Annotated in this window: 54 protein-coding genes (2 of these 54 running past the window's edge); 22 read left to right on the top strand and 32 right to left on the bottom strand. The window is 44.4% G+C overall.

What is annotated here, in order from left to right; translation table 11 throughout:
- Positions 1–593, bottom strand: the start of a protein-coding gene (locus tag POW22_RS11250; RefSeq protein WP_272832784.1) for a type IX secretion system plug protein. It extends 661 nt beyond the left edge of the window; the window shows 593 of its 1,254 coding nt (coding positions 1–593); it begins with the start codon at positions 591–593; the stop codon falls past the left edge of the window.
- 200 nt (positions 594–793) lie between these two features.
- On the opposite strand from POW22_RS11250, the gene POW22_RS11245 reads away from it, so the two are divergent.
- The 6 genes from POW22_RS11245 to nqrF are packed head-to-tail and all read left to right on the top strand — an operon-like array spanning position 794 to position 6,822.
- Positions 794–2,140: a Na(+)-translocating NADH-quinone reductase subunit A gene (locus POW22_RS11245; protein ID WP_272832783.1), complete on the top strand. Its 1,347-nt coding sequence runs from the start codon at positions 794–796 to the stop codon at positions 2,138–2,140.
- Between the two features lie 3 nt (positions 2,141–2,143).
- Positions 2,144–3,355: an NADH:ubiquinone reductase (Na(+)-transporting) subunit B gene (locus tag POW22_RS11240; RefSeq protein ID WP_272832782.1), complete on the top strand. Its 1,212-nt coding sequence runs from the start codon at positions 2,144–2,146 to the stop codon at positions 3,353–3,355.
- A gap of 2 nt (positions 3,356–3,357) precedes the next feature.
- Positions 3,358–4,107: a Na(+)-translocating NADH-quinone reductase subunit C gene (locus tag POW22_RS11235; protein WP_272832781.1), complete on the top strand. Its 750-nt coding sequence runs from the start codon at positions 3,358–3,360 to the stop codon at positions 4,105–4,107.
- Positions 4,108–4,114: 7 nt separating this feature from the next.
- Positions 4,115–4,762 (top strand): NADH:ubiquinone reductase (Na(+)-transporting) subunit D, encoded by a 648-nt coding sequence (locus POW22_RS11230; RefSeq protein ID WP_272832779.1) that lies wholly within the window; start codon positions 4,115–4,117, stop codon positions 4,760–4,762.
- A 19-nt stretch (positions 4,763–4,781) separates the two neighbouring features.
- A complete protein-coding gene (gene nqrE, locus POW22_RS11225; protein ID WP_272832778.1) occupies positions 4,782–5,513 on the top strand; it encodes an NADH:ubiquinone reductase (Na(+)-transporting) subunit E in 732 nt (243 codons plus the stop codon).
- Position 5,514: 1 nt separating this feature from the next.
- A complete protein-coding gene (gene nqrF, locus POW22_RS11220; RefSeq protein WP_272832777.1) occupies positions 5,515–6,822 on the top strand; it encodes an NADH:ubiquinone reductase (Na(+)-transporting) subunit F in 1,308 nt (435 codons plus the stop codon).
- A 48-nt stretch (positions 6,823–6,870) separates the two neighbouring features.
- On the opposite strand, the gene POW22_RS11215 is transcribed toward nqrF, so the two are convergent.
- The gene (locus POW22_RS11215; RefSeq protein WP_272832775.1) at positions 6,871–7,902 is read right to left on the bottom strand and encodes an SAM-dependent methyltransferase; all 1,032 of its coding nucleotides are present in this window, start codon (positions 7,900–7,902) and stop codon (positions 6,871–6,873) included.
- Positions 7,903–8,035: 133 nt separating this feature from the next.
- Between POW22_RS11215 and POW22_RS11210 the strand changes: the two genes are divergently transcribed.
- From POW22_RS11210 to POW22_RS11200, 3 genes are all read left to right on the top strand, one after another.
- Entirely contained in the window at positions 8,036–8,590 is a 555-nt protein-coding gene (locus POW22_RS11210) for a phage tail protein (protein WP_272832774.1), read from the top strand.
- 108 nt (positions 8,591–8,698) lie between these two features.
- Complete coding sequence (locus POW22_RS11205; protein ID WP_272832772.1) at positions 8,699–9,247, top strand: peptidase associated/transthyretin-like domain-containing protein; 549 nt, start codon at positions 8,699–8,701, stop codon at positions 9,245–9,247.
- A gap of 17 nt (positions 9,248–9,264) precedes the next feature.
- On the top strand, positions 9,265–9,813 hold the full coding sequence (locus tag POW22_RS11200) for a phage tail protein (protein WP_272832771.1): 549 nt from the start codon (positions 9,265–9,267) through the stop codon (positions 9,811–9,813).
- Positions 9,814–9,829: 16 nt separating this feature from the next.
- On the opposite strand, the gene POW22_RS11195 is transcribed toward POW22_RS11200, so the two are convergent.
- Positions 9,830–10,825: an SAM-dependent methyltransferase gene (locus POW22_RS11195; RefSeq protein ID WP_272832770.1), complete on the bottom strand. Its 996-nt coding sequence runs from the start codon at positions 10,823–10,825 to the stop codon at positions 9,830–9,832.
- Positions 10,826–10,917: 92 nt separating this feature from the next.
- Here POW22_RS11195 and POW22_RS11190 point away from each other — a divergent pair, with 92 nt between their 5' ends.
- The 5 genes from POW22_RS11190 (at position 10,918) to POW22_RS11170 (ending at position 22,545) form a co-directional block, all read left to right on the top strand.
- Positions 10,918–15,414, top strand: a complete 4,497-nt coding sequence (locus POW22_RS11190) for a T9SS type A sorting domain-containing protein (RefSeq protein WP_272832769.1) — start codon at positions 10,918–10,920, stop codon at positions 15,412–15,414.
- Positions 15,415–15,619: 205 nt separating this feature from the next.
- Positions 15,620–20,257 (top strand): M36 family metallopeptidase, encoded by a 4,638-nt coding sequence (locus POW22_RS11185; RefSeq protein WP_272832768.1) that lies wholly within the window; start codon positions 15,620–15,622, stop codon positions 20,255–20,257.
- A gap of 61 nt (positions 20,258–20,318) precedes the next feature.
- Positions 20,319–21,185: a DUF4846 domain-containing protein gene (locus POW22_RS11180; RefSeq protein WP_272832767.1), complete on the top strand. Its 867-nt coding sequence runs from the start codon at positions 20,319–20,321 to the stop codon at positions 21,183–21,185.
- Positions 21,186–21,545: a Na(+)-translocating NADH-quinone reductase subunit F gene (locus POW22_RS11175; protein WP_272832766.1), complete on the top strand. Its 360-nt coding sequence runs from the start codon at positions 21,186–21,188 to the stop codon at positions 21,543–21,545.
- Positions 21,499–22,545, top strand: coding sequence for an FAD:protein FMN transferase (locus tag POW22_RS11170; protein ID WP_272832765.1), 1,047 nt, complete (start codon positions 21,499–21,501; stop codon positions 22,543–22,545). Before POW22_RS11175 ends, POW22_RS11170 begins: the two co-directional genes overlap by 47 nt.
- Here the strand turns inward: POW22_RS11170 and POW22_RS11165 are convergent.
- The 8 genes from POW22_RS11165 to pepE are packed head-to-tail and all read right to left on the bottom strand — an operon-like array spanning position 22,542 to position 28,924.
- Positions 22,542–23,315, bottom strand: coding sequence for a class I SAM-dependent methyltransferase (locus POW22_RS11165; protein ID WP_272832764.1), 774 nt, complete (start codon positions 23,313–23,315; stop codon positions 22,542–22,544). The two genes, POW22_RS11170 and POW22_RS11165, sit on opposite strands and share 4 nt — an antisense overlap.
- Positions 23,316–23,318: 3 nt before the next feature.
- The gene (gene map, locus POW22_RS11160; RefSeq protein WP_272832763.1) at positions 23,319–24,137 is read right to left on the bottom strand and encodes a type I methionyl aminopeptidase; all 819 of its coding nucleotides are present in this window, start codon (positions 24,135–24,137) and stop codon (positions 23,319–23,321) included.
- 1 nt (position 24,138) lies between these two features.
- Positions 24,139–24,540, bottom strand: a complete 402-nt coding sequence (locus tag POW22_RS11155; RefSeq protein ID WP_272832762.1) for a BT0820 family HAD-type phosphatase — start codon at positions 24,538–24,540, stop codon at positions 24,139–24,141.
- A 3-nt stretch (positions 24,541–24,543) separates the two neighbouring features.
- On the bottom strand, positions 24,544–26,061 hold the full coding sequence (gene gpmI, locus POW22_RS11150; RefSeq protein ID WP_272832761.1) for a 2,3-bisphosphoglycerate-independent phosphoglycerate mutase: 1,518 nt from the start codon (positions 26,059–26,061) through the stop codon (positions 24,544–24,546).
- A gap of 51 nt (positions 26,062–26,112) precedes the next feature.
- The gene (locus POW22_RS11145) at positions 26,113–26,901 is read right to left on the bottom strand and encodes a M48 family metalloprotease (RefSeq protein ID WP_272832760.1); all 789 of its coding nucleotides are present in this window, start codon (positions 26,899–26,901) and stop codon (positions 26,113–26,115) included.
- A gap of 43 nt (positions 26,902–26,944) precedes the next feature.
- The gene (locus POW22_RS11140) at positions 26,945–27,691 is read right to left on the bottom strand and encodes a M15 family metallopeptidase (RefSeq protein ID WP_272832759.1); all 747 of its coding nucleotides are present in this window, start codon (positions 27,689–27,691) and stop codon (positions 26,945–26,947) included.
- Positions 27,678–28,196 carry a GNAT family N-acetyltransferase gene (locus POW22_RS11135; protein WP_272832758.1) on the bottom strand — a complete coding sequence of 173 codons (519 nt, stop codon included), beginning with the start codon at positions 28,194–28,196 and terminating at the stop codon, positions 27,678–27,680. Before POW22_RS11135 ends, POW22_RS11140 begins: the two co-directional genes overlap by 14 nt.
- 20 nt (positions 28,197–28,216) lie before the next feature.
- Positions 28,217–28,924, bottom strand: coding sequence for a dipeptidase PepE (gene pepE / locus POW22_RS11130; RefSeq protein WP_272832757.1), 708 nt, complete (start codon positions 28,922–28,924; stop codon positions 28,217–28,219).
- 73 nt (positions 28,925–28,997) lie between these two features.
- Here pepE and POW22_RS11125 point away from each other — a divergent pair, with 73 nt between their 5' ends.
- From POW22_RS11125 to POW22_RS11105, 5 genes are all read left to right on the top strand, one after another.
- Positions 28,998–29,816: a carboxypeptidase-like regulatory domain-containing protein gene (locus POW22_RS11125; protein ID WP_272832756.1), complete on the top strand. Its 819-nt coding sequence runs from the start codon at positions 28,998–29,000 to the stop codon at positions 29,814–29,816.
- Positions 29,797–30,573 carry a carboxypeptidase-like regulatory domain-containing protein gene (locus POW22_RS11120; protein ID WP_272832755.1) on the top strand — a complete coding sequence of 259 codons (777 nt, stop codon included), beginning with the start codon at positions 29,797–29,799 and terminating at the stop codon, positions 30,571–30,573. Before POW22_RS11125 ends, POW22_RS11120 begins: the two co-directional genes overlap by 20 nt.
- 79 nt (positions 30,574–30,652) lie before the next feature.
- Positions 30,653–31,159: a DUF6702 family protein gene (locus tag POW22_RS11115; RefSeq protein WP_272832754.1), complete on the top strand. Its 507-nt coding sequence runs from the start codon at positions 30,653–30,655 to the stop codon at positions 31,157–31,159.
- Positions 31,160–31,250: 91 nt separating this feature from the next.
- Positions 31,251–33,551, top strand: coding sequence for a M1 family metallopeptidase (locus POW22_RS11110; protein ID WP_272832753.1), 2,301 nt, complete (start codon positions 31,251–31,253; stop codon positions 33,549–33,551).
- Between the two features lie 72 nt (positions 33,552–33,623).
- Positions 33,624–33,956: a Sec-independent protein translocase subunit TatA/TatB gene (locus tag POW22_RS11105; RefSeq protein ID WP_272832752.1), complete on the top strand. Its 333-nt coding sequence runs from the start codon at positions 33,624–33,626 to the stop codon at positions 33,954–33,956.
- A gap of 9 nt (positions 33,957–33,965) precedes the next feature.
- Here POW22_RS11105 and POW22_RS11100 read toward each other — a convergent pair whose 3' ends face one another.
- The 8 genes from POW22_RS11100 to kynU form a co-directional block, all read right to left on the bottom strand.
- On the bottom strand, positions 33,966–34,607 hold the full coding sequence (locus tag POW22_RS11100) for an O-methyltransferase (protein ID WP_272832750.1): 642 nt from the start codon (positions 34,605–34,607) through the stop codon (positions 33,966–33,968).
- A 67-nt stretch (positions 34,608–34,674) separates the two neighbouring features.
- Positions 34,675–34,899: a hypothetical protein gene (locus POW22_RS11095; RefSeq protein WP_272832749.1), complete on the bottom strand. Its 225-nt coding sequence runs from the start codon at positions 34,897–34,899 to the stop codon at positions 34,675–34,677.
- A gap of 48 nt (positions 34,900–34,947) precedes the next feature.
- Positions 34,948–36,033 (bottom strand): amidohydrolase family protein, encoded by a 1,086-nt coding sequence (locus POW22_RS11090; protein WP_272832748.1) that lies wholly within the window; start codon positions 36,031–36,033, stop codon positions 34,948–34,950.
- Positions 36,034–36,042: 9 nt separating this feature from the next.
- A complete protein-coding gene (locus POW22_RS11085) occupies positions 36,043–36,825 on the bottom strand; it encodes an SDR family oxidoreductase (protein WP_272832747.1) in 783 nt (260 codons plus the stop codon).
- Positions 36,822–38,273, bottom strand: coding sequence for an aldehyde dehydrogenase (locus POW22_RS11080; protein ID WP_272832746.1), 1,452 nt, complete (start codon positions 38,271–38,273; stop codon positions 36,822–36,824). The genes POW22_RS11085 and POW22_RS11080 overlap by 4 nt, the downstream gene beginning before the upstream one ends.
- Before the next feature lie 2 nt (positions 38,274–38,275).
- Positions 38,276–38,692, bottom strand: a complete 417-nt coding sequence (locus tag POW22_RS11075) for a RidA family protein (RefSeq protein WP_272832745.1) — start codon at positions 38,690–38,692, stop codon at positions 38,276–38,278.
- A gap of 10 nt (positions 38,693–38,702) precedes the next feature.
- Positions 38,703–40,094 (bottom strand): FAD-dependent oxidoreductase, encoded by a 1,392-nt coding sequence (locus tag POW22_RS11070; protein ID WP_272832744.1) that lies wholly within the window; start codon positions 40,092–40,094, stop codon positions 38,703–38,705.
- A complete protein-coding gene (gene kynU / locus POW22_RS11065; protein WP_272832743.1) occupies positions 40,094–41,365 on the bottom strand; it encodes a kynureninase in 1,272 nt (423 codons plus the stop codon). Before kynU ends, POW22_RS11070 begins: the two co-directional genes overlap by 1 nt.
- Before the next feature lie 139 nt (positions 41,366–41,504).
- Between kynU and POW22_RS11060 the strand changes: the two genes are divergently transcribed.
- Positions 41,505–43,682 carry a T9SS type A sorting domain-containing protein gene (locus POW22_RS11060; RefSeq protein WP_272832742.1) on the top strand — a complete coding sequence of 726 codons (2,178 nt, stop codon included), beginning with the start codon at positions 41,505–41,507 and terminating at the stop codon, positions 43,680–43,682.
- A 1-nt stretch (position 43,683) separates the two neighbouring features.
- Here POW22_RS11060 and POW22_RS11055 read toward each other — a convergent pair whose 3' ends face one another.
- The 4 genes from POW22_RS11055 to POW22_RS11040 form a co-directional block, all read right to left on the bottom strand.
- Complete coding sequence (locus POW22_RS11055; protein ID WP_272832741.1) at positions 43,684–44,358, bottom strand: hypothetical protein; 675 nt, start codon at positions 44,356–44,358, stop codon at positions 43,684–43,686.
- Positions 44,359–44,381: 23 nt separating this feature from the next.
- Positions 44,382–45,062 carry a peptide-methionine (S)-S-oxide reductase MsrA gene (gene msrA / locus POW22_RS11050; RefSeq protein ID WP_272832740.1) on the bottom strand — a complete coding sequence of 227 codons (681 nt, stop codon included), beginning with the start codon at positions 45,060–45,062 and terminating at the stop codon, positions 44,382–44,384.
- A gap of 122 nt (positions 45,063–45,184) precedes the next feature.
- Complete coding sequence (locus POW22_RS11045; RefSeq protein ID WP_272832738.1) at positions 45,185–45,964, bottom strand: zinc ribbon domain-containing protein; 780 nt, start codon at positions 45,962–45,964, stop codon at positions 45,185–45,187.
- A 2-nt stretch (positions 45,965–45,966) separates the two neighbouring features.
- A complete protein-coding gene (locus tag POW22_RS11040; RefSeq protein ID WP_272832737.1) occupies positions 45,967–47,061 on the bottom strand; it encodes a Nif3-like dinuclear metal center hexameric protein in 1,095 nt (364 codons plus the stop codon).
- Positions 47,062–47,105: 44 nt separating this feature from the next.
- Here POW22_RS11040 and lpxK point away from each other — a divergent pair, with 44 nt between their 5' ends.
- On the top strand, positions 47,106–48,122 hold the full coding sequence (gene lpxK, locus POW22_RS11035; RefSeq protein ID WP_272832736.1) for a tetraacyldisaccharide 4'-kinase: 1,017 nt from the start codon (positions 47,106–47,108) through the stop codon (positions 48,120–48,122).
- Here the strand turns inward: lpxK and POW22_RS11030 are convergent.
- From POW22_RS11030 to POW22_RS11000, 7 genes are read right to left on the bottom strand one after another with little or no spacing between them, the layout of a single operon-like run.
- Complete coding sequence (locus POW22_RS11030; protein ID WP_419181001.1) at positions 48,119–50,371, bottom strand: hybrid sensor histidine kinase/response regulator; 2,253 nt, start codon at positions 50,369–50,371, stop codon at positions 48,119–48,121. The genes lpxK and POW22_RS11030 overlap by 4 nt on opposite strands.
- A 25-nt stretch (positions 50,372–50,396) precedes the next feature.
- Complete coding sequence (gap, locus tag POW22_RS11025; protein WP_272832734.1) at positions 50,397–51,392, bottom strand: type I glyceraldehyde-3-phosphate dehydrogenase; 996 nt, start codon at positions 51,390–51,392, stop codon at positions 50,397–50,399.
- 9 nt (positions 51,393–51,401) lie between these two features.
- On the bottom strand, positions 51,402–52,274 hold the full coding sequence (lipA, locus tag POW22_RS11020) for a lipoyl synthase (protein WP_272832733.1): 873 nt from the start codon (positions 52,272–52,274) through the stop codon (positions 51,402–51,404).
- Between the two features lie 44 nt (positions 52,275–52,318).
- Complete coding sequence (locus tag POW22_RS11015; protein WP_272832732.1) at positions 52,319–53,542, bottom strand: Nramp family divalent metal transporter; 1,224 nt, start codon at positions 53,540–53,542, stop codon at positions 52,319–52,321.
- A complete protein-coding gene (locus POW22_RS11010; protein WP_272832730.1) occupies positions 53,542–54,114 on the bottom strand; it encodes an RNA polymerase sigma factor in 573 nt (190 codons plus the stop codon). The genes POW22_RS11015 and POW22_RS11010 overlap by 1 nt, the downstream gene beginning before the upstream one ends.
- Positions 54,105–55,199, bottom strand: a complete 1,095-nt coding sequence (locus tag POW22_RS11005; RefSeq protein WP_272832728.1) for a glycosyltransferase — start codon at positions 55,197–55,199, stop codon at positions 54,105–54,107. The genes POW22_RS11010 and POW22_RS11005 overlap by 10 nt, the downstream gene beginning before the upstream one ends.
- 6 nt (positions 55,200–55,205) lie before the next feature.
- The gene (locus POW22_RS11000) at positions 55,206–55,406 is read right to left on the bottom strand and encodes a membrane or secreted protein (protein ID WP_272832726.1); all 201 of its coding nucleotides are present in this window, start codon (positions 55,404–55,406) and stop codon (positions 55,206–55,208) included.
- 94 nt (positions 55,407–55,500) lie between these two features.
- On the opposite strand from POW22_RS11000, the gene POW22_RS10995 reads away from it, so the two are divergent.
- Positions 55,501–56,058: a hypothetical protein gene (locus tag POW22_RS10995; RefSeq protein ID WP_272832725.1), complete on the top strand. Its 558-nt coding sequence runs from the start codon at positions 55,501–55,503 to the stop codon at positions 56,056–56,058.
- Here POW22_RS10995 and murB read toward each other — a convergent pair.
- Positions 56,039–57,043, bottom strand: coding sequence for a UDP-N-acetylmuramate dehydrogenase (gene murB / locus POW22_RS10990; protein ID WP_272832724.1), 1,005 nt, complete (start codon positions 57,041–57,043; stop codon positions 56,039–56,041). The genes POW22_RS10995 and murB overlap by 20 nt on opposite strands.
- A 3-nt stretch (positions 57,044–57,046) precedes the next feature.
- Positions 57,047–57,671: the 3' portion of a pyridoxal phosphate-dependent aminotransferase gene (locus tag POW22_RS10985; RefSeq protein ID WP_272832723.1), read on the bottom strand. 566 nt of this gene lie beyond the right edge of the window; only the last 625 of its 1,191 coding nucleotides appear in the window; its start codon lies off the right edge, out of view; its stop codon occupies positions 57,047–57,049.

The raw sequence follows: 57,671 nt of genomic DNA, 5'->3' as shown, positions 1-57,671 counted from the left end.
ACCAAAGTGTTCACGGTCTGCTTGGGATTCGCAATGAATTCCGCTCCTGGTTTGATAGTGAATTGAACCACTTGTTTGGTGTTGATGAAGTTAAAGTCTCTCGCGCGTTTGACATCGACAGCAACACCAGCGCCTTGCTCAATGACCATGAATTTCCGCGAGAAGATCAGCTGGCCAGTGTCCATATAAATGCTGATCATATAATTCCCGCTCTTGGTTAAGCGGCGCGTCTCTTGGTTTGGAATGCTCAGGCGATAATGCGCGTACAGCTGCAGTGAATTCAGGGAGTTGTCATAAGTTCTGATGCGCACATCATCATAACCTTCCATGAATTCTCCTTTGGCCAAGTTGGATTCTTTCCAATCAAAATCGTGGTGGGTAATTCGGTAATAATAGTCTTCCTCGTTCGCGTTGAGATCGTCAAAAGTCAAAAAGATGGGTTCTCCCAATCTAATGATCGGTAATTGACTTTGGTTGCCTCCAGAATTGAAAATGATGGTTCGAATATTTTCTGGCGGCGGCATTTCTTCTACTTGGGCTTGCAAAACAGAAGAGCTCAGAACGAGACTGATAAGTAGGATGAGGTACTTCATCTAAATGGTTTAATGGTCTAAATATAAACAAATTTTGTGCCTTAATGTGTCCGAAGAACGCAGTCGGGAAGATTCAATTTTTGAAGAACAAGAAAAAGTTCAAGACAGTTCGATTTTTAGAGAGAATTCTGTCTTTTTTGTATTAAATTTGCAAACCGAAAGAGAGACACAACGACTTAAGTCAACATACCCAAAATCCTATGTCAAAAGACATTCGAATCAAAAAAGGTCTGAACATTCGCTTGAAAGGGGCTGCCAGTACTGAAATTTCAGGGGCTCCCAGATCACGAACTTTCAATGTTAGACCTGCCGACTTCCATCTCATAACACCTAAAATGGTGATTAAGGAAGGCGCAAAAATCAAAGCCGGAGACGACATTTTTTACAACAAAGCCAACGAAACGATGCGTTTTGTATCGCCAGTTAGCGGAACTTTGCAGGAAATTCGTCGCGGAGCTAAACGAGTTATTACAGACATCATCATTGAAGCTGACAAAGAAGACAGCTACCGCGATTTTGGCAAAACAGATTTATCTGATGCCGCTGCGGTTAAGGCGCGTCTATTGGAAGCTGGTTGCTGGCCTTTTATCAAGCAGCGCCCTTATGATGTGATCGCCAATCCGGAGGTGACTCCAAAGGCCATCTTCATTTCTGCGTACAACACAGCGCCAATGAGTGCTGATTACGATCTGATCTTAGCCGATAAGGGCGAGCAGATCCAGGCAGCGATTGACGGTCTTAAAACCTTGACCGATGGATCTATACACGTTGGAGTGCCAAAAGGCGGTAACTCGGTATTCAACAACATCAACGGGATTGAAACCCACAACGTAAGCGGACCGCACCCAGCTGGGAACGTAGGAACGCTCATCGGGAGAGTGGATCCTGTAAATAAAGGAGAGACTGTTTGGACCATCCATGCTGAAGATCTAGTGATCATCGGGGAGCTTTTGGCCAACGGACATTACAAAGCAGATCGCATCATCGCCTTGGCAGGATCTTCTGTGAAGACTCCTAAATACTACAAGACCAAGATCGGAGCAGAAGTTTCAACCTTTGTTTATGATTCTGGTTTGAATGAAGAAAATGTTCGTGTGATCTCTGGAGATGTGCTTTCTGGGACGCAAATTTCACCAGAAGGTCACCTTAGTTTCTACGCTAACGTGGTTTCTGTGATCCCTGAAGGAGACGATTATGAGTTCTTCGGATGGAACAAACCGATCTTCAACAAAATTTCTACTTCGCGAGCCTTGACCTTCTCTTGGTTGAATCCGAAGAAAGAATACGAATTAGATACCAATACCAACGGAGAACACCGTGCCTTTGTGGTGACTGGTTCTTACGAGGAGGTATTCCCACTAGATATCTATCCGCTTCAATTGCTCAAGTCTTGTATGGTAAAAGACTTGGACGCAATGGAAGCCATGGGTATGTATGAAGTTGCACCGGAAGATTTTGCGGTGACCGAATTTATTTGTGTAAGTAAGCAGCCGCATCAGAAGATCATTCGTGAGGCGCTGGATTTAATGTATAAGGAAATTGGTTAAGCTATGGGAATGAAGCAAAATTTACATAAGCTCAAGGAAAAGTATCGCGGCAAAAAGATGGCTCCGGCTTTCAACGCCCTGCACACTTTCTTGTATACGCCAAACGAAGTGACCCACGGAGGAACACACGTTAAGGCGGCAGATGATTTAAAAAGAACGATGAATATCGTGATCTTGGCATTGGTGCCTTGTTTGATCTTCGGGATCTTCAACGCCGGATACCAACATTACGCGGCCATTGACATGGCTAAAGGACTTACCGTAGAACCCTCTTGGTTTGGGAACTTCTTTACTTGGGACAACTTCTGGCTCGGTGCTGGAAAGGTTATTCCTTTAGTAGTGGTTTCTTACGGAGTAGGACTAATTGTTGAATTCATCTTCGCAGTAATTAAAGGACACGAGGTAGAAGAAGGTTACTTAGTAACTGGAATGCTTGTACCACTTATTGTACCGATTGATATTCCACTTTGGATGTTGGCAGTAGCTGTAGTCTTTGGAGTAGTGATCGGAAAAGAAGTATTTGGAGGAACAGGGATGAACATCCTTAACCCTGCATTGACGATTCGTGCCTTCTTATTCTTCGCTTATCCAACTTGGATGAGTGGTGACAAGGTTTGGGTGCACGGAGCTGTTGAGCGCGCGGGTACTGCTGATGCCATCTCTGGAGAGACCATCTTAGGTAGCTACGCACAGAATCAAGATGTGATTTACAGTATTTCTGATATGTTCTGGGGATTCATTCCTGGATCTGTGGGAGAGACCTCTAAAGTATTGATCCTTTTAGGAGCCTTTATTTTGATCTTCACCAAGATCGGAAGCTGGAGAATCATTGTGAGTACTTTGATCGGTGCTTTGGTGATGGGCTTGATCTTTAACGGCGTGGTTAGCGCAGGTTGGATCGATGAAGGAAGCACCTTTTACGGACTGATGAGCGTAGATTTCTGGCAACACTTATTTATAGGTAGTATTCTCTTTGGAGCGGTCTATATGGCCACGGACCCTGTGTCTGCGGCCCAGACCAATAAAGGGAAGTGGATCTACGGATTCTTGATCGGATTCATCTCCATCATGATCCGCGTATTCAACCCGGCTTATCCAGAAGGCGTATTCCTAGCGATTCTATTGATGAACGTATTTGCACCAACCATTGATCACTATGTGGTTCAGGCTAACGTGAAGAGACGTCAGAAACGTTTAAAACTTAAAGCAGCATAAGCATGGCTATAAACACGGAAAAAAACAGTTATACGGTAATCTTCGCTGTCGTGATGGTAGTGGTGGTTGGCTTATTGTTGTCTGGAATTAGTCAGGTACTTAAACCAAACATCGACGCGAATAAGCGTGCGGAGAAACAAAAGAACATTCTTTACGCCATGGGTGTGAATGAAAATCAGGGAGCCAATGATGTGGTTTTTGTCTCTGATGATATCCTTCAAGAAAAATTCGACACTTACATCACCGAGCAATTTTATCTTCAAGGTGGAGAAAAAGTAGACGATCCAGAGGCGTATTTGATCGACATCAAAAAAGAGAAGAAGAAAGCAGAGGATCCATCTTATGATCAGAAGCTTCCGCTTTTCAAAGGAACCAAGGACGGTAAAGACCTCTATGTTATGCCGGTTCGCGGTAAAGGTCTTTGGGATGCTATCTGGGGCTTTGTCGCTGTAGATGAGACCATGACCATTCAAGGAGTATTCTTTGATCACAAAGGTGAAACTCCAGGTCTTGGAGCCGAGATCAAGCAGCGTTATTTCATGGATGACTTTGAAGGAGAAAGCTTTTTGGACGACGGACAATTTGAAGGAATTGCTGTAGCCAAGGGAAATAACGATCCAAAGAACGAAGACAAATCAGATAATGAGGTAGATGCCCTAGCGGGAGCGACCATTACCGGAGACGGTTTGGCGACTATGCTGCGCAAGGACGTGCAGAAGTATGTACCTTTCTTTAAATCACTACAAAACTAAGCGCACTATGGGACTTTTATCTAGAAAAGATGCCAACCTGATCTTAGATCCATTAGCGGACAACAACCCGATTACCATTCAGGTATTGGGAATCTGTTCTGCTTTGGCGATCACCGCTAAGCTCGTACCTTCTGTGGTAATGGCTGTATCGGTAATCTTCGTATTGGGTGTGGGTAACGTAATTATCTCTTTGATGCGAAACATCATTCCATCAAAGATTCGAATCATTGTGCAGCTTATCGTAGTAGCTACCTTGGTAATTATTGTAGACCAAGTGCTCAAGGCCTTCTCTTATGAACTGAGTAAGGAGCTGTCCGTATTCATTGGACTGATCATCACCAACTGTATCATCATGGGACGTTTTGAAGCCTTTGCTTTGGGTAACGGGCCTTGGAAGTCTTTCTTAGACGGAATTGGTAACGCTTTAGGATACGGTTTGATCCTAGTGGTAGTTGGATTCTTCAGAGAGCTTTTTGGTTCTGGAACCTTATTCGGGATCGAGATCTTTGGAAACCCAGTAGAGAAAAGCGGATTATACGCATACGGATATGAGAACAACGGTTTCATGGTATTGCCTCCAATGGCACTTATCGTGGTTGGGATCATCATCTGGGTACAGCGAAGCCGTAACAAAGATCTAATTGAAGAAAACTAGGCCTTAAAGAACAGAAATTATGGAACACATTGAATTATTTTTTAAATCCATCTTTGTAGAGAACATGGTGTTCGCTTACTTCTTGGGTATGTGCTCGTATTTGGCAGTATCTAAGAAAGTATCTACTGCTGTGGGCCTTGGAGCTGCGGTTATCTTTGTATTGACCGTGACCGTACCGATCAACTGGTTGCTAGACACCTATATCTTACAAGAAGGTGCTTTGAGCTGGTTGGGAGAAGAGTACGCTACTTATGACTTGAGCTTTTTGAGTTTTATTCTCTTTATTGCTACGATTGCTACTATGGTACAATTGGTAGAGATCGTTGTAGAGAAATTCTCTCCATCATTATACAACTCCCTTGGGATCTTCTTGCCGCTTATCGCGGTAAACTGTGCGATCCTTGGAGGCTCACTTTTCATGCAATCTCGTGAGATCGCTTCTTTCGGGCTTGCGTTGAACTACGGATTTAGCTCTGGAATCGGTTGGTTCCTTGCTATTGTGGCTATCGCTGCAATTCGTGAGAAGATCCGTTACTCAAACGTACCAGCGCCACTTCGTGGTTTGGGAATCACCTTCATCATTACCGGTCTTATGGCTATTGGTTTTATGAGCTTCGGAGGTATGCTTCCAGAAGGTGATGATGCACCTGCTGCTGAGCAAACTGATACTGCTGCTGGAGATGAGTTAGAAAAAGAAAAATCAGAACAAACGGCCGAAGCAACTGCTGCTTTGGATGTAATGAACCCTTAATATGTTTATACTAGAAGTAAGTTTAGGAGTAATAGGGGCCACGATCGTTGCCTTCTTGGTACTGGTCTTGTTGTTGGTTGCCCTATTGTTGTTCACCAAAGAAAAACTATCGCCATCGGGTCCTGTGACCATTACGATCAACGGCGAAAAAGAAATTGAAGTTCCTTCAGGAAGCACATTATTGAGCACCTTAGGAAACTCGAAGATCTTTTTACCATCTGCCTGTGGAGGTGGAGGAACCTGTATTCAATGTGAATGCCACGTTTTAGAAGGTGGAGGAGAAGCATTGCCAACAGAGACCCCACACTTTACGCGTAAAGAGCTTAAATCAGGAGCGCGTTTGGCTTGCCAGGTGAAGGTAAAACAAGACATGAATATCACCATCCCAGAAGAGGTGTTTGGTATTAAAAAGTGGGAAGCCACTGTAGTGCGTAACTACAACGTAGCTTCCTTCATTAAAGAATTCGTAGTTGAGATCCCTGAGGATATGAACTACAAGGCCGGTGGATACATCCAGATCGAGATCCCTCCATGTGAGATCAAGTACAGCGATATGGACATCACGGCTCACCCAGAGGAACACGAGACTCCAGATAAATTCCAGATGGAATGGGACAAGTTTGGACTTTGGCCATTGGTGATGAAAAATACAGAAACAGTAGAGCGCGCTTATTCTATGGCCTCTTACCCTGCAGAAGGGCGTGAGATCATGCTTAACGTGCGTATTGCGACTCCACCATGGGATCGTGCTAAGAACCAATGGATGAACGTAAACCCAGGTGTTGCTTCTTCTTATATCTTCGCGCAGAAGCCAGGAGACAAAGTAACCATTTCAGGACCTTACGGTGAATTCTTCATCAATCACAGTGAAGCGGAGATGCTTTATGTTGGTGGTGGAGCAGGTATGGCGCCAATGCGTTCACACTTGTATCACCTATTCAAGACCTTAAAGACGGGTCGTAAGGTGACTTATTGGTACGGTGGGCGTTCTAAGCGTGAGTTGTTCTACTTGGAGCACTTTAACGAGCTAGAGCGTGAGTTCCCGAACTTTAAGTTCTACTTGGCGCTATCTGAGCCATTAGAAGAAGACAACTGGAAAGTAAAAGAGAGCCTAGATGCTCCTGGAGACGGTTTTGTTGGATTTGTTCACCAATGTGTGATCGACAATTATTTGAACCACCACGAAGCTCCAGAGGATATTGAATTGTATTTCTGTGGACCACCACTTATGAATAAGGCGGTGCAGAAGATGGGAGAAGATTTTGGTATCCCAGATGAGAATATCCGCTTTGATGACTTTGGAGGATAATCCAGACACTTTTAAAAAAGTAACCCTCGGTTTTTGCCGAGGGTTTTTTTATACGTTCATCTCAAAATCCAAGCCGGGGTTTTCTCCGGTGTAATAGGTGCTACGCAAGTTCTTTACGGTTTGCATCATGGGATTAAGTGGTTGTAAGATACGCAGGGCGGTGAGCCCAGAATCTTCCAGCTTTAATTCGATGTCCTTATAAAGCATGATCTGCGTTGCGATGGTCAACTGATGGTATTTTCTGTGCGTGTCTTTAGGAATTTCTAATGTCACGGGCTCAAATGTTGCCGAAGCCCCCATAGCATTGATCTGCTCATGTTGGGACAAAATGTTGGGCGCGTCCAGGGTATACAAAGTTCCCAGATCTTCATAGAATTTGGGTACTGTTTCTGGGTTTAATGAGGTTTTGTATTGTTGATGCTTTTCTTGATTTACTGCGTAGAGTTTTAAAATGATCTGTTCGGGGATCATTATAGTCTCTGCTGGTAGTTGCGGAATTAGATTGTAACAAATAGCTACCTGATGTTCCTTATTTAAACCTGCCTGCATGGTTTCACTCAAGAGGATATCAACTGATTCTGGATCATCTACTTGATAGGTCGTTGCGTCTGTTATGATGAGGTTGCGGATGTAATCTTCGGCTTCAAAATGGGCCAATACTTTTTTAAGGTGATTGGCGCTCTCTGGATTGATCTCCATAAGGTCGAGTTGTAACTCATCAGAAGAAAATCTAGTGATCAAGGGTAAGACCAAAGTGGCAAAAGGCCCAGTGCCAGCATAGATCAAACGCACACACTTTTTGGTTTCTAGTAGATCTAAGACCGCTTGAAATACGCCTTGACAATAGGCACGCGTTCTCATAATATCCTCCACGCAGCGAATAGCCCATTCGGTGCCGACGGCTCGTCCGGCAGCTGTATAGATATCATTGCGGTGTGTATCGTCCTCAAAAGTGATCTCCGTGATCTGCATTAACAAGTCCTTGTAGTTTTGGCAGGCATTGTATAGGTCTTGGTAATGGAGCTCTGGATTGTATAAATTATCTGCGATCTGTCGCAACGTGTCTTTGGAATTCTTCATGGAACGAAGTTAAGATTTCCCGCAAAATTCAAAACACGTATTTATACCCTTACCTAAGATATAGTGGCAAACTAGTTTTACAAAAGAAGCATTTAACAGCTCTAAAGCATTACTAATCAACTAAATCATTATTATGGATCCATTTATCGGAGAAATTATCATGTTCGCTGGGAACTTCGCTCCCAGAGGCTGGGCGCTATGTGAGGGACAGCTTTTAGCAATCAATACACACACAGCACTCTTTTCAATATTAGGTACCACTTATGGAGGTGATGGAAGGACCACTTTTGGACTGCCAGACCTTAGGGGTCGTACTCCTATTGGTAACGGAAACGGCCCTGGACTATCACCCAGACAATTAGGTCAGCTTTCAGGTTCAGAAAGCACTGTTCTTCAAGTTGCCAACTTACCCGCCCACAACCACGCAGCAAGCCTAAAAGTAAGCTCTGCAGACGCTAGCCAGTCTGCAGCAACAGCGAACTCAAGCATTGCAACTCCTGGAAGCTTATCAGGAAGAACTTTTACAGCAACACAAGGCTTTAATGCCGCGGCTCCAGATGTTACCTTAAATACGGGTTCTGTAGAAACCAACCTAACAGGTAATGGGGCGCCAGCTAACAATATGCAACCTTATCAGGTTGTGAACTACATCATTGCATTACAAGGGGTATATCCTTCGAGAAATTAAAAGTGGTGTTCGTTCAGATTCGAGGAAAGAGCTGCTCCAATAGAGTAGCTCTTTTTCTTTAATAACCATTTTATTTTCATAACTTTATAAACGTAACTAACCATCATTATGGGACCAAACAACTCCAGACGCAATTTCTTGCGCACTACAGCGGCTGCCTCTGTAGGCCTATCTTTAATAGGAACGGCAACCTTAGCCAACACCGACACTCTTAACGATTTTCCGGGTTATTCCTCAATTTCTGACAGTAAAACAGATTTTAGAGCAGGGTTAAAACTCGGTAAATACTTAAATATAAAAGGACAAATTCTCGACGGAACAACGCTTCTACCTGTAGCCAATGCTAAGGTTGAAGTGTGGTTTAAAGACGCGAATTCCAACTGGAAACTCAAACGCGGTTATTTTCATACCGATGCCAATGGCGATTACAGCTTTAAAAGCGACTGGCCAGGGCGTAAGGAAGGAGAATTACCACGTTTTTATTTCCGAATCTCTAAAAACGGGCGCGAAAACTATGGTTTGCTTTGTGTTAATCAGAATTTTGCGCACGCCCACGCATCCCATTGGGCAAAGCACAACGTTTTAGGAGATAAAACACTCCCCACAACGAGCCACGGGCTCACCAACAACACCATTAATCTTAATTTTTCACTTTAATTTAAACCGCATTTTTTATGGAGCCATTTATTGGACAAATCCAATGCGTTGGATTTAATTTTGCACCCGTAGGGTGGGCTAAATGTGACGGGACATTACTTTCAATAGCATCAAACACAGCCTTATTTTCCCTGCTAGGAACTATTTACGGAGGGGATGGGAGAACTACTTTCGCCTTACCAGACCTCAGAGGTCGTGTTGCCATTCATGAAGGTTCCGGACCGGGATTGCCTTCTTACAGTATTGGTCAAAGATCAGGTACCGCTACAACGACTTTAACTGTGGCAAATTTGCCTTCGCACTCGCATGCAGCAGCGCTGAGCGTTAGTAGTGCCAACGCAGATACCAGTTCAGCTTTTACAGGTGCTTCATTAGCAACTCCTGGGCAACAATCTGGGCGTTCTTTTGTGCCTTCATTGGGATATAACTCTGCGACGCCAGATCAACAATTGAACGGATTGAATGTAGGTTTCACAGGTGGGAGCACTGCGTTCAATAATATGCAGCCGTATTTGACTATAACTTGGATTATTGCCTTAACAGGTATATTCCCTTCTAGATCTTAAATCAACTATTACGATTTTACTCGATCCGGAGCTCCCAAGAAGGAGTTCCTTGGGTCGTGTAATGATATTTAAAGTGTTTGTTTTCTCCCCCCAACAGAGAGCGAATGCAATATGAATTGCTAATCAGAGATTTTGCCTTGGGCAAAATACGTTCTTTGTAAACTTGAATTTCGGCATAAACCGCGGCGTCAGGAGTCTGTGAAAGATCTGATGGAATTTCGATTGCATCAGAAGTAAACTCATAAGGCTGATCATTGGTCACATCCTGAGCAATGCTGAACAGTTTCTTTTTAAGAGCTGTTTTATAGCAAGGTCCCAAACTTTGTAAATCCTTATAAAGGTCAAAGTAAGGTTCTTTGCCATAGAAAGTAAGCTCCCCGTAAACATCAATAGCCTGTGGAATAAACAGGCCATTTTCTTTTAATTGGGGAATGAGGTTTTGCATGATCCTTACCTGAGGTTCTCTTGTGAGACCTTTGTCCATGGTTTCAGAAACCATGATGTCAAAGTGCTCTTGAGGTGCCTTGTAGGTGATTGCATCCGCAGTGATATATTCCACAATATACCCCTGGAGGTCCAAGGCATGGACCAAACTCTTTACTGCTTTTATTGAACTTTCGGTAATGTCTAAAAGACTTACGCGAATCTCTTTGCTCGCAAAACGATGCAGTAGTGGTAGCACTAAAGGTGCTGCTGGTCCGCATCCAGCGTAAAGCAGATTCACGCTATTGTTTTGAGTCAATTGGTCCTTAATGGCCTGATAGGTTCCCACAATAAAGCGTGTGGTTCGCAAAGGATCGCGTAAACAGTCTAAGGCATATTGCGAGGCTAAGGCCACCCCTCCTTCTAAAAAGGTCTCTTCTTTATTGGAGAAATCTTGAGCAAGGGCGTGGGTTTCCAGAAGTGTTTGGTAGTGATCTGCCAATGCTAAAGCAGCAGTGATCTCTTCTGCTTCGGTTTGCGCATTGAGCATCTTATCAAAAAGATCCGCAAAATCATTTGTCGAATTCATAGTGCTAAGATGTAAAATTAAAACGAACCGGACACGGGCATATCTACCTAATTCAGATCATTGAGGTGAGCACAGGTCCAAACCAATTAACAATGAAACTACTTTACACTTTTTTACGTGCGAGCTTTATATTGCTTTTAACAGTGACAACAGCTCATGCTCAATTTACGGAAGACTTTGAAGCTCTGGCTGATGGCACGGATAGCTTTGCGCTAGATGGAAAGACCTTCAGTTCCAGCAACACAGACTTTGACGTTACCACCTTTGCTAATGCTGGTGCGGGCGGATCTGATAAGTTTATGGATAATCTTGGAATCGCCACTACTGGTGCGTCGTATTCCATAACCACAGGAGGTGATGCTTTTACCCTCCAATCTGTAGACATGTATGTTTCCGATAGCGCTACAGGAAACAACCCTACGGCAGGCCAGAGTGTGCTGTATGAAGGAAAACTTGCTGGCGCGACCGTGTGGACCTATACCAAGACCAGCGGATTTCCCACGGATTTTTCAGTCAATGAAGGATTCTTTGAGCTCGATTTTGCGACAGAGCCTGGAGCAGATTACAGCATTTTGAACATCGATGAACTGGTGATCACCTTACAAGGAACACTGCAATATGTGGCCTTAGATGATTTTATTATAGACAGTGAAATTTTAGAGACAGATCCGCCCTTTGTACAGACCATCACTGTGGTAGGGTCTCCAACGAGCACAGCTACCAGCGTAGACTTTTTGGTGAACTTCAATGAAGAGGCCATTAACGTTACCCTAGACGATTTTGTTTTAGATGCTGTGGGAACCACCGCAAACCTTACCGCCATTAGCGGAAGTGTTAGTACTTACACCATCACAGTTGATAACATCGCTGGAGAAGGAACCGTTAGTGTAGACCTTTCTGCATCAAATGATATAGAAGATACAGCTGGAAACACTCCAGCCCCCGCCTTTACAGCAGGAGAGGATCATGTGGTTACGCGTTGTTTTCAAGAGACCTTTGAAAGTTTTGTTGCTGACGATTCAGTGTTCTCCAGTAACGGTGTTGCCTTCGAGACCCCGGGTGATTCTTTTGCCGTCGGCTTTTTTGCTGGAGGCGGCTCGTCGGGTTCCGATCAATTCTTAGACAATGATGCTGATCTGGGCACGGATAAAACCTATTCCATTGCTACCTCTGGTGGCGAGGAGTTCAATATTGAAGCGATGGATTTCTACGCTTCTTCTGATGGAGGAACCAACCCAACCGATGACGGAACCTTAACGCTTACAGGAATTTTAGGCGGAGCGACGGTCTATACCATTACCAAGACCACAGGTTTCCCGACAGACTTTTCAGGTAACGGAGGATGGTTCACCGTTGATTTTGCTACAGACGGTGCTGCAGATTACAGCTTGACCAATGTAGATGAGATCCGAATTGCGATCTCGGGATCCTTCAATTATATAGGAGCAGACAATTTTGAGCATTGTGAAGGGGTGACCAGTGCAGATCCTCCAATAGTGCTCTCGTCTTCTTTGGTAGGAGATCCAGAAGCCAACGCCACGAGTGTTGATTATACGGTGATCTTCAATGAAGATGCCGTCAATGTTTCTGCAGATGACTTCGGGTTGACTTTAACTGGAACCGCTGCAGGTACCATAGATAATGTAAGCGGTTCGGCAAATACCTATACCGTTTCTATCTCAGGAATTTCTGGAGAAGGAAGTTTGAGATTGGATTTGCTTTCTGGTACCGATATAGAGGATTTGGACGGCAACACACCGCCAGATGCTTTTACCGAGGGAGAAGTGCATTTGGTTTCTTCCTGCTTTGTGGAGACTTTTGAGTCTTTGGCTTTAGATGCCAATATTTGGACCCGGGCGGGTGTTCCGTTTACCACGAGCTCAGCCAATTTTAGCGTTGATGAATTTATAGGAGCTGGAGCAGGTGCTTCAGACCGATATTTAGATAATGTAGATGATCAAGGTGTAGATAAGACCTATTCTATCAGTGTGACTAATCCTGCCCTGATCTATATGGAAAGCTTTGAAGTTTTTGTTTCTTCTGAGGCGGACGGTGCCAATCCAACCAATGACGGTTCTTTGACCATACGTGGCTTGTTAGATGGTGTTGAAGTTTACAGTTTTACAAAGACAGGCAGTTTCCCAACGACCTTCGGATCAACGAGTGGATTTTCTACGGTTGATTTTGCTACTGACGGAGCTTCAGACTTTTCAGGGGAAGACGTTGATGAAGTAGAGATCACAATTAGCGGCAGTTTTATTTATGTTGCTGTAGATAACTTCAAGTTCTGTGAAGACGTAGTTGCTCCAATTGCCGTTTGTCAAGACGTTACGGCAGAGTTGGGTGCAGATGGTACCGTACTGGTTGCGCCGACAGATGCTGATGGCGGTACTACAGACAATGCTGCGCGTTTTTATCTCGGCTTTGAAACCACTGGTTTTGATTCAGAAACCACGGCTGGTAGCACTGCTGCGGACTATGGCGGAAACACCTTCTTGATCAATGAATTTGCTTTCACTGTTCAGGTCACTGGTGATTACACACCTGTGGCTACAGGAACTTCGGCTTCCGATGGAAACGTACTTACCTTCTTTAACGCAAAACCAGATTTGGGCACGAACCTGTTTGCTTCACCGAATTATCTCGGCTTTGTAAACTACAACAATGCTGGTGTTTTGACAGCGTCAACTGATGGCGCTACTTTCTCATTTGAAGCCGGTCAAACCTATTTCATGCATGTATTGATCCCAAATCCTGGTGCTTTTGGAATGTCAACGGTTTCTTGGGATATGAGCATTATTGCCGATGCACCTTTGGAATATAGCTGTTCTGATGTCGGAACAATTACAGAAACCCTTTATGCTTTTGACGACGCCGGTAATATAGACAGTTGTTCAACAGATATCACGGTGAGCGCTCGTATCACAGATTGGGACGGTGGCGCCTGGACTGATGGTGTTCCAGATTTAGGTGCGATTGCCCTGTTCTCAGGAGACTACGATACGGTTACCGGTAGTATTGAAAGCTGCAGTTGTGTTATAGGAACGGGAACAGTAACTGTAAATGCGGGAGACTATCTTTTAGCCACAGAAGATATCACCATAGGGATCAACGGAAATTTGGTAGTGGAACACGAAGGTTCTGTAGTGCAGACACTGGAGACAGCTATAACAACTAATCTTGGAACCATCAGTGTTCGTAAAACAACACCTAGTTTAAGTTTAAGAGACTTTTCAATTTTAGGCTCGCCTATGAGTATGCAAACCGATGCTGCTTTATACGATCCAACGCGCGTTCGTATGTTCAGTCACAATACGTTGAATTTTGTGCCCAATGCAGATGTAACAGCCGCTTTTCCATCCGCAGAAAACTTTGCAGATGACAACGGAGACAATTGGTCGCCCTTTACTGGAACATTGAATGTTGCGGAAGGTTATATGTTTAGAAGACGGGGGACCGACCCAGGAGCCTCTGGAGTTTTTGATATTGAATTCAACACGGGGACGCTAAACAGTGGAGCGCTTGATATCGCGGCTGTCTTTAATACCGACCAAAATTCAAGCCCGAATATTATCAGCAACCCGTACGCTTCGGCTATAGATGCTGACGCTTTTATCGCGGCAAATTCAACAATAATATCAACCCTTTATTTCTGGGAGCATTTAACGGCGCCATCTGCCGCTTATCCTGGTTATAATGATCTCAATTATGATATGGGTGATATTTCTATGTATACAACAGGTTCTGGTGGAGTAGCTGCTGCGAATGGTGGTGCGGCTCCGACTGGCTTCATCTCATCTGCTCAAGGCTTTGGTTACAAGGCTGCTGCTGCAGGAACGGTTAGTTTTGCAAATGCAATGCGTGTTACCGGGCCGAATGATACCTTTAGAATGACGGAGCCAGTTCAAAGAGACCGAATTTGGTTAAACCTGACCAACGAGACCTATGAGCTGAGATCTCAGGCGTTGATTGCCTTTGTAGATGATGCGACTGAGGCTATGGAACCGCATTTTGATGCGAAACGCTTGGCAACGCCAGTTTCCTTGTACTCTGAATTGCTTACAGGAGAAGAGTTGGCCATTAATGGTTTGCCTTCTTGGGATATCGAAGCTGAGGTTAGCCTTGGGATGAGTAGTATGATTGAAGCTGATGCTGTATTCCGTATTAGTATTGCTGATATGGAATTCCACAATATGCCAGCAGACACTCAGGTGTATTTGATCGATCGTGAACTCAACACACAAACCAACTTGACCCAAGGCGATTATGTCTTTAGAGCCCTGGACGGTACGTATGACAACCGCTTTAGTTTGGTCTTTGAAGAGCGCGTACTGAGTGTTGATGACGAATCACTACAGCTGGTCGGACTCTATCCAAACCCTGCTCAAGATAATATCACCTTAAATGCGCCGAACGGAGTGATCCTTGAAAATGTGATCATTTATGATATCCGTGGACGTCAAATAGCGCAGCACGAGCTGAGTGGAGATCAGGCTAGCATTAGCGTTTCTGAGCTGGAAGCTGCAGTTTATATCTTAAGTGTGAAAACAGATTCTGGTGTTTACAGCTTAAGACTCATTAAGGAATAAGAACACCTTTTGCATTGAAGAAAGTGCCAGTTGTTCAATCAATTGGCACTTTTTTTATGACTTCCTTAACAAATAGCAGTTTTTCCTTGTATTTTGTCGATTAAATACTATTTTTGACGACTAACACACACTGTTTCAATCCCCTTAACAACAACCCTTTAACCGTAAAATTATGCATCTTAATTACTTAACTGTCTCAAAATCAGTGAGAAATCTACTGTATTGTGCTTTGGTTTGCTTGATATTTGGAGCTGTTTCCACAGCTTATGGACAATCCCGCAATTTCAATTTAGATCAAAAACTTCAGGAATTGGTGCAAAAAGAAGCCCTTTTCCAAGAAGATGCGAGTTACATTATCACTGCTGAACATACCAGTGAAGTGAGTGGAACGCATCACGTTTATTTTGTTCAAGCCATTAACGGTATTCCTGTAAAAGGAACCGAATCGAGCATACATATCAATGCCGATGGAAAGTTGAGCAATTTCAACAATAAGATGATCAAAAATCTTTACAACCACGCTCAAACTTTGGGTAGCTCGAGCATGACGGCAGAGATGGCTATTCAAAACGTAGCCACACGCATGGTTTACACTATGACGGAAAGCTTGACACAATTGGAGCGTAAGGAAAATGGCGTTGTACTTTACAGTAAAGCGGGAATCTCCGAGCGTGAGATTCCAACCCAATTGGTTTATCATTACGCAGATAAAGGAGGTTTGACACTAGCTTATGAACTCTCCATTGCAGAAACACGCAGTGCAGATTGGTACAACTTCTTTGTAGATGCCAAGTCTGGTGATATCATCACCAAATTCAATTATACAAATTACTGTGACTTTGGTCACGACCACAGCCACGATGTGCCATTTATTGGGCCACATGCGGCACCAACAACGGTAGAAGCTTATACACCAACTATGGTGGTAAATGCAACTTCACCGGTACCTGCGCAGTACCGTGTTTATGCAATTCCGGATGAATCTCCAAACCACAGTACGGGTCGTGTTTTAGTGGTTAATCCAGAAAACACAAATGCTTCTCCTTATGGATGGCATGACACTAATGGGGTAACCGGTGCTGAGTTCACCAATACACGTGGTAATAACACACATACCTATGAGGATGGTGATAATGCTGGTTTCTCCCCAGACGGAGGCGCTAGTTTGGATTTTGATTATACCCTAACCATTCCATATACAACAGCAAACCAATCAGAGTCTGCTGCGATCACAAACCTTTTCTACTGGACCAACATAATCCATGACGTACTTTATGAATATGGATTCACTGAACAAGCCGGTAACTTCCAAGAGAATAACTACGGTAACGGTGGATCTGGAGGAGATTCTGTAGATGCTGAAGCTCAAGACGGTTCAGGGACATGTAATGCAAACTTTGGTACGCCTGCGGACGGAGGTAATCCAAGAATGCAGATGTACGTTTGTGATATCAACGGAAACGGTCAATTTGCCGATGGTGATTTTGACAACCTTGTAATTGCTCACGAGTACGGCCACGGATGGTCAAACCGTTTGACAGGAGGACCAGCAGCCGCAGGTTGTTTGGGTAATCAAGAGCAAATGGGTGAAGGTTGGAGTGACTTCTTAGGGCTGATTTTGACTATGAAACCAGCAGATGCTTCCAACACGAATCGTCCAGTGGGTACCTTTTTGTTTGAAGAGCCAACAACGGGTGGAGGAATTCGTCCTCAACCGTACAATCGTGAAAATAATACGCAGACCTATAATGATATTATCACGGCTTCTGTGCCTCACGGAGTTGGATCTGTTTGGGCAACCATGCTTTGGGAAATGACTTGGGATCTTATCGACGTTTACGGATGGGATGCTGATATCTATAACGGAACTGGAGGTAATAACATCGCTTTGAATTTGGTTTCTGAAGCCATGAAGCTACAGCCATGTAGCCCTGGTTTTGTAGATGGTCGTGATGCTATCTTACAAGCAGATACCAATATTTACGGAGGAGCTAACCAATGTTTGATTTGGGGAGCTTTCGCCAGAAGAGGTCTTGGAGTTAACGCGAGCCAAGGATCTTCTACTAGCCGTTCAGACGGAACAGAAGACTTTACTTTGCCAGATGCAAGTTTTGATCTTGCAGGTGCTGATTCATTCTGTGCTACAGAAGGGGTTCAGACCTTGAGTGGTGGAACAGCATTGGGAACCGGTACATACAGCGGACCTGGAGTAACAGACAATGGAGACAATACTTTTGACTTTGATCCTTCTGCGGCAGGTGTTGGTTCACATACCATTACCTTTAGCGCATTGAACTGTGATGGGTCTCCTGGAGCTCCAACGCAGACCATTAATGTAACTGACGGAAATCCTGTATTAGTTTGTCAAGATGCAACCCTAACCTTAGACGGTTCGGGTAATGCTACCTTGAGCGATCCAGATGTGGTTGCGAACTTATTACCTGGTGATGGATACACTATAGATCAAACAGGGACGTATGCGCCAATGAACATCGCTACGGGCTCAACAAGTGTTACTTTAGGTGATGACGCTGGTACCGCTGCTATTGCGCTAGGATTTGACTTCAGCTTCTTTGGAGTAACCTATAGCTCTGTACACATTACCTCAAACGGGTACTTATCTTTTGATACCAATGACCTTACTGATTTCACGAACGACGCATTACCATCAACTACACTACCGGACAATATGATTGCCGCTGTATGGGATGATTGGAGACCGCTAGGAGGGGAAATTATACGTTATAAGACAGAAGGTACTGCTCCTAACAGAGTATTTGTGGTAGACTATGTTGACATGCCACACTGGGAGGATACATCTGCATTAAATACCTTCCAAGTACAATTGTATGAGGCAGACAGTAGAATTGAGATCCACTCTTCAATGGTGACATCTGATGGTGGAACGCGTACTCAAGGAATTGAGAATATTGGAGGAACAACAGCTTATGTGGTTCCTGGAAGAAATGCAACTAACTGGACAGCTATGAATGATTTTGTAGCTTTTATACCAGAAGTAGGTGGCTTGGCTGAAAACTGTGGAAACGCAGTGTCCCTTTCTTACAGTCAAACCACATTTACTTGTGCTGACCTTGGAGAGAATATAGTAACTATTACTGCAGATGACGGTGCTGGAGGAATCACAACTTGCGATGTGACTGTTACTGTTGAAGGAACAGGAGCTACTTTCTCTGGTGGTTCATGGGATGTAACTCCAACAGCAGGAACTATTGCAACAATTGCGAGTAATTATGACACTGCAACGGACGGAGATATTACAGCTTGTTCTTGTGATATTGACCCATCAGCGACTCTTACTATTGGAGCTGGAGGTACATTGAGCGCAGTAGGAAATATTAACGTGGATGGTACTTTAGATGTACAACACGAAGGGTCAGTAGTTCAGATCAACGATGACGCTGTGGTGAATAATAACGGTAGCATAATTGTGCGCAAAACGTCACCGAGTTTGGATAACCGTGGATTTATGATCGTGGGTAACCCAATGAGTGGATCTACCCGTGCCAATACCTTTGGTACTGCAGTGCAGTTTAGAAATCACACAACAGCGAGCTTTGTGCCGAACACGGCGGTAGCCGCTGCAGATCCAACTGCAGAGAACTGGGCCGATGATGACGGTAATAACTGGGTGAACTACACTGGAACCATTAACCCAGCAGAAGGTTACCTATTGATGCCACAAGCATCTCCAACGGTACCCGATGGAGCAACTTATAACTTTGTTTATGATGATGGAACTCTGAATAACGGGGTATTCACATTCAATGCAGGTTATAACGGATCTCAAAATGCTAGTGCCAACGTAACGGCAAACCCATACGCATCAGCAATTGACGCGGAAGAGTTCATTGCCGATAACAGTGCGGTTACTGGAAACACTATTTATTTCTGGAACCACATCAGTGGGCCAAGTGATACCTACGCAGGTTATAATGAAGCCAATTACGACATGGGTGACATTTCCATGTATGTAGCTACTGTAGGTGGAACTGCTGCTGCCAATGGAGGTGCCGCTCCTACGCAATACATTGCCTCTGGACAAGGATTCGGATTTAAGGCGGTAGCTGCTGGTACAGTGACCTATCAGAATGATCAGCGTGTCGTAGGTAACAACACGGATTACAAATCATTTGATGCTTCCAAGGTTCGCGTTTGGTTGGATGTCAAAAACGAAACCTATAAACTAGGATCTCAAATGTTGGTGGCCTTTATGGAAGGTGCTACTGCTGCTTTCGAGTCAGAATTTGATGCGAAACGTCTAAGTACGCCAGTTTCTTTATTCTCTACGGTAGCAACAGGAGAGCAGTTAACCATTCAAGCGCGTGAAGCCTTTGATATGGAAGCACAGATCCAAGTTGGTTTCCGTTCTCAAATTGAGGAGAATCAACTATTCACCATCTCTTTAGCAGATATCGAATTAGGAACTTTAGCAACCGATGTAAACGTTTACATTGAGGACAAAGTGACTGGAGCCATCGCTAACTTAAGCACAGGTAACTACAGCTTTGCTGCAGAAGCCGGTTTGGATGACGATCGTTTCTCAGTCTTCTTTGAAGAGAAGGTACTCAGTACCGATGACAACCAGATCAACAACTTGAGCGTTGTTCCAAACCCAACAACTGGAATGGTTCGCGTAGTAGCGCCTTCAGCGACTATTGAAGCGGTTGAGATTCGCGATATTCGCGGTCGTCTTATCACAAATAAGACCTACACACTTACAGAAAGTGTGGATCTTGATCTTACAGGTTTAGATACCGCCATCTACTTTGTGAAAGTATACACTACAGAGGGAACTATCGTGAAGCGTGTGATCAAGCAATAAATTAATTGCCCATATATAGAAAAAGCCGGTACTAAAGTGCCGGCTTTTTTGTTATAACTATATGCGCAAACTTTTACTACTGCTGGTTGTTGGATTGGTGATCTTTCTTCTTACTCAGACAGACAAGGGTCCGGTAGTTACTCAAGTGGCCAAGAGTTATGTGGTGAGCCCAAATTATATAGACGAGCAGGGCAATACCGTCGCCAGTCGTGTAAAACTTCCAGAAGGCTATTCCCGTGTTTCTTACCCTGCTGGTAGTTTTCAGGAGTATTTGAGGAATTTTAAACTTTTAGCCGCGGGGACAGAAGTGATCAATTATACAGGCAAACCCTATGTGTATCAACGCGGTCATGTTGGGGTATTAGACCTTTCTGTACCCGATAATGGACTCATGCAATGCGCAGATGCTTTAATTCGCTTGCGTGCAGAATACCTTTGGCAAATAGGTAGAAAGGACGATTTAGGCTTTAATTTCACTTCTGGGGATTATTGTTCGTGGAGTTCCTATGCTGAGGGATTCCGGCCCGTGATCAACGGGAATGATGTTCGTTTTGAAAAATCCGCATCCGCAGATCACAGCAAAACCAATTTTTACCGCTATCTAAATTTGATCTTTACCTACTCAGGAACACAGTCCTTACATGATGAGCTCATTCAAATCACCGATCCCGATGAAATGCAATTGGGAGATATGCTCGTTTATCCCGGCTTCCCGGGTCATATAATTATTGCTGTGGACGAGATCAGTAATGCCAACGGCGAGAAATTATTTATTTTTGCACAAGGGAACACGCCCGCGCAAAGTGTGCATCTGCTCAAGAATCTAAACGATTCCAAACGCAGTCCTTGGTACGAATATCCTAAAGGAGATTCGTTTGGAATTCCCACCTATACGTTCGCCGAGTTTAAGTGCATTAGATTTAAATAAATGACCCCATTATCACCACAGGAACTTCACAATCTGGCCATGAATATCGTGGGTAAGGATCTGGAAGAGCAAGGCTATGAGTTTTTAGGAGTGAATTCTAAACTCAAAAAGGATCCACAATTTGTGGCGCTCAAAAATAAAGACCTTCATTTTGTGATTGTACGCGCCATTGCCTATCCGCAAGATGCTAAGGTCTATGACCCGGTGTTTATGCAAACCATTAAGCAGCACGCGGATAAATTCAACGCAAAAACCTATTACGCTGGTGTGGGCCTAGGACACGGAAGTGACTACGCCAAGCCACCGATAAAAGATGAATCTTATACAATGGTCTATCATGGTCTTCAAGAAATTATTTAAGCCGTTATTCGCATTCTTTTTGGGGCTGACATTGATCGGCTGCCAGGAAGGAACACCACAATTACATACCTTACAAGGCGGTGCTTTTGGGACCACCTTTTCCATTAAATATTTTCACACCAGTAAACTGGATTTAAGTGTGGGGGTAGATTCTGTGATCAACGCTGTGAACCAATCGATGAGTACTTATTGGGAGGACAGTGACATCACCCGCATAAACCGGGGGGATTCTACTCAAGTTACCGATGCCATGTTTCAAGATGTCTATACCTTGGCGCAACGCATCCACAAGGAATCAGCAGGGTATTTTGATCCAACCATAGGGGTGCTCAGAAACGCTTACGGTTTTGGCGATGAAAAACCTTTGGCAGTAATTGATAGCACCACCTTAGATTCTTTAATGACTTACGTCGGTTTTGATAAGGTCAAGCTGAATAAAGACGGTACCATCACCAAAGCCTATCCGCAGATCTACTTTGATTTCAACGCCATTGCAAAAGGCTATGGTATTGATCGAATTGCCAACTATATGTCCAATCAAGGCTTGACCGATTATATCATAGAGTTAGGCGGTGAGGTGTATGCCTCAGGGATGAATTTGGAAAAACAAGCCCAATGGGTCGCCGGAATAGAAGCGGTTGATACGAACTTCCAAACGCGCGGCTTACAGGCAGCCGTGAGACTTGAAAATATAGCCATGGCAGCCTCCGGAAACTATCGAAAGTTTCGGGTTGATCCCGCTAGTGGAAAGCGCTATGTTCATACGTTAAATCCGCTGACAGGTTCCGCAGAGACCAGTGATGTAACCAGTGCTACTGTTTTGGCGAGCACCTGTGCGGCTGCAGACGCTTATGCGACCACCTTTATGGCTCTTGGGTTGGAAAAGTCTAAGGCGCTCTTAGAAAAATTAGATGGAGTTGAGGCTTATTTGACCTATGCGGTTGCAGATTCTACTGCGGTTTTCTTTACTGCCGGATTTGAACCCTTGCTCAAAGACTAATTCAGCGGCTTTTTGCAATAGGGGATAAGCTCTCCCCAAGCCAGACGATATTTATCCGATAATTCCTGTCCGATGGTCTTGGTGTAATCCACTGCATCGACTTCAAAGCCTACCGCCGCAAGTTTGTCAAAATAATCCCGACCGTAAACGCGCACATGGTCGTATTGACCAAAGATTCTAGTGCGCTCTTCTTTGTCTGTGATCGTTGGATCTTCAAAGGTCTCCTCGCGGTTTAAATCCTGAGGAATCTGAAAAATACCCCAACCTCCGGGGCGCATTACGCGATAGAGTTCTTGCATGGCCTTTGCATCATCCGGGATGTGTTCCAAAACGTGATTGCACAGAATTACATCAAAACTGTTGTCTTTAAAGGGTAAATCACAGATATCAGCTTTGACATCGGCAATCGGAGAATTCAGATCAGTAGTCACATAATCCAAATGCTGCATCTTTTTAAATCGCTTATAAAAAGCTTGCTCTGGAGCAAAGTGCAGCAACTTTTGCGGTTTGCTGAAGAAGTCGGTTTCGTTCTTTAAAAACAACCACAATAAGCGGTGTCTTTCTAGGGAGAGTGTACTAGGCGATAAAACATTCTCGCGGGTCTTAGCATAACCATAAGCCAAAAAGCTTCTAAATCCGCGGCCATCTATAGGATCAACATACCGATCGCCTCGCATAAAAAAAGCAAAGATCGGCCGTACCACATAGCTCAACCGTATCAGCAGTGGTCTGGGAAAAAGATTCAGAAAAAATTTAAATAGGGCTTTCATCAATTAGAGCACCAAGGCTTCTGCACGAAAAGGAGTTTCTTCATCACTTTCAATATCCAAAGCTTGATAAATATAACCAAAGGTGGAGAGTAGTTCTGGTTTTCCATCCACTAAAGCAACATTGTGCTCAAAGTGAGCGCTGGGTTTACGGTCTCGAGTTAAAATGGTCCAGCCGTCCTTGAGTTGCTCAATACGATGCGTGCCCAAGTTGATCATCGGCTCAATCGCAACAGTCATGCCTTCAACGAATTTCTTACCGCGACCTCTACGGCCGTAGTTTGGCATTTCTGGGTCTTCATGCATGGTTCTACCCAAACCGTGTCCCACCAATTCACGAACCACTCCGTAACCGTGCTGTTCGCAGTGTTGTTGGATGGCATAACCCACGTCACCGGTGCGGTTGCCTTTTTTAAACTGAGCAATACCAACGTATAATGATTCTTTGGTGACCTTTAGTAGTTGCTCCACTTCTGGCGCGATCTCACCCACAGCAAAAGTGTAAGCGTGGTCTCCATAAAATCCATTTTTAATAGCGCCACAATCTATGGAAATGATGTCTCCTTCTTCATAAGGCGTATCGTTGGGGATTCCATGAACTACTTGAGCGTTTGGGCTCATGCAAAGGGTGTTCGGAAAATCGTAGAGCCCTAGGAACCCTGGGATGGCATCGTGATCTCGAATAAATTCTTCTGCCAACTTATCCAAGTGTAAACTGGTCACTCCGGGTTTTACCTCTGCAGCGAGCATCCCTAAGGTTTTGGATACGATCAAGGCGCTTTCACGCATGAGTTCTATTTCTTCGGCGGTCTTTGGGATGATCATACTATTTTTTTAAAAAGGCGAATAAAGATTTCTTTTTTCTCGGTGTTGGCGCTTGTTCACCAATCAATTCTTGATAGATCAGCCCCCAGTCCCACATACCACCAATATTACGGTCGTCTATAAAGAGGTCGGCATTGATCTTCCGGCTCACATCTTGGGTGAATTCTTCTTCTGGAAAACTCTGATTCACCGCATAAAACTCTACACCATTGGCTTTACAGAATTCCACGGCTTCCTCTAAAGATTTACCATGACGGTAGGTCCAAAGAATGAGTCTAAACCCCTTTTGCTGGAGTTTTTTCATGGTGTCAAAAGCAAATAGCATGGGTTTTCCAATGCGAGGATAGGCATTCTCTACAATGGTTCCATCAAAGTCTACTGCTATTTTTCGAGTCTCTTCCAAAGCTTAATGGGTTAAGATATCGCCAGACATGGCTTGTGGAATGGATACGCCCATCAAGGCGAGAATTGTCGGTGCAACATCTGCCAAAATCCCATCAGCGATACTCGCGGGTTGGTTGGTCACCCAGTATAAAGGTACAGGGTTGGTGGTATGTGCCGTGTTAGGGCTTCCGTCAGGATTGATCATGGTTTCACTGTTTCCGTGATCTGCAATGATCAAGATGTCGTAATCTGCAGCTAGAGCAGCTTCCGCAATAGCTTGGGTACAATTATCCACTACTTCACAAGCCTCAATAGCTGCGGCAAAAACGCCGGTATGACCCACCATATCCGGGTTGGCAAAATTCAAACAGATAAAGTCTGCTGTTTTATTTTGAATCTCTGGAATGATCTTATCGCGAATCTCGCAAGCGCTCATCTCTGGTTGAAGATCATAAGTGGCTACTTTAGGAGAAGGACAAAGAATGCGTTTTTCTCCCTTAAATGGTTCTTCTTGTCCACCAGAGAAGAAAAAGGTCACGTGTGGATACTTTTCGGTCTCTGCTATGCGGATCTGAGTTTTTCCTGCTTTTTCTAAAACCTCACCCAAGGTGTCGCTCAAGTTCTCTTTATCGTAAATCACTCGGACACCCATAAAGCTGTCGTCGTAATTGGTCATAGTCACGTAATGGAGCTGAATGGGTTCCATATCGTATTCGGGGAAAGCTTGTTGACTCAGAGCCTGAGTTAATTGACGTCCGCGGTCGGTCCTAAAGTTGAAGAACAAAACCACATCACCTTCTTTAATGGTTGCAACAGGCGCCCCATTTTTGGTCATGCAAATAGGCTCGACAAACTCATCGGTAATGTCTGCCGCATAGCTTTCATCCATACTGGCAGCAATATTGGTGCTAGTTTTCCCTTTGCCGTGTACGAGCAGGTCATAAGCCTTTTTGACGCGCTCCCAACGGGTGTCGCGGTCCATGGCATAATAACGTCCAATAACAGAGGCCAGTTCCCCAGTAGATTCTTTAAGGTGTTTTTTGAGGTCTACCAAAAATTCTTTTCCGCTTTTAGGGTCTACATCGCGACCGTCTGTAAAGGCGTGAACAAATACTTTAGACAAGCCTGCATCGGCAGCTACATCCAATAATCCTTTAATATGCTCAATGTGGGAATGTACGCCACCATCAGAAACCAATCCTAAGAGGTGAACCGCTTTGTCTTCATCTCTGGCATATTGAAGCGCTTCTTGCAGAACGGGTTCTTTAGCTAAAGTACCTTCTGCAACTGCTTTATTGATCTTGGCCAGGTCTTGGTACACAATACGCCCTGCACCCAAGTTCATATGGCCTACCTCTGAATTCCCCATTTGACCTTCAGGCAAACCTACGTGCATACCGTCAGTGCGTAATTGTGCACTAGGGTATTGGTCTGCAAGACTATCTACAAAAGGAGTATTGGCCTGCGCAATGGCAGAAACATCGGGGTTTTGAGTCATACCCCAACCGTCAAGGATCATTAATAAAACCTGCTTGCTCATGGGCGATGTTTTGCTGCAAAATTACAGTAAATCATCGACAATTAACAGGTCTTAATTAACACCTACGCCTTGATCTTTATACTTTTCAATGGCAGCACGGATTTTTTCCATCCGATTGTCGGGATCTGGGTGTGTGCTTTGGAATTCTGGAGTTCGATTAGGCCCTGCGGCTTCTTTAAGCACTTGCATTACGCCGATCATCTCCTCGGGGTCGTATCCTGATTGGATCATGAAGAGGACGCCCAACTCGTCACTCTCTAATTCATCATCACGGCCATTGCCCAAAAGTACATTTTGACCAATACCAGCAACCAGTCCGCCTGCATCTGCACCGACAGAAGCTCCTTGAGACACCGTCTGCCAAAATTCAGTTTCGGCTATGCGTTCTGCAGAATGCCTCCCGATCACATGCCCGATCTCGTGACCGAGCACTCCAGCCAATTGGTCTTCGCTGTCTAATTTAGCCAGAAGGGCATAGGTGATGAAGATCTGTCCACCCGGAAGCGCAAAGGCATTTATGGTTTTGTCATCAGCTAGCAAATGGAACTCGTATTGGTAAGGAGTGTCTTTAGCAATACTGTTGTTGACCAATTTCATCCCCACCCGGTCCACAAAGTTCTGCAGGTCCTGATTTGGGAAATCACCGCCGTGTTGTTGCTTGAGCTGCGGCATGGCTTGGAGCCCAATAGCAATTTCCTGATCCGAATCCATATTGATGACCTGTTCTCTTTGCGTATAAGGATTGACAACGGTATTACTGCATCGGTTGAAGTAAGCAAAAGCTACTATGGCCAAACCAAACAGTATTCTGATCTTCCAACTTCCTCCTCTTCGTAACATGACACTTATTTTTTGTAGCCTTCAAAGTACAAAAAAATAAGTGCTAGCGGGCAGGAAGCAAATCGGGATTTATGTCTGCAATGTTGTCTTGCAGGTATTTTTCGATGAACTGCAGGTTCATGTGCTCAGCCCCAGGAATTTCTAAGCGTTCCAATTCAGACTTGATATCGAGCTTTAAATAAGCTTCCAAGTACTTTTGTGAAACCGGTTTGTAGCTAAAATGCCACGGTTCGTATTTAAATCCTTTGCGTTGGGCGTTATTGGTATAGACTTCATGAAAACCATAGGATTCTGCATGGGCGTTCATCCATTCTTTGAATTTGCAGAAAGGTCCTTTTCCGTGAAAGTGTTTGGCTTCCAAGACACTCGAGGGTCTTGGAGAAGCACCTCCGTCTATCAAGTCCATATCGGTGCCCCAATGATGACGGGAAGTTCCTGGAATCGTGGAGTACTCAATGATCTTTTCCATAGCTGCAATTGGGGTCAATCCGCTTTGGGTGAATCGTTTGTATTTCCCTGACCAAATGGCTAATTGCCTGTCATAGGATCTGAAGGCGGAGGCCACTTCAATAGTAATTCCATCAGCCACGGCTGCTTGTTTTAGGTCTTGGAAGGCCTGCATAGTTGTGCGCTCCAATTGAAAGCCATCTCCCACTAAACGGTCATTGTTATAGCCCATCAGTAAGGCTTTGGGAATTCCTTCTTGTTCCATTTTTAGTTTAAAACTGCTCAATAGCGGTAGGCCTGCAGTAGCTAAAGCTGTAGTTTTTATAAAATCAATTCGTTTCATGGTCTTCGCGTTTCAAACAGTATAAATTGGCCAATTGACCGTCGTACTCAATTGGCTTTACAAAGCTCAGGCCACATTTTTCTAAAACGCGGATGGATCCTAAATTTTCACGATCTGCATGGGCGTAAATCGCAGGTAATTCAAATTCATTAAATCCGAATTCAATGCAGGCTTTTGCTGTCTCTGTAGCAAAACCTTGATTCCAATACTTGCGATAGAACCTAAAGCCGACTTCGGTCAGGGCCTCATCAGGATGATATTTCAATCCACAGAAACCAATAAAGGCATCAGTGTCTTTCAAACAAACTGCCCAACGGCCATAGCCGTTAGTCTCGTATTGGTCGTAGGCTTTGATGAATGCTTCCGCCTCCGCGATACTTGAAAAAGGAGCATCACCGGTATAGCGAATCACTTCAGGGTCCAAATTCAAGCTGTAGAATGCCTCGGCATCTTTAAGCAAAAATTCGCGTAAATAGGTTCTTTCTGTGTCTAGGATGACCTTCATATAGCTAAGTTACACAAATGTCAAAAGTAGGAGGTTATCTGCGTATTTGTTTCCAGTTCTGTCGGTTGTTGTCCTTGCCTAAACAAGCGCGCGGTATGGGCCCCTTTAAGGCTAATCGCTTTGCCATGAACTTCCAGCCAGCTTCCTTCTCTCAAGCCGATCACGGGAATATTGACCTGACTGTGAAATTCGTTAATGCGTGTTTCTCGGGTTTCTCCCATGTGAGTACTTCCTGCAATCGGGTCCAAATAGTGCGGATTGATATTGCAGGGTATCATTCCCAAAGTTTTGAATGAAGGTGGATAGGCAATAGGCATGTCATTCGTGGTCTGCATATTGATTCCGCAGATATTGCTGCCAGCACTGGTACCCAAATATGGAGTTCCGATAAATAATTGCTCGCGCAAGGCTGCCATCAGCCCTAATTCATGCAGCGCCTTCACTAAAACAAAGGTATTCCCGCCGCCTGTGAAAATCCCTTGAGCTGCTGCTATCGCAGCTTTAGGATCCTCAAATTGGTGTAACCCTTTGACATTTATTTTTAAAGTTTCAAAGAACCGTGAGGCGTGATTGGTATAGGCATCATGGGTAATCCCGCCGGGCCTTGCATAGGGAATGAAAAGCAACTCTTCAACCCCAGAGAAAAAGCGTTCCAGGGTGGGTTTAAGGTATTCCAGATAGCTTTGGCCGTGCACTGTAGAGGTACTCGCCAAGATTAGATTTTGCAAAATTATAATGGATTTAACATAATGTGACGACTAATTTAAGGGATAAATTAGAGTTTGTGTCGTAATTTAGAGTATGCAAAACTTCTACCTATTATTCTTATTTGTTTTTAGTGCCTTGACGGTATCGGCCCAGGAGATTACTCGGGTCATTGTTAAAGGAGAATTGTCTGCTCCCATAGGTGAAGACCTGGAAGGAATCAGCATTTATAACCGCTCCGCTCAAGAAGGAACCATTACCGCCAAGGATGGAACCTTTACTTTGAAAATGGCCACCAATGATCGCATTCTCGTAACAGCTTTGCAGTTTCAGTCTTTTACGGTCATTATAGATGAAGGGGTCATTGAGAATAAAAGCATTAAGATCTATTTGAATCCAAACGTGAATCTTTTGGAGGAAGTTATTGTGCGTCCCTATGACCTTACGGGAAATGTTGAGGTCGATATAGGCCGTGTAAAAGTGTATGATTTTGACTCAGCCTTGACCTTTGACTATCAATCCATGGAATTTGAATACGACTTTAAAGACGATTCACAAAGCCGCATTCGCAATGTGGTTTCTGAAGAGGTGTCAAATTTAAATGTGATGCAATACGGGTTTACGCCACTGGGTATTTTGCAATTCATAGGCAAAGACAGAAAGAAGCGAAGACAGCAACAGGAACTCAATAATCTACAGTCTGACGAACAAGTTGCAACGGTGCTGAGACAGCGCTACAACGTCTACTTTTTTGAAGATTCCTTTGACATTCCGCAACTGCGTTATGATGACTTTATTTACTTTGTGCAAGAGCAGGGTATCCCTGAGGGGTACTTAAAACCGGAGAACGAGATCCGTTTGCTCGGCTTTATCAAGCAGCAAAGCACCTTATATCTTGAACGCATTAAAGACTAATTATCTACTCCTTCTTTTTATCCTCACGGCCATTGGCAGTCGTGCGCAACATATAGAATTGGAGGGAAAGCTACTCAACACTGCTGATGTTGAAGGCGTTCATGTGCTCAATAAATCCAAAGGGATCAATACCGTTACAGATCAAAACGGAGCCTTCGAGATTCGGGTTTCATTGGCAGATACACTCTATTTTTCTTCTGTGCGTTATCAGCTCAAAGAGCTAGTTGTTGATGCGCAAATGATGCAATCCGGATACGCAGCTGTTGTTTTGGATGATCGGGTTACTGAGTTGGACGAGGTCTTTATTAAACCCGCTTTAAGTGGCAACTTGCAACAGGACGCTCAAGATATTGAGGTGGAGACCCCTATAAATTTTAACGATGTAGGGATCCCGGGTTTCATTGGCGAACCCGAAGAAAAGATTGTTCCCATCATTACTGGAATAGGAACCATTACCACCGTAGATCTTGAAGTGCTCTACAAACATATGAGTGGCTATTACAAGAAACTCCGCATTAAACGTAAGTGGGAGCAGCAAAATCAGGTGGTCTCACAGATCTTGGCCTTGTATTCTGCTGAGTTTTTTAAAGAGTCCTACGGTCTACCTGAAGAGCGAATCTATGATTTTATCCTCTTTTGTATAGAAACCACTAGCGTACAGCGCGACTTTGAAGTGGAGCAATACGGCTTGGTGCTAAACCACTTTAAAGAACGTTCTGGGGTCTATTTGGAGCGCTTGGAGGAATCAAAAAATTAGTATACAATTTGTAACTAAGGATGTTATCTTTGTGTCCAACGATAAAGATTTTGGCCCAGTTGTTGCCGAATGAATAGCTATGAAGAGAATTGTACTGTTATTGACCGTTTTATGTGCCCCGCTTTTTTTGGCGAACTCTTCCGCGCATAAATTCTATGTGAGTATTACTAAGATCGAATACGTTCAAGATCAAGAGAGTTTGCAGATCATTACCAAGATCTTTATAGATGATTTTGAGGATGTTTTGCAAGAGCGATACGATCCGGATCTGAGCTTAGACAGCACCAACGACGATAAAACCGTAGACCTTTACATAGAAAAATACCTCTCCAAAAAATTACAGATTAAAGCTAATGGCGCTGAGGTAACGGCACAATATCTCGGTAAGGAATACGATATAGAAACTTTGGTTTGCTATCTTGAAGTCACTGGTATCAAGGAGCTTAAGTCTTTGGAGGTAACCAACGAATTTCTGTATGAACTCTTCCCGGAGCAGCAGAATATCGTTCATGTAAAAAAGGATGACAAACGCAGAAGTTTGATTCTGCTTAAAGATGAATCCACGGACATGTTAAAATTTAATTAAACCCCTGTAAATTCAGGGCTTAAAGGGCTATTTTTAAGGCCCTTAAAAAGCAACTAATAATCACAATAATCTCAAACAAAACCCAGAACTGATGAAAATCTCAAAATTGATCGCTCTACTTTCGTTTGCCCTTATCGCCGGAACGGCTTTTGGTCAAGACGAGGAGGCGGAAGTTCGCGAAGGCGGACACATCAATAACAACAAATTCCGACAGATGTATCAGGAGTTCTCTACGCCGAACATGTTCCGTTCTGCCAGTGGTGCTCCAGGTCCGCAGTACTATCAGCAACAAGCTGATTACGTAATGGACATTGAATTGGACGACAAAAACGCCAAGCTGTACGGATTTGAAACCATTACCTATACCAACAACTCTCCAGACCCGCTAGATTACCTATGGGTACAATTGGATCAAAACGTTCGTGCTAAGGACTCTAAGTCTCCACTTATTGAAGGCGATGGTGTTCCACCAGCAGAGCAACCGGGAGGTTTCGCCTCTAAATTCATGGATGGCGGATTTGACGGAGGATTCAACATTGAAGCCGTAAAAGACAGCAAGGGTGGAAATCTGCCGTACATCATTCACCAAACGATGATGCGTGTGGATATGCCAAAGACGCTTAAAACAGGTGAGAAATTTACTTTCAGCATCAAGTGGTGGTACAACGTGAACAATCACGTTACAGACCGCGCTCGTAGTGGTTATGAAGAATTTGAAGATGGAAATCGCGCTTATGTAATTGCGCAGTTCTATCCGCGTATGGCTGTTTATAACGATGTGGAAGGATGGCAAAACTCTCAATTCTGGGGACGTGATGAATTCGCTTTGCCTTTCGGAAACTTTGAGGTTAACCTTACGGTACCTGCAGATCACATCACCGATGCGACTGGAGTATTGACCAACCGCAAAGATGTCTTCACCAAAGAGATGATGAAGCGTTATGAGTTGGCTAAAAAAACCTATGACAAGCCTGTGATCATTGTTTCTCAAGAAGAAGCTGAGGCTAAAGAAAATAACTTTGCAACGGCCAAGAAGACTTGGAAGTTCAAAGCAGAGATGGTTCGTGACTTTGGATTCGCAACTTCACGTCGTTTTATCTGGGACATGATGGCCGTGAAGATCGGGAACAAAGATGTGATGGCTGTTTCTCTATATCCAAAAGAAGGTAACCCGCTTTGGGAAGAGTATTCTACGAAAGCTGTTGCCAGTACTTTGAAGAGTTACTCAAGAATGACCTTTGATTATCCGTATCACAAAGCGATCTCTGTACACGCCCGTAACCAAGGGATGGAGTATCCAATGATCTGCTGGAACTACGGACGTCCAAATCCTGATGGAACTTACAGCGAGCGTACCAAGTACGGAATGATCTCTGTGATTATCCACGAGGTAGGACACAACTATTTCCCAATGATCGTTAACAGTGATGAGCGTCAGTGGACTTGGATGGATGAAGGGCTGAACACCTTTATGCAGTATGTTGCTGAGCAGGATTTTGGAGAGTGGTATCCAGATGCCATCGCGCCAAATCAAAGCTACCCATCACGTCGTGGGCCGGCTAAGAATATAGTAGATTATATGAGCAGTGATCAGGATTATATCGCTCCGATTATGACCAAAGGTTTGAATACCTATCAGTTTGGAGCCAACGCTTACGGAAAGCCTGCTACTGCATTGAACATACTTCGCGAGACCGTTATGGGCCGCGAATTGTTTGACTACGCCTTTAAGACTTACGCCAACCGTTGGATGTTCAAGCACCCAACTCCAGAGGACTTCTTCCGCACTATGGAAGATGCATCTGCCTTTGACTTGGATTGGTTCTGGCGTTCTTGGTTCTACACTACAGATTATGTAGATATGGGTGTAGGCGAAGTGAAGAAATTCTATGTAACTAGCAAAATCAATGCTGAGGTGCGTGAGATTATGGAAGCTCGTGGACTTACAGAAAGCGACCTGCCTCCACTAGTATACTACGTTGCTGAGGACAGCGATGACTTTGAAGAGTCTATGACCAGCACTTCTTTAGAAGACATTCCTTCTATCAACGAATATATGATGGACAATATGACTCCAGCGGAGCGCGCTGCAGTTACTAAGCCAAAATATTTCTATGAGGTGACCTTTGAAAAGCCAGGAGGTATTCCAATGCCGATCATTGTTGAATACACCTATGCAGACGGATCTACCAAACGTGAGACCTATCCAGCAGAGATCTGGAGAAAGAACGATGCTCAAGTAGGTAAGGTTATTGCTTCAGAGCAAGAGATCACCAAGATCGTAGTTGATCCAGATGAAGAGACTGCAGATATCGATACGTCAAATAACTCATGGCCGCAGCGTAAGAAGCTCGGACAGTTTGATCAGTTTAAAGACGGAATCAAGGACTAAATAAAAAGAAAAGCCCCGAAGATTTCGGGGCTTTTTTTTACCCTCCCGCGCAATCTTAATTATATTTGCAGCATGCATTCATTTTTGATATTCGGTTTTATCAGCACGCCAGAGGTTATGTTTATCCTCTTTATTGTGTTATTGGTTTTTGGAGCCGATAAGATCCCGACCATTGCTCGTGGATTGGGGAAGGGTATGCGTCAGATCAAAGACGCTACTAACGAGATCAAAAGTGAGATCACCAAAAGTGCAGAACAACAGGGTATTGATACCAGCATTGTAAAAGATGTGCAGGAAAGTCTGCAGGAAACTAAAAAGAGCATTGAGCAGGTGAGTGGTACTATTGGCCGTGATCCGCTTTCCAATTCCAGATCAACAGACTTGCCCAATAAGCCGAGTCTGTAATTCGCAGTTTTATTTAACCCGAGTTAAGGTAAGCCCATCGCGAATGGGCAGCAATACGGTTTCCAATTGGGGGTGTGTCGCCAGGGTTTTATTGTACTCTAAAAGCGCTTTGGTGTCTTGGTCGTCAGGGTCCAATGCTTCAACTACTTTTCCACTCCACAGAACATTGTCACTCAGAATAATTCCTCCGGAGTTCATTTGCGGCAAGATCATTTCTAGGTACTTCGGATAGTTGCGTTTGTCTGCATCCATAAAGACCAGATCGTATTTAATGTTCAGGCTGGGCAAGATGGTATCTGCTCTTCCTAAATGCTGATGGATACGCGCTCCCGCACCAGAAAGGTCAAAGTATTTGCGTTGCAAGTCATACAATTCTTCATTCTGATCAATGGTGTGAATCTCTCCTTCGGGATGCAGTCCTTCCAATAGACAGAGCGCAGAATAACCCGTATAGGTTCCTAATTCTAAAATGACCTTAGGCCGAATGATCTTAGACAATAAACTTAAGATCCGGCCTTGATAATGCCCGCTTAGCATTCTTGGATTTAGAACCTTCTGCCAAGTCTCTCGGTTGAGTTGTTGTAACAATTCGGGTTCTTGCTGTGAATGATCTACAGCGTATTGGTCTATATTTTCGGGTAAGAAGTGCATAATTAAAAAAAAAGAGCTCCACAACTTGAAACAAATTGTGGAGTCCATTATATCAGTTTATAAGCTACTATTCAGATTCTTGATTAGCTTGAGGGAGTTCTTCGGCTTCCTCTTCAGAACTACCCATAAAGAACAAGACCGCACCTACTACGATCAATCCAATTTTAATTCCCCAGGCTACGCCTTCACCCCAATTGTAAATCCACATCAGGATGGTTGGAACTCGATCAAAAAAGTTTAAAACAATGGCAAAAAGGCCAAAAAAGGCCATATACATTCCAAGTTTTCTCATAAGTCAATTGTTTAGTTAATCAACTACAATATAAAAAATGTTTGCTTATCAGCTTCCGAGGATGCGTTTTTTGAGTGTCTCTTTTGCAGTTTGATCATCTCCGTGAAGCCATTGAAGCACATTGTCCTCCCACATGGCGTCGCATTGCGCGTCGGTGAGAATATTGCGCTGGCGAGCCAGATCCAAGATCTTTCCCGGGTAAGAAGACTGCGGAGCACTTTCCATTTCTCCAAGCGGATAAGGATCATCTAAACCTACCAATACTTGATTGGAACCTTGGTTCTCAATAAGGAGCTTCAAGGAGCCCGTGTCATGCACCAAGGTGTCAAAGAAAATGTTCTTATGACCCACAGATTTACGCGGATGAACTTTGCCTTCAAACAGATCAGGGCGGCCGTCAAAGCCTTGTATGCGTCGTCCTAGATTAATTTGTGCCAATTGTCCACCGTGCGCAAAACAAACCCGCATGTTTGGGTATTTGTCTGCATAGCCGTTAAGGGTTAAAAAATGATAGGCATCGGCGCATTGAGCCAGCATCCAGATCAAATGGAAGCGCCAAGCAGTGTTTTCTAAGAGGATGAACTTTTCACCATCGTAGGGGTGGATCTCTACGGCTAAGTTGTATTTACTGGCGAGTTCAAAAATCGGTTCGTTCTCTTCGTCAAAGATGCATCGCCAGGTACCAATGGTATCCATATAGTGCGTAGGTAGACACAAAAGTTGTAAGCCCAATTCTTCCACGCAACGCTCTATTTCCCAAAGAGCACCGCGGACAAATCCGGGATGTACCACAAAGCCACAGGTGAATTTTGAAGGATTGTCATGTTGAATGCGCGCGTTGAAATCGTTTTGGAAGCGAAGAGCCTGTTTCATCTCTTCCAGGCGCAAACCGTTTCCGTAAAGCTGGGAAAGATTCAAGACCACGGCATGGTCAATCTTATAACGTTCCATCCAAGCCAGTTTTTCATCCAAAAAGAAACTTGAATCCGTTACCGGACGACTCCAGTTCTTCTGCAGCATATACTTGCGATCCTTGTCTACCCAAAAGATTCCTTTCTCGCGCATGAAATCTGGAATTTCCTCCGGATAGGGCAGTAAATGCGAGTGTCCGTTGATGCGTAATTTTCTCTCCACCCTTCTAAGTTACAAACTTTTCGTTCTTCCGCCGTCTACGGGCAAATTAATACCGTTTATGTAGCTCGCAGCAGGACTTGCTAAAAAGGCCACTGCATTGGCGATCTCTTCGGGCTGGGCAAAACGTCTTACTGGTACTAGCTGGCGCATAAAAGCGGCAGCTTCTTCTTCCGTCTTTTGGAATTTGTTCGCTGCGTTCTTGACAATATCTGCCAGACGATCCGTTGCCGTAAATCCAGGCAATACATTATTTACCGTAACCCCAGATGGGCCGAGCTCATTAGCCAGTGTCTTTGCCCAATTCGCTACCGCTCCACGAATGGTGTTACTCACACCCAGACCGTCAATGGGTTGCTTCACAGAAGTAGAGATTACATTGATGATTCTCCCATAACCTTCTTTTTGCATGCCTGGAACAAGAGCCTGACTCAAGAGTTGATTACACACCAAATGCTGTGAAAAGGCTTGGGTGAATTCACTGGTATCGGCACTGTAGATCGGGCCGCCTTTTGGTCCTCCTGTATTGTTGATCAAAATGTGGTAGTTGCGGTCATCAGGCAATTCGTTCAAAGCCGATTTCAACTGCTGCGGATCACTAAAATCAGCCACCAAAAAATCGTGGCCTTCTTCTTGGTGGTCCAAGGTTTGTAAAACGGCTGTCAATTTATCGGCATTGCGCGCAACTAAGGTAACCCGCGCTCCAAGCGCAGCAAGGGCTCTTGCAGAGGCAGCGCCGATTCCGGCAGAGGCTCCACAGACCAGAGCATTCTTATCACTGAGATCTAAATTCATGTATTGGTTTTGTATTGTATGCAAATGTTTTTCGGTTCGGTAAAGAAACGCAGGGCTTCAAAACCTCCTTCGCGACCCACACCACTGGCCTTCACGCCGCCAAAGGGTGTTCGCAAGTCGCGGTTGAGCCAAGTATTGACCCAAACAATTCCCGCTTCTAGCGCTTTAGAAACTCTAAGGCTTCTGTCAATATTAGAGGTCCAAACAGTAGCCGAGAGTCCGTAAGGAACATCATTGGCCAAAGCAATTGCTTCTTCCTCTGTTTTAAAAGGCATAATGGTAACTACAGGGCCAAATATTTCTTCTTGTTGTAAACGACATTGGGTTGTAGCCACCTCGATGACCGTCGGAGCTACATAATAGCCTTCAGGTGCTTCTTCTAGTTTTATCTGATGTCCTCCAGTGAGCAATTTTCCTTCTGATGCTGCCAAGGCGTTATAACTTAGGATCTTCTCCATATGCGATTTAGAAACCACAGCTCCCAAATCAATTCCGGAGTTTAAAGAAGGGCCGACCTTTAGTTTTTCTACCGCGGGTATAAAAGCTGCTTTGAAACGCTCATAGATCTCTTCCTGTACAAAGATCCGACTGCCGCACAAACAAATTTGCCCTTGATTGGCAAAGGATGATTTTAAAGTGACTTGCAGCATCTTGTCAAAGTCGCAATCAGCAAAAATGAGATTCGGATTTTTCCCTCCTAATTCTAAGGAGAGCTTCTTAAACATCGGGGCAGCGGTGCGGGCTATTGCCGCTCCAGTAGTTGTTCCTCCTGTAAAGGAAATGGCCTTGATGTTTGCATGCTCGACTATGGCTTGTCCCGCTTCGGGTCCTTTGCCGTGGACAATGTTTAAGACTCCGGGTGGTAAACCAGCTTCATTACAGTATTTACCGAGCATCGCAGCAGTTACAGGAGTGATCTCACTCGGCTTGGCAACCACGGTATTTCCCGCCGCTAGGGCAGGGGCGATCTTCCAGCTGAACAAATAAAGCGGTAGGTTCCAAGGAGAAATACAGCCAACAACTCCAAGGGGTTGTCTTAGGGTGAAATTGATGGAATCTGATGCCAGATTCTCATGTGCCTCTGAGGCGAATTGAGTAATGGCATTGCCAAAGAATCTAAAATTAGACGAGGCTCGTGGAATGTCTACTTTGGTCGCTAAAGCTAAAGGTTTGCCGTTGTCTAGGGCTTCTGCTTTTGCAAGGGTATCCAAATCCGCAGCAATGAGGTCTGCCAATTTTAAAAGTATCCGACTGCGCGTTTCAATGGGTGTTTGTGACCAGGACTCAAAGGCTGACTTTGCGGCATCGTAGGCTTTTGCTACGTCTTTGTCATTTGATGCGGGTATTTGACCAGACACTTCGCCAGTACTTGGCGTATAGTTGTCTAACCACTTCCCGTCAATGGGGTCAACGTACTCACCATTAATGAAGTTCTGCAGCCGGTCCATATTTAAAGTGGTTTATAAGCCATTGCCTTGATCTCAATGACCAAATGAGGATGCGGTAACTGATGCACGGCAACCGTGGTTCGCGCAGGGCCATTTTCTGAGCTGAAGAATTCTCCATACACTTCATTATAACCAGCAAAGTCATTCATGTTGACTAAAAAACTGGTTACGTCAACCACATCAGCCATAGTGGCGCCTTCTGTAGCGAGATAGTCTTTGATATTCTCTAGCACCGCTCGAGTCTGTTCACGAACATCCAAGTGCATGGTTCCCATTTCATCAACTTGATGCACTCCAGCAAAAGTATTGTCGGGTAGGCGTGAACTGGTTCCGCTTATAAAAATATAATCCCCAGCACGCTTAACGTGCGGATAAGCTCCTCTCGGGCTGGCTTTTCCAGATACTAATCTACTTTTCATAGTGGTCTTGTTATAAGAGTTCGTCCTCGTGCAGGACTTCTTTGGTGTGGTTCTTTACAATTTGTAGTTTCTCTTCTAAGGGGAGGTCGTCCGGCAAAAGCCCATCGTCTAACAAATTTAGTATTGCCTTGTCTTGAGCCCGCCCACGACGCATGGCCTCCGCATAAGAGATCTGTTCGCTAAAGGTGACTAAGGAATATTTTGAAGAATACTCCTCCGGGAAATTGAATTCCAAAGCCGTTTCTACTTTGCGCTTCGCTTGGAAGAGTGGATTGGCGGTATGCTCTTTCATTTCGTGGAAGTTGTCTACAGCCAGATCTGCTATGGCGTCCGTGTCAGTTTTGCGGGTCAGGCTGAACTGTTTAAAAGCCGCGTTCCAATCGTCACCGACTTCATCCAAAACACGATCAAACTCAACAACATCTTCAAAACTTGCATTCATGCCTTGCCCATAAAAGGGAACGATAGCATGAGCTGCATCGCCCATGATCAATACTTTTCCATAAGCGTTCCAAGGAGAACATTTTATAGTCCCTAATGGAGCGGTTGGGTTCTCAAAGAACTCTTTGGCCAATTCTGGCATTAAGGCCAAGGTATCAGGGAATTCATTGCTGAAGTATTCCATGACCTTTTCTTCCGTGGTTAAATTGTCAAAACAATAGTCACTATCGCTATATGGCAAAAAGAGCGTTACGGTAAAGCTGCCGTCCAAGTTGGGAAGTGCAATCAGCATATCTTCACCGCGCGGCCAAATATGTAAGGCTCCCTTTTCTGTACGATAACCTCCGTCTGCGGCAGCCGGAATGGTCAATTCTTTATAGCCGTGGGTGAGCCATTGCTGACTAAAACTGAACAGAAACTGCTTGTGGTTAAACATGGCTTTGCGCACTACACTCCCAGCTCCATCGGTACCAATAAGCACATCGCCTTGATAACGTTTGGTCTCTTTAGTAGTATAATCTTGGAATTCCGCTGCTGCATTTTCCAGATCAACACTGATGCATTTTTGATTAAAAATGATCTCAACACCTTCATGCGCCTCAGCTGCATCGAGCAGCAAGGCGTTCAGTCCTGGACGTGAAATGGAATTGATATATTCTCCCTCACGACCGCTGTATGGACTCAAAAAGGTATTGCCTTTTGGATCGTGGATCATGCGGCCCAGCATCGGAATGCACAGTTCAGTAACTTCTTTTTCTAAACCGACGAGCTTCATGCCTTTCATCCCGCGATTGGAAAAGGCCAAGTTAATAGACCTGCCCGCATCTTGGGTGACTTTGCGCAGATCTGGTCTGCGTTCCATTAAGGTCACGCGATGCCCGCGTTGTGCCATTCTAAGGGCAAGTAAGCTTCCGCAAAGGCCAGCGCCTACTATGAGTATATGTGATTTATGATCTGCCATTAATACAAAGTGTCTAATGCGTTTTTCAATCGATTTATAAATTCGTAGACGTCTTCAAAACGGGTGTATAGCGCTGCTGGAGCTACCCGAATTACATCCGGTTCTCTCCAGTCACTGATCACTCCTTGCTCTGTCAAAGCATCGTGTAGACGACGGTCTGCGTTCTTTACTTGAATGCTAAGTTGACTCCCACGCTGCTGAGGATCGCTCGGAGTGATGATCCCGATATTTGGATTGCCCATATCGTTTAAAAGGAACTCTAGGTACCCCGTAAGCTTTACACTCTTAGCTCGGATGTTATCAAATCCGGCATCCGTGAAGACCTGCAAGGAGGCGCGTATCGCCGCCATGCTCAAAATAGGAGGATTGCTCAATTGCCAACCTTCAGCTCCAGCCAAGACATCAAATTCCTGGCGCATATTGAATCTTGAGGCTTTGTTGTGTCCCCACCAACCTGCAAAGCGCTTGAGTTCTGGGTTGTGTCTATGCCGCTCGTGTACAAAACATCCACCTAAACTTCCCGGTCCGCTATTAAGGTATTTATAACTACACCAAACGGCAAAATCAGCACCGCTCTCGTGCAAATTAGGTTGTATGTTTCCGGCTCCGTGAGCAAGGTCAAACCCGACCATGCAGCCGTGTTGATGCCCTAGCGCTGTGATTTCTTTTAGTGGAAAGGCTTGTCCGCTGTAATAATTGGTGCTGCCAATCATGATCAAGGCAACTTCATCTTTGTTGGCTTCCAAAAGCGTTTGGAGATCTTCCAGGCGACAAATTGCTTCTCCCGCTGGAGGATGCCAAAGTAAAAGACCTTCTTTTGGGTCAATGCCATGCATGTCTAGCTGACTTTCTACAGCGTATTTATCTGAAGGAAAGGCATCGCTTTCAATGATGATTTTAAAGCGTTTTTCTGTAGGTCGGTAAAAGGAGACCATCATCAAATGCAAATTCACCGTAAGGGTGTTCATGATCACCACCTCTTCTGGTTTGGCCCCTACTATAGTTGCCATTTGATCGGTGAGAAATTCGTGATACGGTAACCAAGGTTTACGCGCCTCGGTATGTCCCTCAACCCCTAAGCTGGCCCAGTCATCAAGTTCCTGTTTGAGGTAGCTTTCTGTGGTTTTTGGTTGTAACCCCAGTGAATTTCCACAGAGATAGATCAATGGCTTACCAGTTTGATCGGTGGGAATGTGAAATTGAGATCTAAAGGAAGCAATAGGATCGTTTTGGTCGCATTCTTTAGCGTAGTCCAAGGTGTTTTTGTACATATCGGTTGGGTAAGTGGCGCCTCTAACAAAAGTAAGGAATTCTCTTTGGTTTTTTTTGTGTCGCTAAAAGCTAAGGATCAGGCTCGTAGATTCCGAAAATTTCGTAATTCTTTCTTAATTTTGGCGAAAACCCTCCCCCGTGAAAAAAATATTACTCGTTTGTCTTTTATTCTGTGCTGCAATATGGAATGCCAGTGGGCAAAGTATTGCCCGTGAATGGAATGAAGAAGTGCTCAACGCTATTCGGAATGACTTTGCCAGACCTACGGTTCACGCCAGGAACCTCTGGCACACTTCTGCAGCCATGTATGATGTTTGGGCGGTTTTCAATCCAGAGGCAGAAACCTATTTCTTAGGGAAGTCCTTAGGGGATTTTTCCATTCCATTTGACGGATTTACCACAGATCTTCCTACAGATCAGGCCCTTGAAGAGGCTTTGAGTTTTGCTGTTTTTAGAATCATGCTCAACCGGTTTTCTTCATCGCCCGGACAAGCCGATATCTTCGCTCGGATCTTTGGGTTAATGGAAGAGCGCGGCTATGACATTACTAATGGAAGTACAGAATATCAATCTGGGGATCCTGCGGCCTTGGGGAACTATCTTGCGCAGCAGATCATTGAGTTCGGGCTTCAAGACGGGTCTAATGAGGCAGAAGACTATGCCAATAGATTCTATCAACCGGTGAATTCGCCTTTGGATACAGATGGCTCCGGAAATCCGGATATGGAATTTCCCAACCGTTGGCAGCCGCTTTTTATTGAAGGATTTATTGATCAAAGCGGAAACGAGATTCCAGAAACTACGCCAGAATTTTTAAGCCCGGAGTGGGGGCAGATCTATCCTTTTGCCTTGAAGGATGAGGATCGTACGGTTTACAATCGTGACGACTTTGATTATTGGGTATTCCACGATCCCGGAGATCCTTCATTGATTCAAGATGGGCTTGGTCTAGACGATCCATATAAGTGGGGATTTACAATGGTAAGTGTTTGGCAATCACATCTCGACCCTACTGATGAGGTGATGATAGATATTTCTCCCGCCAGTATTGGAAATCAAAACGGCTTCCCGGAAAGCTTTGAAGATTATAAAGCATTTTACAATTATTTTGATGGCGGAGATCCGAGTTCTGGACATGACGTCAATCCAATCACCGGAGCACCTTATGAGCCACAGATGGTGCCTCGTGGTGATTATACGCGAGTCCTGGCAGAATTTTGGGCGGACGGTCCAGACAGCGAAACCCCGCCGGGGCATTGGTTTACCATTTTGAATTATGTCAACGATAACCCACTGCTGGAAAAGCGTTTCAAAGGAGCAGGGGAGGTTCTGTCAGATTTGGAGTGGGATATCAAATCCTATTTCCTTCTAGGCGGTGCCATGCACGATTGCGCAATTTCTGCCTGGGGAGTTAAGGGGTGGTATGATTACACGCGCCCCATGAGCGCAATTCGCTATATGGCAGAGAAGGGTCAAAGTACAGATACCGGCCTGTCTAACTATCATCCAGAGGGTATTCCGCTAATTGAAGGCTATGTGGAGATCGTTGAGCCAGGTGATCCCCTAGAAGGAGCCTCTGGGCAGCATCTCGGGAAAATTAAGCTCTACACCTGGCGAGGGCATGAATATATCATTGATCCAGAATTTGACACCGCAGGTGTTGGATGGATCCTTGCAGAGGAATGGTTTCCCTACCAACGCATCAGTTTTATCACGCCGCCTTTTGCAGGTTATGTTTCAGGACATTCAACTTATTCAAGGGCTGCGGCAGAGATCTTGACAGCTTTGACAGGTAGTGAGTACTTTCCAGGAGGAATGGGGGTTTTTGATATTCCGGCTAACGCATTTCTAGAATTTGAGATTGGCCCAACCGTGGACATGCAATTACAATGGGCTACCTACCGAGACGCCTCAGACCAAACCAGTCTTTCGCGTATTTGGGGAGGAATTCACCCACCTATTGACGATATCCCAGGTCGAAGAATTGGAATCGCCGTTGCAGAAGATGCCTTTGCTTTGGCAGAAACTTATTTTGGTAGTACTGCGGATGATACCGAGGCTCCTCTCGTTGAAGGCGCCTTCATTTATCCAAACCCCGTGAATGAGGTGTTGACTGTACAAGCTCTTACTTCTGAAGCTACTAGCGTTGAAGTATATGACTTACAAGGCCGACGCATTTTGCAGGTCCCGACGAGCTTTGACGATAACAACAGAACTCCGCTAAATGTAGCGGAGCTCAGTGATGGTGTTTATTTTGTGGTATTGGTACGCGGAGAGGACGAGACCCTGATGATCAAGCGTCTGATCAAGCAGTAAATTAGTTAACCTTGATGCCGGTAAAGTGAATGTTTACCGTCTGCGCACTATCCTTATGAGTTTTGGCTAATTTAAGCGCTCCATAAGTTTCGTAATCTTCCCAAGTGGTAGCCATGCTCGCTTCGTCGGCATTGGATTTTCTAAAGACCCATTCTTTGATCTTATAATCATCACCGTAATAGAAGTCATAGGCATCTCCCGGCGTGTAGCCTCCTTCACTCTTGTAAGTGATGGTCAGCATAGCTAAAGTGTCTCCGGAGATCGGTGCTACTTGAGCCGTCTTTTCACTCAGCTCTGAATTCTCAGCATCCCAAAGCAATTGAAATGGGGTTAAAAGCCAATACTTATCGTTGATAAAACCAGCATCAACTTGAGCCGTGGTACTGTCTACTTTTTGATGATTATAGCTGATGGTATCCTGAGCGGACATCATAGTGACCATCCCTGTTTTAGGTTCCCAGGTCCAACTGCGGTCAAAGTGATTCTCACCTCGGTCCACATTAAAGGTAAAGGCAATCTTTTCTACCGAGTCCCATTGCTCGTATCCGTGGGCGTTGGCGATCTTCTCTGCGGTAGATAGTTCTACCTCTGGAGTTGCACTTACTTGTTCTTCTGGTTGCTCTTTACAACTAATTAAGAGTAGCCCTAAACAAAGGCTAAGAATGATGGTTTTCATGGATGGTTGTTGGTTGGTTATTGCTAGTGGCTGTCTTCTTTGATCAGCTCTGGAAATTTCTTTTGAAACCTTTTAAGTCGCGGAATAGAAACGTTTTGAATGTATCGGTTATACGGATTGAGTCTTTCGTAATCCTGATGATAGTCTTCTCCTCTCCAGAACTTTTGGAAAGGCAAAATTTGTGCAGCCACCTTTTGTTCTCCGAGTTGCTCGTTGAGTTCGGCAACTTTAGCATCGATGATAGCCTTTTGCTCCTCATTCTGATAGAAGATGATGGAACGGTATTGACTCCCACGATCCGGGCCTTGTCCGTTGACTTGAGTGATGTTTTGAGATCCGAAGTAAACATCGACCAGAGTTTCAAAACTCACAACATTTGGGTCGTAATATACTTCCACAGCTTCTGCATGCCCGGTGAGTCCGGTATTGCTGCTTTGATAGGTTGGATTCTCCGTATGGCCTCCTGAGTAACCGTTGATCACTTCAGAAACACCTTTTACACTTTCGTAGATCGCTTCTACACACCAAAAGCAACCCGAGGCAAAATAAGCCTTATGTATACCATCCTGAGGAGTGGTTTGAACCGGGGTTTGGTTTTGTTGAGCGAGTGCTTCGTCTTCTTTGTTCTTTTCGTTTGTGGATTGGCAAGCTACATTTAAACTGCTTAAAAGTAGCGCCAACATAATGAGGGTTGTTCGTTGCATGGTCTATTGATTTACTAGGCAGTCGGAATTGCTTAAAGCTCCTTAAATTTTTTTATCAAAATTACGAAAAAAAGCCTCCAGAGGAATCTGAAGGCTTTGTTAAACTTTATAGTATCAGTGGTTTAGAGCTTGGCGAAGAATTTCTCCATTTTCTCTTTTTCCTCTTCCGCCAATTGCGGGTCTACAAGGATACGTCCACTGTGTTCGTCAGTAATGATCTTCTTTCTAGAGGCGATCTCCATTTGCACCTGAGGTGGAATGGTAAAGAATGATCCTCCAGAAGCACCACGCTCAATCGGTACAACGGCTAAACCGTTTTTGGCGTTAGAACGAATGCGCTTATAAGCGTTCACTAAACGCTCTTCAATTTTCTGTTCAAAAGATTCAGACTCTTTGATAAGTGCCTTTTCTTCTTTCTCAGTTTCTGCAAGGATCTCATCCAATTCGTTGCGCTTGTGCTTGAGGTGTTCCTCACGCTCCGCCAAACGAGTTTTGGTTTCTTCGATCACTTCTTTCTTCTGTTCGATCTGCGCTTTGAATTCTTTGATGTGCTTTTCAGCCAATTGGATCTCAAGTTCTTGGAACTCGATCTCTTTGCTCAAAGAGTTGTATTCACGATTGTTGCGAACGTTGTTCTGTTGCTCGCTATATTTTTTGATGAGTGACTTAGACTCTTCAATCAGATTCTTTTTGTCTTTGATGGAATCATCAGTAAGGGCCAGATCGGCATTGAGTTTTTCAAGGCGGGTGTTCATCCCAGCAACCTCATCTTCTAGATCCTCAACTTCTAAAGGAAGTTCTCCTCGTACATTTCTGATCTCATCCACACGGCTGTCGATCAATTGCAGGTCGTAAAGGGCTCTCAGTTTGTCTTCAACAGTAGCTTCTGTCTTCTTGGCCATAATTACAGGTAAAAAATTGGATTGGTATTAATCTCCGATAAAAGAACTGCAAAATTAGTAATTTTTTTGGTAAGATATTGTACAATTAAATTTTTTGTGTACTGTTCGCTTTCATAGTGACCAATATCTACCAAAAGCAAGCGCTGTTCTGCGCTAAAGAAATCGTGGTATTTGAAGTCTGCACTCACATAGGCATCAACTCCTGCTGCTTTAGCTGCGCCAATTGCAAAGGCGCCACTACCGCCCAAAACCGCGATCTTTTGAATGGACTTTCCAAGCAGTTTGCTGTGTCTAATTCCGCCGCAATGCATGCGCTCTTTAAGCAGGGCTAAAAATTCAGCTTCAGACAGTGGAGTTTCAAAACTACCAATCATTCCCATGCCCAGTTGTTTGTCTGTATTACTAATCGGGATCAGGTCATAAGCGACCTCTTCATAGGAGTGTGTGCTCAACAAGGCCTTGATTACTGCAGATTCGCAATGAAAAGGCACCAATACTTCTATACGCGTTTCTGATTCGTAATGACGTTCGCCTTGCTTACCCAGTGCAGGATCAGCGGCTTCGCCAGGTTTAAAACTCCCTTCTCCAGTTGAGGTGAATGCACATTCGCTGTAGTCGCCAATGGCTCCAGCTCCTGCAGCAAAAAGTGCATCCAACAGACCTTTGGATTCTGCCTGAGGAACATAGGTGACCAATTTTTTCAAGGTATTGGCCTTGGGAATCAGCACTGAGGATTTTGTAGCTCCCAAGGTTTGTAGAATTTGATGATTTACTCCTTCCCAATTATTATCTAAGGCCGTATGGATGGCGTAAATGGCAATATCGTGCTTAATGGCTTTGAGTACGGCTCTTTGAACATAATCAGATCCTGTGATCTTTTTGAGCCCTTTAAAGATGATGGGGTGGAAGCTCACAATCATATTGCAACCTCGCTCTACAGCCTCATCTACCACAGCCTCCAAGCAGTCAAGACTGACTAGAATTCCTTTTAATGTTGCGTGACGGTCTCCTACTAATAAGCCCGTATTGTCAAAATCTTCTGCGTAGCTGCGTGGCGCCCAAGCTTCCAGCAGGTCTATAACCCCTTGTATTTGCATGCGGTGTATTTTACCGTAAAGATAAAAAAGTATACTTTCGTGCTATGGCCCAACTGCGGAAAATGCTCACTCCTTTCTCCATGATCTATCACGGAGTTACTGCTGCGCGAAACCTTTTGTATGACAAAGGTGTTTTTACTTCTGAGGCCTACGATATTCCCGTCATTTGCGTGGGTAATCTCACTGTTGGTGGCACGGGAAAATCTCCGATGATCGAGTATTTGATCCGTTTGCTTAAAGACGATTTTAAGGTTGCCGTTCTGAGTCGGGGATACAAAAGAAGTACTTCGGGGTTTTTATATGTCGAGTCTTCTCATACCTCCAAAGAAGTCGGCGACGAGCCGCTGCAATTCAAAACAAAGTATCCAGGAATTACTGTTGCGGTATGTGCTGATAGACGTGAAGGGATTGAAAAACTCAAGCCCAAAGCAGAGGTCATTCTTTTGGACGATGCTTTCCAACACAGAAGAGTTAAAGCGGGTTACACCATTTTATTGACCACCTTTGAGCAGCCTTTTCTAGATGATCAATTGTTACCCGCAGGCGACCTGCGCGAATCTAAAGCAGGAGCCAAACGGGCAGACGCTGTAGTGATCACCAAGATCCCAGAGAAAGTGGCTCATGCTAAAGTGCAGGAGTTGGAATTCCGTTTGCGTGAATTCACAGGCAAGTCGGTTTACAAAACCAAGATCGCTTATGGGAGACTCATTAAGAACGACGCAGGAGCAGAGTCCATTGATTATCTCAAGGACAAACCTTTTACACTAGTTACTGGCATCGCCAACCCAGAGCCTTTGGTGAATTTTCTTCGCGATGAAGGCTGCAATTTTGATTTGCAACGTTATCCAGATCATCACGAATTCACTTCGGCACAGATCAATCTTATCGAAAAACGTGAACTGGTCATTACTACAGAAAAAGACTATATGCGTTTGAGGGACAAGATCAATAAAAAAGCCTTGTATTACTTACCTATAGAAACAGCCTTTCTAGATAGAGAAGGGTATTTTGAATCTGAAATCTTGGACTTTGTCCACACTTACTGGAACAAGATCGTTTAGACCGGTGTCTTGTTCATAAACAAGGTACGGTGGATCTTCTCAAAGAATTCTTCCGTCTTGAAGGGTTTAGGGATGATCTCGTTGAATCCAGCACGGTAGAATTCGTCTAGATTTTCATCAATAGTTACCGCTGTCAAAGCAATGATCGGGAGTTCTTTATTGAATTCACGGACCTTCTGAGTAGCTTCAATTCCGCTAATTCCCGGCATGTGGATATCCATCAAAACAATGTGGTAGTTGTTCTGCTGAATTAGCTCTACAGCTGTCTCTCCGTTGTCCGCCACATCACACTTCATCTTGTTCTTTTCCAAGATCTTCTTGGTGATCATTTGGTTGATCTTATTGTCTTCCACCACAAGCACAGAGAGGTTCTCTAAGGCAACGTAGTCAATATCGTAGATGATGTTGTGAGGGTTCTTGTCTTCTTTAAATTGATCAGAGATCGCAAACTTAATATCAAAGGAGAACTTAGATCCTTTTCCAAGCTGACTTTCCAGTTGGATCTTTGAGTTCATCAATTGCAAGAGGTTCTTTACAATAGATAATCCTAAACCGGTACCACCAAATTTGCGGTTGATCTGCAATGAGCCTTGAGAGAAGGTCTCAAAAATACTTTTCTGCTTCTTTTTGGAGATTCCAACTCCGTTATCCTCCACTTCAAAATGCAAATTCACGTGAGCATCAGTCTCTCCAATTTTGTGCACGCGCAGGGCAACCATTCCATTTTCTGTAAACTTCACCGAGTTACCGATAAGGTTGATCAAGATCTGTGAAATTTTAAGCGGATCACCCAATAGTTTAGAAGGGATGCTATCATCGAACTCCAAAATAAGTTTGTTGTTTCTGTCGTCTGCAGATTTTTTCAAAGCCACCAACACATCGTTCACGCGTTTCTTCAAATTGAAGGTAGTGCGCTCAATTTCAACCTTGTTAGCCTCGAGCTTATTGAGATCCAAAATGTTGTTGATCAACGATAGCAAGTAGTCACCAGAGAATTTCAAAGAGTTCAAGTGCTCTTTCTGATGCTCCATCGGATTCTCTTCCAGCAATAAGTGAGTGAGCCCTGTTACGGCATAAAGCGGCGTTCTAAGTTCATGCGTAATGGTAGAAAGGAACTGAGCTTTGGCCAATGAAGCTTTCTCTGCTTTTTCTTTGGCGAGTTGCAGTTCGCTGTTCTTTTCCTGCAAAAGATCGTTGGCTTTTGCTCGCAGATTGTTGTTCTTATAAAGTGATAAGGTCAATAAGGACAAGATGGTGATCAGCGCAATACTCAAAGTAGAGGTGAAGTTGTTCATCTTTATTGAGCTGTCCTTTTTAGCCAGATTTGCTTCTAATTCTGCAATGATCTCGTCGTATTCACCACTATCCAGCCTAAAGGGATTGTCCTTGGCCATGAGCTCGTTGCTCAAATCGCTTTGGGCGTCCTTTTTTTCGTGATAGGTCTCCAAGAGTGCATAGGCAGATTCAAAATTACCTTTGACCACATGAAGTTTACTGCGCACCAAATAACTGTCAGTCATTATTTGGGCATAATTATTTTCCTTGCTGATGGTAACCGCGCTCTCCAAGGCTTCTTCCGCCTGCGTTATAATGGAGGCCGATGGATTGTCAGAGAGTTCCATCAAGGCTTTCGCCTTGTTGATCTGCGCCTGAGCCGTGTAGTAACCCACGCCTAATTCTTGAAATGTGGTCAATGCAGCTTCCAAATAATTCACTGCACTGGTCGGATTTTCGCGCTCTAAGGCCAACAATCCTTTGTTGAGTTGAATGCGAGCCATTGCGCTCTCGTCTTCTTGGCGCTCGTAGATGGCAAAAGCTTTATCTAAACTGGAGGAAGCTTGTGTATAATCGCCATCCTTCATAAATATTTGCGCCTGAATCAGATAAGCTTCGGCTATTTCTGGAGATTCGTCTTGATTTTTTAGCAATTCGATCACCCTGGCAACGCGTTCAGAGGCTTTGTCAAACTCGCGCACGCTGTAGTAGAATTTAGCCAATTCGTTATCGCAGGACGCTTCAGTTTCTGCGTCTTGGAGGGCCTCAGCCATGTCATGAGCCTTGTTGAGATCGGTCAAAACAGAACCTAGGTCTTGGCGTATGATCGCAGCCCTGGCGCGGTTTTGCAGCTGTATGATCTCGTTTATCGTGTCTTGTCTATTGGACAAAGGGGATCCCTGCTCTTGAGCGGGGGAAGGGCATACACACAGGAGGAACAGAGCCGTTATATATCGAATTATTTGGCCGTTCATGGATAGAATTACGGGCTAAATATAGTTATTTCTTACAAACCGAGACGATTAAGTCGGCTAAACGTTGCGAATAACCGCTTTCATTGTCATACCAACCAATGATCTTGACCATGCGCCCAATCACCGAAGTCATGTCTGAATCAAAGACGCAAGAGTGCTTATTTCCAACAATATCAATAGAGACTATAGGATCTTCCGTATAGTCCAGAATTCCCTTTAAACGACCTTCTGCAGCCTCTTGAAAAGCTTTGTTGATCTGCTCGATACTTACAGTCTCCTTTACGTTGAAAGTGATGTCTGTCATGGAACCGTTAGGAACCGGCACTCGAATTCCACAACCACCAATGACATCGGCTAAATCTGGAAAGATCTTAGTCAGTGCTTTGGCAGCTCCAGTGGTGGTGGGAACTATAGATTGTCCCGCCGCTCTCGCTCGCCTCAGGTCTCGATGCGGCTGATCGTGCAGACTTTGGTCGGTGGTGTAAGAGTGAACGGTAGTGATATAGGCTTGCTCCACACCGCAGAGTTGATCAATGATCTGCACCATGGGAGCGGCATTGTTGGTCGTACAAGAAGCGTTGGAAATGATCGTCTCCTCAGAATCTAAGAGTTGATCATTCACGCCTAAAACAACCATCGGGATATCATCATCAGCAGGAGGTACACTTAATATCACTTTTTTGGCGCCGGCCTTTAAATGTCCTTCGAGTTGTTGACGCTCCTTAAACTTTCCGGAAGCTTCCACAACAACATCTACTTCTGGCCAATGGCAGTTTTGCGGGCTTGAATTATTACTCAGCGGAATCGCAATGCCATTGATAAGTATTCCTGATTGTGTGTCGCTTATATCGGCATTGAAAACACCATGGATGCTGTCATACTTTAGAAGATGCGCCAAAGTTTTGGCGTCTGCCAGATCGTTAATGGCCACCACCTCAATATCAGGATGTTGATAAACAGTCTTGAAAAACGTACGACCGATACGGCCAAATCCGTTGATGGCAACCTTGATCTTCGCCATGACCTGTGCTTAAGTAAGGTGTTTCTGAGCCTTGTAAGAAGAGCGAACTAATGCACCACTTTCTACATGTCTAAAGCCCATCTCTAATCCGAGTTGTTCGTATTTCTTGAATTGCTCCGGGGTAATGAATTCTTTTATAGGCAGGTGTTTTTTAGAAGGCTGAAGGTATTGTCCAATGGTCACAATATCCAATCCAACACCGCGTAGATCTTCCATGGTTTGGATGACTTCGGCTTCTGTTTCTCCAAGCCCGAGCATAATTCCGCTTTTAGTGCGGTTGATTCCTTCTTGCTTCAAATAGCGCAAAACCTCTAGGCTGCGTTCGTACTTAGCTTGAATACGTACCTCGCGCGTCAAACGCTTAACCGTTTCCATATTGTGTGAGACCACTTCTGGCTTTACGGCTACTATACGGTCAATATGACGGGTGATTCCTTGAAAATCAGGGATCAGCGTCTCTAGGGTAGTGTCTGGATTCATTCTTCGGATGGCCTTTACAGTCTCCGCCCAAATAATTGAACCCATATCTTTCAAGTCATCGCGATCCACAGAGGTGATCACCGCGTGCTTGATGTTCATGAGTTTAATAGAGCGCGCTACCTTTTCGGGTTCATCCCAGGCAACGGTTTCTGGTCTTCCGGTTTTTACGCCGCAAAATCCGCAGGAACGGGTACAAATATTCCCCAGGATCATGAAAGTTGCTGTACCTTCTGTCCAGCACTCTCCCATATTCGGGCAGCTACCAGAGGTACAAATAGTATGTAAGTCGTATTTATCGACCAAGCCGCGCAGTTCGGTGTACTTCTTCCCAGTAGGAAGTTTTACCCGCAACCATTTGGGTTTGGCTGTCGCTTTTTTCGGTGTCGCTTCTTGAATTTCCATAAACAATTTTACACTACAAAGTTACGAAGAAAGCACTAATTCTACTAGAGCGTGAAAAGATACCAAATGCTAAAACTAATTAGTGTGAGCATTCCTATCCAAGCCAGAATATACAAGGGTTTTGAGGGTTTGTGCTGCTCAGGCATATGTTTGCTGGTTACGAGCCTTAAATTGAGTCCGGCGTAAAATGGTGCCGTTAAAAAGGAAAGAACGGTTGCAACCTCTATCAGAATACCCATCAAACCTTCTACGCGGGTCAAAAAGACAAAGATCCCGGTAGTTCCAAGAACCAAAATGATCAACCAGGTCAAATAGGCTTTAGGCATTTCTCGATCACGCAAGAGTTCCGTGGTACGCGCCATAGCTCTTGGAGAGGCGTCCAAAGTGGTTAAAGTGGTGCTGAACATAGTGGTTAAGGCAGCTATTCCAATGATGTATCGTGTACCTTCTCCGAGGTTCACGGTATACATTTCAATGAGTTGATTGGCAAAGACCGCTCCGCGGCTTGAAAATTGTTGACCGCTGCCAAACATTACCAATCCACCTAATAGCAGAAAGCAAATGGCTAGAATCACCGTGGCGATATAACCTACATTAAAATCAAAGCGCGACTGTTTTGGAGTTATAGAATCTGTGATCTTCTTTTTTTCAAGGGTCCACATAGAATGCCATATGGAGATGTCTAAAGGCGCAGGCATCCATCCCATAAAGGCTATTAAAAACCCAATTCCCATTGCTGTGTCTGGCAATTGTTGCTGCCAATTTACATCGCTGTTATTTGTGAGTGCCAAGGCCACGGCGATCAGCGTACTTATGGTCAAACAGATTATGATGATCTTCATCAAACTGTCCAAGACCCTGTAACGCCCAAGAATCAGGATCAGAAAACAGATTCCTGTGATAATGGCGCTCCAAAGCGTGGTGTCTTGTCCGCCAAAAAGGCTGCTGGCAATGCCTGAGGTCACAATGGTCACCGCCGTTTGTATGGTGAACATGGTTGCTAAGGTGATTACGAAGTAAGCGATCAGCGCAGGCCGACCAAGTTTTTTATAGCCTTCTAAAAGACTTTCTCCAGTAGCCATGGCATAGCGCGGTCCGAATTCAAAGAAGGGATATTTGGCCAAGTTGATCAGCAATAAGGCCCAGAGTAAACCTAAGCCGAAATCGGCTCCAGCTCTTGTGGATTGCACCAAATGCGATACTCCAATAGCGGCTCCAGCAAATAGAAAACCGGGGCCCAATTTGCGTATGGTCTGTGCCCATTGCATTAGCCTTGGCGTTTGGATTTGATAAGAGTTGCCAGTAGATTTTTTGCCCGAAGCAACTTTACTTTTACGTTGCTAAGCGATTCTTCCATAGCCTCGGAGATCTCATTGTATGACTTTTCCTGGAAATAACGCAGGTTGATCACTTCTTGATAATGCGGCTTGAGTTGTTTGATCATGGCCAAGAGTTCTGCCAGATTTTGCTCGGTGATGAGTTTGTCTTCTGCGGTTGGTGCATTATCTGCAACCTTTTTTAGGTGTTCGCTGGCGGAGGTGTATCGGTCTATTTCTGGTTGATTGTTTTTCTTTCTGGATTTGTCAATCTGCAGATTCTTGGAGATGGTGATCAGCCAGGTATTGAATGCGTATTTGGGATCATATGTACTCAACTTATCAAAAGCCTTAGAGAAGGTCTGGATGGTGATCTCTTCCGCCTCGTATTCATCTTTTAAGCGCTTGAGTTGGAATCCGTAGACTTGATTCCAATAGGTATTCAGCAAAGTATTAAAGGCAATTTGGTCTCCTTTAAGGGCTTTATCTATAGCTGAAGCAATCTTTTGCTCGTTTATTTCCAAGTGGGTTTTGGGCTTAGAAGATTGGTTATAAATATACTCATTTGGAAACAGATGAGAAACAACTCCAAGACGGGAGCTGCCAAAACCAAGTCTAGCGCTTTTAATTTTTTTCCAGCTCCTGAGTAAGCCAACCACTGCAGGACTGTTCTAAGTCCTAGATAAATTAGCGCGTATTGCAGATTTGTTATTGCAAGCAAAATTAACACAGTCCAAAACCCAAGATTCCCCAAATAGTAAAGCCCTAAAGCATTTTTAAAGAATGTTTTGTAGTGTTTAGCCGTGCTGATATGTCTTCTTTTTTGTCTGATCCAAGCCGCAAAACTGGACTTGGGTTCCGATGTGGTAAAGCTCTCCGGGTCTAGACAGTAGGTCGTGTTTTGAGCAGTTGCTACCTGATTGACAAAAAGGTCGTCATCACCCGACTGAATTTTGATATGACTAGCAAAGCCCTTTTGCTCTTCAAATAGGATCTTGGTATATCCTAAATTTCTTCCGACGCCCATATAAGGTTTCCCGGCCTGAGCATAAGAGAAATATTGTAGCGCAGTGGTAAAGGTCTCAAAACGGATCAGGGCGTTAAGCAATCCAAAGCGTTTTTGATACCCACCGAATCCCAGTACCAGTTGTTTTTCTGAACTGAAATACTGACTCAAGGTGCTTAGCCAATTGGTAGAATCTGGAACGCAATCCGCATCCGTGAAAACCATACGGGTGTGTTTGGCTTTTTTAATGCCCAAGGTCAATGCGTATTTTTTGGAATTGTGAAAACGTTCGTTGGCTTTTACATAGACTGGAGTAATCCGTGGATCTTGATTGCTAAAGCGATCTATGAGGTCTGCAGTTGCATCTGTAGAGGCGTCATCAATTAAAACTAGTTCAAAATCAGGATGGTTTTGCCTAAGCCAAATCGGGATGTTCTTTTCTAGATTTTCTGCTTCATTCTTTGCACAAACCACTAAGGATACAGGATAGACCTTTGAGGTCTGCGGAGCAGGGTTTTTGCTCCATCCGAAGTACATAAAAACAAAGTAGTACAGCAGGTTGATCAGCAGTACGCCCAGGGCTATGTAAACCAGTGGCGTCAAAAAAGATTACTTGCTAGACTCGTTACAAGAACCAAACTCGCTAGGCATTTTGCCGCAGAATCCGCAAGCTTCTCCTTCTTTGTTGAGCATTGGATTTTGGCTAGCACAAGTACCGGCGAATTCGCCGTCTTTCTTTGCCCAGATTTTAATGGCAATCCCTGCAAAGGCTAACAGTAACAGTCCAAGTGTGAGTAAGAGTAGTTTCATTATGCTTGTGCTTTGAGCTTTAAGAATTCGTCTTCAATGGATTATCTGACCAATTCACCCTGCAAAAATACAATCTTTTGATATCTTTAGTTCGATGAGGGCTGCAAAAAAATACTTAATTCTTTTGGTGTGGAGTTTACTACTTTTTAGTTGTAAGCAGGAGAAAGCTGAGGTTCCAGTGGAACGGGTTGCAGCTCCTGCAATCGACACGATCGCTCCGCCACCACCTCCAATTAAAGTAGCCGTAGTAGATGGCCTGCACTTGCGCTTGGCAGAACGCCTAAGCGATCAAGCACGTGAAGATTCAACCTATATGCGTTTTGCAGATGCGCTTAAATTTTCCAGTGGAGAGAAAACCTTGTTGGTGCCAAGCTCAATGCTGTCTCGCAAAGACTGCAAGGATACAAATTTGGATGATTATCTATTGGAGCAGTCTTTAGGCAGTCCGCAGATCATGGAAGAACTCAACGGATTTAGGCCGCGATTTTCTGCGATGAGCACTAGTGGAAAAGAATGGGTTTTTAGTCGAGCTTCTGACAGTCTCTTAGTAGAAGACCCTTCTGGGAAACGCTATCTGATGTGGCAAACGGATATTAGAGCCGCCAATGGGTTGTTGCATTTGCTAAGACCAATCAGCAGCCAATCAGATTGACTTCTGCTTGTAGCGCGATTCCGAATTTTTCCAAAACCTCCTTTTGAATTCTTTGCGCAAGAGACCAAATTTCTTGTCCAGTAGCATTTCCGTGATTGACCAGGACCAACGCTTGTCTGTCGTGAACACCTGCGTCTCCAAAACGCTTGCCTTTAAAACCGGCATGTTCTATAAGCCAGCCTGCAGGAACTTTTACTTCCGTCTCACTGACCTCGTAAAATGGAGCATCTGGGTTGTTTGATTGAAACACCTCAAAAGCTGCCCTGCTGATCACAGGATTTTTAAAGAAACTACCACTGTTACCGATCTGTGCTGGATCTGGCAATTTGCTACTTCTGATATTGATCACCGCTTGAGCTATATTGGCTACAGAAGGAATCAGATTGAGATTTTCTAATTCTGTATTTATCGCACCGTAAGAAGTGCTCAAAGCATGATTGTCAAGACTCAGTTTTAAACTAACAGAAGTGATGATATAGGCTCCTTTAAGTTCATTCTTAAAAACTGAATCGCGATAGCCGAATTGGCAATCCTCCAGATCAAAAGTCTTTAAGTTTCCAGTCGCAATCTCAACAGCCGTGCAGGAAACAAAAACGTCTTTGAGTTCCACGCCATAGGCGCCAATATTTTGTATTGGAGCCGCTCCGATCTTTCCGGGGATGAGTGCTAGATTTTCAATGCCGCCGTAGTTGTTGTCCACACAGTACATAACAACATCGTGCCAATTCTCGCCCGCTTGAAATTCTAGGGTGATGTAATCTTCGGTACGAGAAACTTCTCGAATTCCTTTGTTGTTAATGTGCAGTACGGTTTGCTCAATCGCCGCGCAAAGCAACATATTACTACCACCACCGAGTACAAAATAATCCTTAGGGCCATCTTCACTCAGAAGATCTTGCAATTGCTGTTGGCTGCTGATCTCAATAAAATCTGCAGCTTGTGCATCAATGCCAAAAGTATTGTATGTCTTTAAGGAAGTAGGCAATGCTTAATCTTTGTAAACAGCCAGCGCCGCCTTTAGAATGGCAACAGCACGCTTGAGTTTGTCTTCATTGAGTACGTATGCAATACGCACTTGATTCTTTCCAACTCCTTCTGAGGAGTAGAAACCAGCAGCTGGAGCCACCATTACTGTTTCTCCATCTAAGTCAAAAGATTCCAAAAGCCATTGGGCAAATTTATCGGAATCGTTCACCGGTAATTGCGCAATGCAATAAAAGGCTCCTTTTGGGTTCCCCACTTCAACACCTGGAATTTCTTCCAATCCAGCAATTAAAGTATCGCGTCTGGAACGGTATTCGGTTTTCACTTCTTCAAAGTAGGAGTTTGGTGTATCTAAGGCAGCCTCACTAGCGATCTGTGCGAAAGTAGGAGGGCTTAAACGCGCCTGAGCAAATTTCATCGCGGTCTTCATCACCGCTTTATTCTTAGAGACCAAACACCCAATGCGCGCACCACACATGCTGTAGCGTTTAGAAACCGAATCTACAATGATCGCGTGCTCTTCCAATCCTGCTTCTTGCAGAATAGAGTAGTGCGGCTCATCTCCATAGGTGAATTCGCGGTAGACTTCGTCTGCCACCAAAAAGAGATCGTGTTTTTTAACCAAAGCA

This window comes from Gilvibacter sediminis (assembly GCF_028561565.1).
GTDB lineage: Bacteria > Bacteroidota > Bacteroidia > Flavobacteriales > Flavobacteriaceae > Gilvibacter > Gilvibacter sediminis.
This window is presented reverse-complemented; position numbering and strand designations above follow the sequence as displayed.

Bases quoted from the DNA above. Each gene is read 5' to 3' on its own strand.
- POW22_RS11165 (WP_272832764.1), bottom strand. From the start codon at position 23,315: ATGAAAGCCCTATTTAAATTTTTTCTGAATCTTTTTCCCAGACCACTG.
- POW22_RS11240 (WP_272832782.1), top strand. From the start codon at position 2,144: ATGGGAATGAAGCAAAATTTACATAAGCTCAAGGAAAAGTATCGCGGC.
- POW22_RS11190 (WP_272832769.1), top strand. From the start codon at position 10,918: ATGAAACTACTTTACACTTTTTTACGTGCGAGCTTTATATTGCTTTTA.
- lpxK (WP_272832736.1), top strand. From the start codon at position 47,106: ATGGCCCAACTGCGGAAAATGCTCACTCCTTTCTCCATGATCTATCAC.
- gpmI (WP_272832761.1), bottom strand. From the start codon at position 26,061: ATGAGCAAGCAGGTTTTATTAATGATCCTTGACGGTTGGGGTATGACT.
- kynU (WP_272832743.1), bottom strand. From the start codon at position 41,365: ATGTACAAAAACACCTTGGACTACGCTAAAGAATGCGACCAAAACGAT.
- gap (WP_272832734.1), bottom strand. From the start codon at position 51,392: ATGGCGAAGATCAAGGTTGCCATCAACGGATTTGGCCGTATCGGTCGT.
- POW22_RS11180 (WP_272832767.1), top strand. From the start codon at position 20,319: ATGCGCAAACTTTTACTACTGCTGGTTGTTGGATTGGTGATCTTTCTT.
- POW22_RS11015 (WP_272832732.1), bottom strand. From the start codon at position 53,542: ATGCAATGGGCACAGACCATACGCAAATTGGGCCCCGGTTTTCTATTT.
- POW22_RS10995 (WP_272832725.1), top strand. From the start codon at position 55,501: ATGAGGGCTGCAAAAAAATACTTAATTCTTTTGGTGTGGAGTTTACTA.
- POW22_RS11100 (WP_272832750.1), bottom strand. From the start codon at position 34,607: ATGCACTTCTTACCCGAAAATATAGACCAATACGCTGTAGATCATTCA.
- POW22_RS11085 (WP_272832747.1), bottom strand. From the start codon at position 36,825: ATGAATTTAGATCTCAGTGATAAGAATGCTCTGGTCTGTGGAGCCTCT.
- POW22_RS11140 (WP_272832759.1), bottom strand. From the start codon at position 27,691: ATGAAACGAATTGATTTTATAAAAACTACAGCTTTAGCTACTGCAGGC.
- POW22_RS11075 (WP_272832745.1), bottom strand. From the start codon at position 38,692: ATGAAAAGTAGATTAGTATCTGGAAAAGCCAGCCCGAGAGGAGCTTAT.
- POW22_RS11205 (WP_272832772.1), top strand. From the start codon at position 8,699: ATGGGACCAAACAACTCCAGACGCAATTTCTTGCGCACTACAGCGGCT.
- nqrE (WP_272832778.1), top strand. From the start codon at position 4,782: ATGGAACACATTGAATTATTTTTTAAATCCATCTTTGTAGAGAACATG.
- nqrF (WP_272832777.1), top strand. From the start codon at position 5,515: ATGTTTATACTAGAAGTAAGTTTAGGAGTAATAGGGGCCACGATCGTT.
- POW22_RS11080 (WP_272832746.1), bottom strand. From the start codon at position 38,273: ATGGACCGGCTGCAGAACTTCATTAATGGTGAGTACGTTGACCCCATT.
- POW22_RS11135 (WP_272832758.1), bottom strand. From the start codon at position 28,196: ATGAAGGTCATCCTAGACACAGAAAGAACCTATTTACGCGAATTTTTG.
- POW22_RS11195 (WP_272832770.1), bottom strand. From the start codon at position 10,825: ATGAATTCGACAAATGATTTTGCGGATCTTTTTGATAAGATGCTCAAT.
- POW22_RS11235 (WP_272832781.1), top strand. From the start codon at position 3,358: ATGGCTATAAACACGGAAAAAAACAGTTATACGGTAATCTTCGCTGTC.
- POW22_RS11170 (WP_272832765.1), top strand. From the start codon at position 21,499: ATGAATCTTATACAATGGTCTATCATGGTCTTCAAGAAATTATTTAAG.
- POW22_RS11045 (WP_272832738.1), bottom strand. From the start codon at position 45,964: ATGGCCAAGAAGACAGAAGCTACTGTTGAAGACAAACTGAGAGCCCTT.
- POW22_RS11030 (WP_419181001.1), bottom strand. From the start codon at position 50,371: ATGAACGGCCAAATAATTCGATATATAACGGCTCTGTTCCTCCTGTGT.
- POW22_RS11245 (WP_272832783.1), top strand. From the start codon at position 794: ATGTCAAAAGACATTCGAATCAAAAAAGGTCTGAACATTCGCTTGAAA.
- POW22_RS11000 (WP_272832726.1), bottom strand. From the start codon at position 55,406: ATGAAACTACTCTTACTCACACTTGGACTGTTACTGTTAGCCTTTGCA.
- POW22_RS11230 (WP_272832779.1), top strand. From the start codon at position 4,115: ATGGGACTTTTATCTAGAAAAGATGCCAACCTGATCTTAGATCCATTA.
- POW22_RS11105 (WP_272832752.1), top strand. From the start codon at position 33,624: ATGCATTCATTTTTGATATTCGGTTTTATCAGCACGCCAGAGGTTATG.
- POW22_RS11200 (WP_272832771.1), top strand. From the start codon at position 9,265: ATGGAGCCATTTATTGGACAAATCCAATGCGTTGGATTTAATTTTGCA.
- POW22_RS11040 (WP_272832737.1), bottom strand. From the start codon at position 47,061: ATGCAAATACAAGGGGTTATAGACCTGCTGGAAGCTTGGGCGCCACGC.
- map (WP_272832763.1), bottom strand. From the start codon at position 24,137: ATGATCATCCCAAAGACCGCCGAAGAAATAGAACTCATGCGTGAAAGC.
- POW22_RS11210 (WP_272832774.1), top strand. From the start codon at position 8,036: ATGGATCCATTTATCGGAGAAATTATCATGTTCGCTGGGAACTTCGCT.
- POW22_RS11115 (WP_272832754.1), top strand. From the start codon at position 30,653: ATGAAGAGAATTGTACTGTTATTGACCGTTTTATGTGCCCCGCTTTTT.
- POW22_RS11125 (WP_272832756.1), top strand. From the start codon at position 28,998: ATGCAAAACTTCTACCTATTATTCTTATTTGTTTTTAGTGCCTTGACG.
- POW22_RS11070 (WP_272832744.1), bottom strand. From the start codon at position 40,094: ATGGCAGATCATAAATCACATATACTCATAGTAGGCGCTGGCCTTTGC.
- lipA (WP_272832733.1), bottom strand. From the start codon at position 52,274: ATGGAAATTCAAGAAGCGACACCGAAAAAAGCGACAGCCAAACCCAAA.
- POW22_RS11145 (WP_272832760.1), bottom strand. From the start codon at position 26,901: ATGTTACGAAGAGGAGGAAGTTGGAAGATCAGAATACTGTTTGGTTTG.
- POW22_RS11175 (WP_272832766.1), top strand. From the start codon at position 21,186: ATGACCCCATTATCACCACAGGAACTTCACAATCTGGCCATGAATATC.
- POW22_RS11110 (WP_272832753.1), top strand. From the start codon at position 31,251: ATGAAAATCTCAAAATTGATCGCTCTACTTTCGTTTGCCCTTATCGCC.
- msrA (WP_272832740.1), bottom strand. From the start codon at position 45,062: ATGCAACGAACAACCCTCATTATGTTGGCGCTACTTTTAAGCAGTTTA.
- POW22_RS11055 (WP_272832741.1), bottom strand. From the start codon at position 44,358: ATGAAAACCATCATTCTTAGCCTTTGTTTAGGGCTACTCTTAATTAGT.
- POW22_RS11095 (WP_272832749.1), bottom strand. From the start codon at position 34,899: ATGAGAAAACTTGGAATGTATATGGCCTTTTTTGGCCTTTTTGCCATT.
- POW22_RS11215 (WP_272832775.1), bottom strand. From the start codon at position 7,902: ATGAAGAATTCCAAAGACACGTTGCGACAGATCGCAGATAATTTATAC.